Source organism: Pseudomonas sp. MWU12-3088 (genome assembly GCF_023242405.1).
Lineage (GTDB): Bacteria > Pseudomonadota > Gammaproteobacteria > Pseudomonadales > Pseudomonadaceae > Aquipseudomonas > Aquipseudomonas kribbensis.
The window spans coordinates 395418-453088 of record NZ_JALJEA010000004.1 but is presented as its reverse complement, the minus strand read 5'-3'; the positions used below and the strand labels follow the sequence as shown (position 1 = coordinate 453088).

At 60.7% G+C, this 57671-nt stretch carries 51 protein-coding genes and 1 riboswitch (2 of these 52 cut by a window edge); of the genes, 12 read left to right on the top strand and 39 right to left on the bottom strand.

Annotation, left to right across the window (positions count from 1 at the left end; translation table 11 throughout):
• The 8 genes in view from cobT to cobO are tightly spaced (each overlapping or abutting the next) and all read right to left on the bottom strand, a layout consistent with a single transcriptional unit that may run on beyond the window.
• Positions 1-6 carry the 5' end (the start) of a nicotinate-nucleotide--dimethylbenzimidazole phosphoribosyltransferase gene (cobT, locus tag M5B98_RS13670; protein ID WP_248742959.1) on the bottom strand. 1050 nt of this gene lie to the left of the window's left edge, so 6 of the gene's 1056 nt are visible here — the first part of the coding sequence; the start codon lies at positions 4-6; its stop codon lies off the left edge, out of view.
• Positions 3-524, bottom strand: coding sequence for a bifunctional adenosylcobinamide kinase/adenosylcobinamide-phosphate guanylyltransferase (gene cobU / locus M5B98_RS13665; protein ID WP_096822997.1), 522 nt, complete (start codon positions 522-524; stop codon positions 3-5). Before cobU ends, cobT begins: the two co-directional genes overlap by 4 nt.
• Entirely contained in the window at positions 512-1978 is a 1467-nt protein-coding gene (locus M5B98_RS13660) for a cobyric acid synthase (RefSeq protein WP_248742958.1), read from the bottom strand. The genes cobU and M5B98_RS13660 overlap by 13 nt, the downstream gene beginning before the upstream one ends.
• Entirely contained in the window at positions 1975-2985 is a 1011-nt protein-coding gene (gene cobD / locus M5B98_RS13655) for a threonine-phosphate decarboxylase CobD (protein WP_248742957.1), read from the bottom strand. Before cobD ends, M5B98_RS13660 begins: the two co-directional genes overlap by 4 nt.
• Positions 2978-3886: an adenosylcobinamide-phosphate synthase CbiB gene (cbiB, locus tag M5B98_RS13650; RefSeq protein WP_248742956.1), complete on the bottom strand. Its 909-nt coding sequence runs from the start codon at positions 3884-3886 to the stop codon at positions 2978-2980. The genes cobD and cbiB overlap by 8 nt, the downstream gene beginning before the upstream one ends.
• Positions 3883-4533 (bottom strand): 5,6-dimethylbenzimidazole synthase, encoded by a 651-nt coding sequence (gene bluB, locus M5B98_RS13645; RefSeq protein ID WP_248742955.1) that lies wholly within the window; start codon positions 4531-4533, stop codon positions 3883-3885. The genes cbiB and bluB overlap by 4 nt, the downstream gene beginning before the upstream one ends.
• On the bottom strand, positions 4530-5825 hold the full coding sequence (locus M5B98_RS13640) for a cobyrinate a,c-diamide synthase (RefSeq protein ID WP_248742954.1): 1296 nt from the start codon (positions 5823-5825) through the stop codon (positions 4530-4532). The genes bluB and M5B98_RS13640 overlap by 4 nt, the downstream gene beginning before the upstream one ends.
• The gene (gene cobO / locus M5B98_RS13635; protein ID WP_007950401.1) at positions 5822-6433 is read right to left on the bottom strand and encodes a cob(I)yrinic acid a,c-diamide adenosyltransferase; all 612 of its coding nucleotides are present in this window, start codon (positions 6431-6433) and stop codon (positions 5822-5824) included. Before cobO ends, M5B98_RS13640 begins: the two co-directional genes overlap by 4 nt.
• Before the next feature lie 80 nt (positions 6434-6513).
• Positions 6514-6740, bottom strand: a riboswitch (cobalamin riboswitch).
• Positions 6741-6906: 166 nt separating this feature from the next.
• Here cobO and M5B98_RS13630 point away from each other — a divergent pair.
• Both M5B98_RS13630 and M5B98_RS13625 read left to right on the top strand, forming a co-directional pair.
• On the top strand, positions 6907-7491 hold the full coding sequence (locus M5B98_RS13630; RefSeq protein ID WP_085710581.1) for a hypothetical protein: 585 nt from the start codon (positions 6907-6909) through the stop codon (positions 7489-7491).
• Positions 7492-7557: 66 nt separating this feature from the next.
• Positions 7558-8871, top strand: a complete 1314-nt coding sequence (locus M5B98_RS13625) for a PQQ-dependent sugar dehydrogenase (RefSeq protein WP_248742953.1) — start codon at positions 7558-7560, stop codon at positions 8869-8871.
• A 68-nt stretch (positions 8872-8939) separates the two neighbouring features.
• On the opposite strand, the gene M5B98_RS13620 is transcribed toward M5B98_RS13625, so the two are convergent.
• The 5 genes from M5B98_RS13620 to M5B98_RS13600 form a co-directional block, all read right to left on the bottom strand.
• Positions 8940-9476, bottom strand: coding sequence for a C40 family peptidase (locus tag M5B98_RS13620; protein WP_085710577.1), 537 nt, complete (start codon positions 9474-9476; stop codon positions 8940-8942).
• A gap of 218 nt (positions 9477-9694) precedes the next feature.
• Positions 9695-10312 carry a C40 family peptidase gene (locus M5B98_RS13615; RefSeq protein WP_085710576.1) on the bottom strand — a complete coding sequence of 206 codons (618 nt, stop codon included), beginning with the start codon at positions 10310-10312 and terminating at the stop codon, positions 9695-9697.
• Positions 10313-10527: 215 nt separating this feature from the next.
• Positions 10528-11232 carry a DnaA regulatory inactivator Hda gene (hda, locus tag M5B98_RS13610; RefSeq protein WP_025111852.1) on the bottom strand — a complete coding sequence of 235 codons (705 nt, stop codon included), beginning with the start codon at positions 11230-11232 and terminating at the stop codon, positions 10528-10530.
• 219 nt (positions 11233-11451) lie between these two features.
• Positions 11452-12525, bottom strand: coding sequence for an AI-2E family transporter (locus M5B98_RS13605; protein WP_085710575.1), 1074 nt, complete (start codon positions 12523-12525; stop codon positions 11452-11454).
• Between the two features lie 36 nt (positions 12526-12561).
• Positions 12562-13623: a DUF2066 domain-containing protein gene (locus M5B98_RS13600; RefSeq protein ID WP_248742952.1), complete on the bottom strand. Its 1062-nt coding sequence runs from the start codon at positions 13621-13623 to the stop codon at positions 12562-12564.
• A 375-nt stretch (positions 13624-13998) separates the two neighbouring features.
• On the opposite strand from M5B98_RS13600, the gene purM reads away from it, so the two are divergent.
• The 3 genes from purM to M5B98_RS13585 are packed head-to-tail and all read left to right on the top strand — an operon-like array spanning position 13999 to position 16429.
• A complete protein-coding gene (gene purM, locus M5B98_RS13595) occupies positions 13999-15057 on the top strand; it encodes a phosphoribosylformylglycinamidine cyclo-ligase (protein WP_248737914.1) in 1059 nt (352 codons plus the stop codon).
• Positions 15057-15707: a phosphoribosylglycinamide formyltransferase gene (gene purN, locus M5B98_RS13590; protein ID WP_248742951.1), complete on the top strand. Its 651-nt coding sequence runs from the start codon at positions 15057-15059 to the stop codon at positions 15705-15707. Before purM ends, purN begins: the two co-directional genes overlap by 1 nt.
• Before the next feature lie 8 nt (positions 15708-15715).
• The gene (locus M5B98_RS13585) at positions 15716-16429 is read left to right on the top strand and encodes a DUF3108 domain-containing protein (protein WP_248742950.1); all 714 of its coding nucleotides are present in this window, start codon (positions 15716-15718) and stop codon (positions 16427-16429) included.
• Between the two features lie 53 nt (positions 16430-16482).
• Here the strand turns inward: M5B98_RS13585 and M5B98_RS13580 are convergent, their stop codons facing one another.
• Complete coding sequence (locus M5B98_RS13580; protein WP_085710562.1) at positions 16483-18108, bottom strand: methyl-accepting chemotaxis protein; 1626 nt, start codon at positions 18106-18108, stop codon at positions 16483-16485.
• A gap of 377 nt (positions 18109-18485) precedes the next feature.
• Here M5B98_RS13580 and M5B98_RS13575 point away from each other — a divergent pair, with 377 nt between their 5' ends.
• Positions 18486-18902 carry an OsmC family protein gene (locus tag M5B98_RS13575; RefSeq protein WP_065260454.1) on the top strand — a complete coding sequence of 139 codons (417 nt, stop codon included), beginning with the start codon at positions 18486-18488 and terminating at the stop codon, positions 18900-18902.
• A 61-nt stretch (positions 18903-18963) separates the two neighbouring features.
• The gene (locus M5B98_RS13570; RefSeq protein ID WP_248742949.1) at positions 18964-19854 is read left to right on the top strand and encodes a pirin family protein; all 891 of its coding nucleotides are present in this window, start codon (positions 18964-18966) and stop codon (positions 19852-19854) included.
• 42 nt (positions 19855-19896) lie between these two features.
• Here M5B98_RS13570 and M5B98_RS13565 read toward each other — a convergent pair whose 3' ends face one another.
• The 4 genes from M5B98_RS13565 to M5B98_RS13550 form a co-directional block, all read right to left on the bottom strand.
• Positions 19897-20625: a dienelactone hydrolase family protein gene (locus tag M5B98_RS13565; RefSeq protein ID WP_134825920.1), complete on the bottom strand. Its 729-nt coding sequence runs from the start codon at positions 20623-20625 to the stop codon at positions 19897-19899.
• 68 nt (positions 20626-20693) lie between these two features.
• The gene (htpG, locus tag M5B98_RS13560) at positions 20694-22598 is read right to left on the bottom strand and encodes a molecular chaperone HtpG (protein WP_248742948.1); all 1905 of its coding nucleotides are present in this window, start codon (positions 22596-22598) and stop codon (positions 20694-20696) included.
• Between the two features lie 81 nt (positions 22599-22679).
• The gene (locus M5B98_RS13555; protein WP_085710558.1) at positions 22680-23132 is read right to left on the bottom strand and encodes a PaaI family thioesterase; all 453 of its coding nucleotides are present in this window, start codon (positions 23130-23132) and stop codon (positions 22680-22682) included.
• A complete protein-coding gene (locus tag M5B98_RS13550) occupies positions 23129-23605 on the bottom strand; it encodes a PaaI family thioesterase (protein WP_085732282.1) in 477 nt (158 codons plus the stop codon). The genes M5B98_RS13555 and M5B98_RS13550 overlap by 4 nt, the downstream gene beginning before the upstream one ends.
• A gap of 158 nt (positions 23606-23763) precedes the next feature.
• Between M5B98_RS13550 and M5B98_RS13545 the strand changes: the two genes are divergently transcribed.
• Positions 23764-24000 carry a hypothetical protein gene (locus M5B98_RS13545; RefSeq protein ID WP_085682944.1) on the top strand — a complete coding sequence of 79 codons (237 nt, stop codon included), beginning with the start codon at positions 23764-23766 and terminating at the stop codon, positions 23998-24000.
• A 77-nt stretch (positions 24001-24077) separates the two neighbouring features.
• Here the strand turns inward: M5B98_RS13545 and M5B98_RS13540 are convergent, their stop codons facing one another.
• From M5B98_RS13540 to sdhC, 12 genes are all read right to left on the bottom strand, one after another.
• On the bottom strand, positions 24078-24479 hold the full coding sequence (locus tag M5B98_RS13540; RefSeq protein ID WP_114881941.1) for an MAPEG family protein: 402 nt from the start codon (positions 24477-24479) through the stop codon (positions 24078-24080).
• Complete coding sequence (locus M5B98_RS13535) at positions 24479-25216, bottom strand: DUF599 domain-containing protein (RefSeq protein WP_085710553.1); 738 nt, start codon at positions 25214-25216, stop codon at positions 24479-24481. The genes M5B98_RS13540 and M5B98_RS13535 overlap by 1 nt, the downstream gene beginning before the upstream one ends.
• Positions 25217-25366: 150 nt before the next feature.
• Positions 25367-26680, bottom strand: a complete 1314-nt coding sequence (gene brnQ / locus M5B98_RS13530) for a branched-chain amino acid transport system II carrier protein (RefSeq protein ID WP_248742947.1) — start codon at positions 26678-26680, stop codon at positions 25367-25369.
• A 328-nt stretch (positions 26681-27008) separates the two neighbouring features.
• Positions 27009-27893: a succinate--CoA ligase subunit alpha gene (gene sucD / locus M5B98_RS13525; protein ID WP_011333119.1), complete on the bottom strand. Its 885-nt coding sequence runs from the start codon at positions 27891-27893 to the stop codon at positions 27009-27011.
• Positions 27893-29059, bottom strand: a complete 1167-nt coding sequence (sucC, locus tag M5B98_RS13520; protein WP_007959029.1) for an ADP-forming succinate--CoA ligase subunit beta — start codon at positions 29057-29059, stop codon at positions 27893-27895. The genes sucD and sucC overlap by 1 nt, the downstream gene beginning before the upstream one ends.
• A gap of 201 nt (positions 29060-29260) precedes the next feature.
• A complete protein-coding gene (gene lpdA / locus M5B98_RS13515) occupies positions 29261-30697 on the bottom strand; it encodes a dihydrolipoyl dehydrogenase (RefSeq protein ID WP_114881939.1) in 1437 nt (478 codons plus the stop codon).
• Between the two features lie 97 nt (positions 30698-30794).
• Positions 30795-32015 (bottom strand): 2-oxoglutarate dehydrogenase complex dihydrolipoyllysine-residue succinyltransferase, encoded by a 1221-nt coding sequence (odhB, locus tag M5B98_RS13510; protein WP_114881938.1) that lies wholly within the window; start codon positions 32013-32015, stop codon positions 30795-30797.
• Between the two features lie 42 nt (positions 32016-32057).
• Positions 32058-34889, bottom strand: a complete 2832-nt coding sequence (locus M5B98_RS13505) for a 2-oxoglutarate dehydrogenase E1 component (RefSeq protein ID WP_085710549.1) — start codon at positions 34887-34889, stop codon at positions 32058-32060.
• A 272-nt stretch (positions 34890-35161) separates the two neighbouring features.
• Positions 35162-35866, bottom strand: coding sequence for a succinate dehydrogenase iron-sulfur subunit (locus M5B98_RS13500; protein ID WP_065260469.1), 705 nt, complete (start codon positions 35864-35866; stop codon positions 35162-35164).
• Between the two features lie 11 nt (positions 35867-35877).
• A complete protein-coding gene (gene sdhA / locus M5B98_RS13495) occupies positions 35878-37650 on the bottom strand; it encodes a succinate dehydrogenase flavoprotein subunit (RefSeq protein WP_085710547.1) in 1773 nt (590 codons plus the stop codon).
• A gap of 3 nt (positions 37651-37653) precedes the next feature.
• Entirely contained in the window at positions 37654-38022 is a 369-nt protein-coding gene (gene sdhD, locus M5B98_RS13490; protein ID WP_085710546.1) for a succinate dehydrogenase, hydrophobic membrane anchor protein, read from the bottom strand.
• Complete coding sequence (sdhC, locus tag M5B98_RS13485) at positions 38016-38390, bottom strand: succinate dehydrogenase, cytochrome b556 subunit (RefSeq protein ID WP_011333113.1); 375 nt, start codon at positions 38388-38390, stop codon at positions 38016-38018. Before sdhC ends, sdhD begins: the two co-directional genes overlap by 7 nt.
• A gap of 364 nt (positions 38391-38754) precedes the next feature.
• Here sdhC and gltA point away from each other — a divergent pair, with 364 nt between their 5' ends.
• Positions 38755-40044, top strand: a complete 1290-nt coding sequence (gene gltA / locus M5B98_RS13480; RefSeq protein WP_007959044.1) for a citrate synthase — start codon at positions 38755-38757, stop codon at positions 40042-40044.
• Between the two features lie 856 nt (positions 40045-40900).
• Here gltA and M5B98_RS13475 read toward each other — a convergent pair.
• The 3 genes from M5B98_RS13475 to M5B98_RS13465 form a co-directional block, all read right to left on the bottom strand.
• Positions 40901-42559: a cation acetate symporter gene (locus M5B98_RS13475; RefSeq protein ID WP_119428789.1), complete on the bottom strand. Its 1659-nt coding sequence runs from the start codon at positions 42557-42559 to the stop codon at positions 40901-40903.
• Positions 42556-42867: a DUF485 domain-containing protein gene (locus M5B98_RS13470; RefSeq protein ID WP_085710541.1), complete on the bottom strand. Its 312-nt coding sequence runs from the start codon at positions 42865-42867 to the stop codon at positions 42556-42558. Before M5B98_RS13470 ends, M5B98_RS13475 begins: the two co-directional genes overlap by 4 nt.
• 230 nt (positions 42868-43097) lie before the next feature.
• Entirely contained in the window at positions 43098-43949 is an 852-nt protein-coding gene (locus M5B98_RS13465; RefSeq protein ID WP_085710539.1) for a glycine betaine ABC transporter substrate-binding protein, read from the bottom strand.
• Positions 43950-44236: 287 nt separating this feature from the next.
• On the opposite strand from M5B98_RS13465, the gene M5B98_RS13460 reads away from it, so the two are divergent.
• Positions 44237-45832 carry a beta (1-6) glucans synthase gene (locus M5B98_RS13460; protein WP_248742946.1) on the top strand — a complete coding sequence of 532 codons (1596 nt, stop codon included), beginning with the start codon at positions 44237-44239 and terminating at the stop codon, positions 45830-45832.
• 51 nt (positions 45833-45883) lie between these two features.
• Here M5B98_RS13460 and M5B98_RS13455 read toward each other — a convergent pair whose 3' ends face one another.
• Positions 45884-46255, bottom strand: a complete 372-nt coding sequence (locus M5B98_RS13455) for a hypothetical protein (RefSeq protein ID WP_248742945.1) — start codon at positions 46253-46255, stop codon at positions 45884-45886.
• Positions 46256-46478: 223 nt separating this feature from the next.
• On the opposite strand from M5B98_RS13455, the gene M5B98_RS13450 reads away from it, so the two are divergent.
• Together M5B98_RS13450 and M5B98_RS13445 are read left to right on the top strand one after the other, a co-directional pair.
• Positions 46479-47777 (top strand): serine/threonine protein kinase, encoded by a 1299-nt coding sequence (locus M5B98_RS13450; protein WP_085710535.1) that lies wholly within the window; start codon positions 46479-46481, stop codon positions 47775-47777.
• Positions 47770-48558, top strand: a complete 789-nt coding sequence (locus M5B98_RS13445) for a VacJ family lipoprotein (protein ID WP_085710534.1) — start codon at positions 47770-47772, stop codon at positions 48556-48558. Before M5B98_RS13450 ends, M5B98_RS13445 begins: the two co-directional genes overlap by 8 nt.
• Positions 48559-48624: 66 nt before the next feature.
• Here M5B98_RS13445 and M5B98_RS13440 read toward each other — a convergent pair whose 3' ends face one another.
• The 5 genes from M5B98_RS13440 to M5B98_RS13420 form a co-directional block, all read right to left on the bottom strand.
• Positions 48625-49539 carry a DUF808 domain-containing protein gene (locus tag M5B98_RS13440; protein WP_248742944.1) on the bottom strand — a complete coding sequence of 305 codons (915 nt, stop codon included), beginning with the start codon at positions 49537-49539 and terminating at the stop codon, positions 48625-48627.
• A 66-nt stretch (positions 49540-49605) separates the two neighbouring features.
• Positions 49606-51042, bottom strand: coding sequence for an efflux transporter outer membrane subunit (locus M5B98_RS13435; RefSeq protein ID WP_248742943.1), 1437 nt, complete (start codon positions 51040-51042; stop codon positions 49606-49608).
• Positions 51043-54165, bottom strand: a complete 3123-nt coding sequence (locus M5B98_RS13430) for an efflux RND transporter permease subunit (RefSeq protein ID WP_248742942.1) — start codon at positions 54163-54165, stop codon at positions 51043-51045. It abuts the gene before it with no gap.
• The gene (locus M5B98_RS13425; protein WP_248742941.1) at positions 54155-57238 is read right to left on the bottom strand and encodes an efflux RND transporter permease subunit; all 3084 of its coding nucleotides are present in this window, start codon (positions 57236-57238) and stop codon (positions 54155-54157) included. The genes M5B98_RS13430 and M5B98_RS13425 overlap by 11 nt, the downstream gene beginning before the upstream one ends.
• A gap of 12 nt (positions 57239-57250) precedes the next feature.
• A protein-coding gene (locus M5B98_RS13420; RefSeq protein ID WP_248742940.1) for an efflux RND transporter periplasmic adaptor subunit crosses the window boundary here: on the bottom strand, positions 57251-57671 show its end. It continues 707 nt past the right edge of the window; 421 of the gene's 1128 nt are visible here — the last part of the coding sequence; its start codon lies off the right edge, out of view — the gene reads right to left on this strand; the stop codon is at positions 57251-57253.

The following is a 57671-nucleotide window of genomic DNA, read 5'->3' as shown; positions in this document are numbered from 1 at the left end:
GGTCATAACGCAGGTCCTTTCAAAGTCAGGGGCAGGCCGGCGACGGTCAGGACGACTCGCTGACAACGCTCGGCCAGAGCTTGATGCAGCCAACCGGCTTCATCGACGTAGCGGCGAGTCAATTCGCCCAGCGGCACGACACCCATTCCGGTCTCGTTGCTGACAAAAATGATTTCGCCCGGCAGCGACGCCAGGCATTCGAGCAGGGCCTCGCGTTCGGCGGCGAGACGTTCGGCGTCTTCGAGCATCAGCAGATTGGTCAGCCACAGCGTCAGGCAATCCACCAGCAGGCAGCGCTCGGCACTGGCGGTTTCACGCAGCACCCGGGCCAGTTCCAGCGGCTCTTCGATCAATGCCCATTCGGCAGGACGTCGCGCCCGGTGATGAGCGACGCGTTCATTCATCTCGCCATCCAGCGGCTGGCTGGTGGCGATGTACGTCACGGCCAGCGCGCTGTCGGTGGCGAGTTTTTCGGCCAGGCGACTTTTGCCGGAGCGGGCGCCGCCGAGGATCAACTGGAGCATGGGGACATTCCACAGAGTTCACGTAACAGCCCGGTATCCAGGTGCTTCTCCACCAGATCCGCCAGCCGCTCGATATCGCGCTCGCGCAAGCCGTGGTAATCCACCTCCTGCACATCGTTCAAACCGGCCCAGCGCAGCAACGCCACACTGGCCGCCGGCGATTCAAACAGACCGTGCAGGTAGGTGCCGAATATCTGGCCGTCAGGACTTTGCGCGCCATCGCAACGGCCATCGTCCAGATGGACAGCGGCGTTTTCCAGCGCAGCCCCAGTCGTCACACCCGCATGAATTTCATAACCGCTGACCTCGGCATCTTCCAGCGCCAGACGCCCGCGCACATTGCGCAATTGCTTCTCGGCTTCGAGCTGGGTTTCGAATGCCAGCAGGCCCAGACCGGCGCTGGAACCCGGTGCACCTTCCAGGCCGAGCGGATCGTGCACCTGCTCGCCGAGCATTTGCAGACCGCCGCAGATTCCCAGCAGCTTGCCGCCGTAACGCAGGTGACGATTGATGGCGGTTTCCCAGCCATTGGCGCGCAGATAAGCCAGATCGCTGCGCACGCTTTTCGAGCCCGGCAGAATGATCAGATCGGCTGGGGGAATCGCTTGCCCCGGGCCGATGAATTGCAGGTCAACCTGCGGATGCAGTCGCAGGGGATCGAAATCGGTGTGATTGCTGATGCGCGGCAGTACCGGCACCACCACTTTCAAGACTTGCTCGGCCTTGTCGGTCTGGCGCTGATCGATACCGTCCTCGGCCTCCAGATGCAGATCCATCACGTACGGCAGCACGCCCACCACCGGTTTGCCGGTGCGCTGCTCCAGCCAGTCAAGGCCGGGTTGCAGCAAGGCGATATCGCCACGAAAACGGTTGATGATGAAGCCCTTCACCCGTGCCTGCTCGCTCGGTGACAGCAGTTCCAGCGTGCCCACCAGATGGGCAAACACGCCGCCTCGATTGATGTCGGCAATCAGCAGCACCGGGCAGTCCACCGCTTCGGCGAAGCCCATGTTGGCGATGTCGCCGGCTCGCAGGTTGATCTCCGCCGGCGAGCCAGCGCCCTCGACCATTACCAGCGGATACGCGGCGCTCAAGCGCTCGTGAGAGGCGAGCACCGCCTGCATGGCGATGGCTTTGTAGTCGTGATAGGCGACGGCATTCATGCTGGTGACCGCGCGACCGTGGATGATGACCTGGGCGCCGGTGTCGCTGTTGGGCTTGAGCAGCACCGGGTTCATGTCGGTATGCGGTTCAAGATGCGAGGCCTGCGCCTGCACCGCTTGCGCGCGGCCGATTTCGCCGCCGTCGGCAGTCACAGCGCTGTTGAGCGCCATGTTCTGCGGTTTGAATGGCACCACGGCAACACCCTGACGGGTCGCCCAGCGGCACAGCGCCGTCACCAGCGTACTTTTGCCGGCATCGGAGGTGGTGCCTTGCACCATTAACGTAGTCATGCGGGTGTCTTTTCCATAGAACGGTCCACGGCGAACGCTTGCAGGGCCTGCTCAAGCCGCGCCTCATCGGTGGCATTGGCCGGCAGACCGAAACGCATGCTGCTGTTGTGCGTAAAGAGACGCAGCAGGATGCCGCGACGGGCCATGAATTCGTGCAGTGTGTGAGCATGCTCGGTGATCAGCCACTGGAACAGCGCGCAGCCACCCTGAGGCTTGAATCCATAGCGTTCGAGCAACGCAGCCAGACGCTCGCTGGCTTCATCGCTTCGAATTCGCTGACGAGTGTGGCCCTCAGTGTCTTGCAGGCAGGCCTGCCCCAGCACGCGGGTCGGCCCGCTGACAGCCCAAGGGCCCACCTGCTCGGCCAGTAACCGGAGCAACTTGCGCTCGGCCAGCACGAACCCGAGCCGCACACCGGCCAGCCCGAAAAACTTGCCGAAGGAACGCAACACGATCAGTCCGACCTGATGGGTATGCGGCGCCAGGCTCAATTGCGGGGTGTTGTCCATGAACGCTTCATCGACCACCAGCCAGCCGCCGCGCTGGGCCAGCCGTGCGTGCCAGTCAAGCAGCTTCGCCGGCGTCAGGCTCAGGCCGGTGGGATTGTTCGGGTTGACCACCACCAGAACGTCGAGGCTGTCGAGGAAGAAATCGACTTCCTGCTCCAGCACTTCGCGCACGATGTAACCACTGCGCCGCCAGGCCTCGGCATGCTCGGCATAACACGGCGACAGCACACCGACCTTGCCGGCCCGGCGCAATCGCGGCAGCAACTGAATGGCCATCTGCGAACCGGCCACCGGCAGCACCTGCGCGGCACCGTAGTAGTCGCACGCCGCCTGCTCCAGACCATCATCGGTTTCCGGCAAACGCGCCCAGGCCCGCAGCGGGATCTCCGGGACCGGAAACGGCCACGGCGCCAGACCCGTGGACAGGTCGAGCCAGTCTTCTTCGGCGATGCCGTATTCGAGCGCCGCCCTGCGCAGCCGGCCACCGTGCTCAAGCATAGAATTCAGCCCCCACGCAGAGAATCAGCAGCCATAACCATACCCCGCGCTGGACCAATTGCCAGCCGCGATCGATGGAATCGGCATCCGCCGGGGCACCCTCGCCCAGTTGCGGACGTTCGTGCAGCTCGCCGTGATAGATCGCCGGACCACCCAGCTCGACGCCCAAGGCACCTGCACCGGCCGCCATCACCGGACCGGCGTTCGGGCTGTCCCATTTCGGCGCCTGGGTGCGCCAGCATTTCAGCGCGAGTCGGGTCTTGCCCAGCAGCGCGTAGGTCAGCGCCACCAGACGTGCAGGAATGTAGTTGAGGGCGTCGTCGATTTTTGCCGCCGCCCAGCCGAAACGCTCGAAACGTTCGTTGCGATAGCCCCACATTGCGTCGAGGGTATTGCTCAGGCGATAGAGCACTACGCCCGGCGCACCGGCCACGACAAACCAGAAGATCGCGGCGAACACCGCATCGCTGCCGTTCTCCAGCACCGATTCGGTGGCGGCGCGGGCGACGGCGGTACTGTCCAGTTCACTGGTCTGGCGGCTGACCAGATACCCCACGCGTTTGCGCGCTTCCTCCAGATCATCGCTGCGCAGGGCCTTGGCCACCGGCTCGACGTGCTCGCCGAGGCTGCGCATGCCGAGCGCGCAATACAGCGCGACGATCTCGACGATCCAGCCCACATACGGCGCCCAGGACAATGCCGTGGCCAATAACGTCAGCGGCAGCACCGCGATCACCCACGCGGTGACACCATGGCTGCGCCAGCCGCGCCCGCCGGTATTGAATCGTTGCTCGATGCGTCCGGCAAAATTGCCGAACGCCACCAGCGGATGCCAGCGTTTCGGTTCACCCAGCAGCGCGTCCAGCGCAACCGCGGCGACACTCAGCAACGCCACACTCATTGATTCACTCCCCAGAAATTTTCATACAGCAGCTCATTGAGCGGACGCGCCTGCGCCCACCCTTCGAGTACCAGCATCGGCGCCGGATAGAATTCCTTGACCGGCCCCAGACAAAGAACCGCCAGCGGCTTGGCCCCGGCCGGCAGTTGCAGCAGATCGGCCAGCGCTTGCGGCTCGAACAGCGACACCCAACCCATGCCCAGACCTTCGGCGCGCGCCGCCAGCCACAGGTTCTGGATCGCGCAGGACAATGAGGCCATATCCATTTCCGGCAGCGTGCGGCGACCAAAAATGTGCCGCTCGCGATCGTCCATCAAGGCTGCGACCAACACTTCCGCACAGTCGTTGATGCCTTCGACCTTAAGCTTCATGAACTCGTCGCTGCGCTCGCCGAGGGCTTCGGCGGTGCGCACACGTTCTTCTTCTACGAGATTCTGGATCTGTCCGCGCAAGGCGCGATCGCTGATACGAATGAAGCGCCACGGCTGCATCAGGCCGACGCTCGGTGCCTGATGGGCGGCTTCCAGCAAACGGCGCAGCAGTTCCGGCTCGACCGTGCCGCCGCTGAAGTGGCGCATGTCGCGGCGTTCGGCGATGGCGCGGTAGACCGCTGCGCGCTCGGTTTCAGTGAAGGCGTTGTCGGTCATGGCACCAACAGTGCCGCAATCGCCGACGGATTCGACGGAAAGTAAAAGTGCACGTACGAGGCAGTCATCCGCCCTTCCCGATACACCGCTTCGGCACCGCGCCCGCCATTGGGACTGTGGCCTCGGGCAATCGGCGTCAGTTCGGTGGTGGTCAGGGAATGGTGATAGGTGTGGCCACGCAGCAAGCCTTCCGGCAGTTCGACGGACTGCAACGCCAGGGCTGCCAGGCGCTTCTGCATCACCGCATCACCCTTGAGCAAACCGACCAGTTCGGCGCGGGTGCCTTCGACATCGGTCAGCGAATCCAGCAGATAGAGCATGCCGCCACATTCGGCGAGCAGCGGTTTACCGGCGGCGTGATGCGCGCGGATCGCTTTGAGCATGTCGGCGTTCTGCGACAAGGCAACGTGGTGCAATTCCGGATAACCGCCGGGCAGGTACAAGCTGTCGGCTTCGGGCAATTGCGTATCGCGGATCGGCGAGAAGAAGCTCAACTCCGCGCCCATCGCCCGCAACAGATCGAGACTGGCGCCGTAGGTGAAGGCGAAAGCTTCGTCACGGGCGACGGCAATCCGCACGCCTTCCAGCAGTCTTTCGGTCTTCACGACTTCAGGTGCGGCGAACTCCACGGCCGGTGGCAGCGCTACCTCGCAGGTGCCGGCCAGCGCTTCGGCGGCGGCGTCGAGGCGTACATCGAGATCATTGAGTTCACTGGCCTGCACCAGGCCGAGATGGCGACTTGGCAGTTCGATCCCGGTTTCCCGGGACAACGCGCCATACCAGCGCAGGCCTTCGGTGAGACTGCCTTCAAGCAATTGCGCATGACGCACGGTGCCGACACGATTGGCCAGCACCCCGGCGAACGGCAAGTCCGGCTGATAGCGCGCCAGGCCCAGGGCCAGCGCGCCGAAGGTCTGGGCCATGGCCGTGCCGTCGATCACGCCGAGTACCGGCACGCCGAAATGCCGGGCCAGATCGGCGCTCGACGGCGTGCCATCAAACAGGCCCATCACGCCTTCGATCAGGATCAGATCCGCTTCGGCAGCGGCTTCCCACAGCAGACGACGGCTTTCCTGCGCGCCGACCATCCACATGTCCAGTTGATAGACCGGCGCACCGCTGGCGCGCTCGAGGATCATCGGGTCAAGAAAGTCCGGGCCGCACTTGAACACGCGGACCTTGCGGCCCTGATTGCGATGCAAGCGGGCCAGCGCGGCGGTGACGGTGGTCTTGCCCTGACCGGAGGCCGGCGCGGCGATCAGTACCGCCGGGCAGTGACGTGGTTGATTCAAAGTTCGACGCCTTTCTGCGCTTTGATACCAGCCTGAAAGGCGTGCTTGATCATGCCCATTTCGGTCACGGTGTCGCCCATCTCGATCATTTCCGGCTTCGCGGCGCGACCAGTGACGATCACATGCTGCATCGGCGGACGGGCCTGCAGATCGCTGAGCACCTGATCCAGATCGAGGTAACCGTGCTTGAGGGCGATGTTCAGTTCATCGAGCACTACCAGACCGATCGACGGATCACGCAGCAGCTCGCGGGAGACTTCCCATGCGGCCTCGGCGGCGGCGATGTCACGCTGGCGGTCTTGGGTTTCCCAGGTGAAGCCTTCGCCCATCACATGAAAACGCACTTGCTCAGGGAAGCGGCGGAAGAACAGTTCTTCGCCGGTGCTGTTACGGCCCTTGATGAACTGCACCACGCCGCACTGCATGCCATGGCCCATGGCGCGGGCGAGCATGCCGAACGCCGAGCTGCTTTTGCCTTTGCCATTGCCGGTCAGCACCAGCACCAGGCCGCATTCGTCTGGCGAATTGGCGATGCGCTCGTCGATCACGGCTTTTTTGCGCTGCATGCGCGCCAGGTGGCGCTCGTCGCGTTCGGGGGAATCAGTCATGGGGGAGCTCTCCGTTGAGGCTGGATAACGGCGGGCAGGCACAAGAATAGACGGCAACAAGCCTGGCATCGCCCACCGTGATGCCGCTGGATGGATCAGGCCGGTCTCCGGGCTCATGAGCGGCGTTCGCCTGGCTGCGCGCCTTCCCGCTTTGCAGCAGTGGCATCCGACGCAGCTTTCACTCATTTACCGTTGCGGGGGCAGCGCCGGGATCGTGATGGTTCTTCGCTTGAAGACAATCCTCACCGGCTTCCCTGTTTCACTCTGTCGACAGCGGTCACAGAGCACCTGAAACAAGCCGCGAAGGTTAGAGGGTTGGGGGTGGAGCGTCAAATGAAGAGGGGGTCGTGCGGCAAATAACTGCCGTCGATCAATTATCTGACGCCAATCTTGTGCCACACTGTCAGCAGTGATATCAAAGAGCCATGCTTTTTGACTGCAGAGAGCACATCACAATAACAAGGGAGAGCACCATGCAAGGCATGATCATCAGCAATCCGCGGCTGGAATTCCTGCGCCCGGTGCTGGAACGATGGTTTGACTGTATCGACCGCTACAACGCCGTGCGCGGCGACAACGACACCCCCTACTGGCATGACGAAAAAGCCAACCTCGGCCTGTTGTCCGCCGCCGCCTGGATGGCCGAACTGGTGACCCTGCGCGACACCGCCACGCGCAAACAGAACGAGGAAGGCGAACGCAATGCCCGCGCCGACCTGTTCCTGGCCGGCGCCGAAGATCGCGCCTACATCCAGGCCACCCAGCGCTGGCCGCGCGTCAACAGCCTGAATCTGACCCAGGCCCTGGCCGATATCACCAGCGACGCCAAGCGCATCAGCTACGCCAGCGATCTCAAACTCGGCTGCCTGTTCGTCGCCCCACAGAAAGCCCAGCACAGCGCCAGCCCTGAAGAACTGCAGGACATGGTCGACGACCTGCAAAAGGAACACACCTGCGCCGTCGCCTGGTACTTCCCGTACGCCTACCGCAAATTGCGCAGCGAGGCCGGCAACTATCACCCCGGTATTGCCGTGCTGTTCAAGGAGGCACGCGGCTGAGGGGTTGAACCATCGGGCTCGTGTGCTTCTCTATGATTAGGAATGCATTCATAGGGAAGATCAGTAATGCGCAAGCCCCACCTCGTTTTCGTCATCGCACTCGCCGGAGGGCTCACCGCCTGTGGTGAATCCTCCAGCCTGCAAGTCTCGGACGGCACCGGCCCGTCCCCCAAACTGCCCGAACCGAACAAGACCCTGATCCCGACGGTGAACATCGCCCCGGCGATCGGCTGGCCGGCCGGCGCGAAACCGACGCCAGCGGCAGGCACTCAGGTGGCGGCGTTTGCCGAGAATCTCGATCACCCGCGCTGGCTCTACGTACTGCCCAACGGCGATGTGCTGGTGGCGGAAACCAATGCCCCGGCAAAACCGGACGATGGCAAAGGCATACGCGGCTGGGTGATGAAAAAAGTCATGGGGCGCGCCGGCGCCGGCGTTCCGAGCCCGAACCGCATCACTCTGCTGCGTGATGCCGATCACGATGGCGTGGCCGAGACGCGCACGGTGTTTCTGCAGAACCTGAATTCGCCGTTCGGCATGACGCTGGTCGGCAACGATCTGTACGTCGCCGACACCGACCGCCTGCTGCGCTTTCACTACGAACCCGGCACAACCGAAATCAAGAGCCAGCCGATCAAGGTCGTGGATCTTCCGGGCGGCCCACTCAACCATCACTGGACCAAGAACGTCATTGCCAGCAAGGATGGCAGCAAGCTGTACGTCACTGTCGGTTCGAACAGCAACGTCGGCGAAAACGGTCTGGATCAGGAAGAAGGTCGCGCGGCGATCTGGGAAGTGGACCGGGCGACCGGCAATCACCGGATCTTCGCTTCGGGCATCCGCAACCCCAACGGCCTGGCCTGGGAGCCGAAAAGTGGCGCACTGTGGACCGCGGTGAACGAGCGGGACGAGATCGGCAGCGATCTGGTGCCGGACTACATCACCTCGGTCAAGGACGGCGGATTCTATGGCTGGCCGTTCAGCTATTACGGCCAGCACATCGATGTCCGCGTCGAGCCACAAAACCTGGATATGGTGGCCAAGGCCATCGCTCCGGATTACGCCGTCGGCCCGCACACCGCCTCACTGGGTCTGACCTTCGCCGAGGGCAACACGCTGCCGGCGCAATTCAAGGAAGGCGCATTCATCGGCCAGCACGGTTCGTGGAATCGCAAGCCGCACAGCGGCTACAAGGTGATCTTCGTGCCGTTCAGCGCCGGCAAGCCGAGCGGAACGCCGGTGGATGTCCTGACCGGTTTTCTCGACAAGGATGAGAACGCCTTGGGTCGGCCGGTTGGCGTGGTAATCGACCAACAAGGTGGATTGCTGGTGGCAGACGATGTGGGGAACAAGGTGTGGCGCGTGTCGGCGGCCAAATAGCCCAAGCCCTGAAACAAAAAAACCGTGGGAGCTAATGTGCTCCCACGGTTTTTTATTGATTCGAAGCTTTACGGGTTGTGCGCCAGATGCTCCGGCTGCAGAACGCGCTTGGCACTCAGATAGGCTTTCTGCCAATACGCTTTCGAAAGGCTGTCGAGCTTAACCGTGCCACCGGTGGCAGGTGCATGAACGAAGCGCCCTTCCCCGACGTAAATCCCCGCATGGCTGACCTGAGAGCCGCCGTTGGTGGCAAAGAAGATCAGGTCGCCGGTCTGCAGCCCTTCCTTGCCGACATTCGGCGCCTGCATGACGATCATCTCGCGGGTCGAGCGCGGCAGGCTGATGCCGGCCGCATCGCGGTAGACAAAACCGATCAGGCCGCTGCAATCAAAGCCTGAATCCGGCGTGTTGCCGCCCCAGCGATAAGGCGTACCCACCAGCCCGAGCGCGCGGAACAGCACGTCTTCGGCAGCGGGAGAGAAAGCCTGGGAGGATCCGAACACAATCGGCGCGCGAACCACGGGAGCTGGCGGCGGAGTGCGGCTGGCGCAAGCGCTGAGCAGCGCGGCGAAGAACATCAGGGCAAGGCGGGCCGTCATCGTCATAAGCAGAACATCCTGATCTGGCTGCGGCTTTTACTGCCGATTCGACAGAAAACAAAACCGCCTGCGTTGGGACGCAGGCGGTTTGCCATCAATATAGATCAGGATTCTAGCGGCTACGCGGCAAACTTCAAGTAAGACTTTAACTTCACCTTGTAAAGTTTAAGTCTATTGCCTCTGAAGGACCGCCTGTCGCCACGAGCGTGGCGACAAAAACGTGATTACTTGCGAGCGGTAACCACGGTTGGAGCGTTCGCCAAAGCGCGTTTGGCTTCGATGAAGGTCTTGCTCCAGTAGCTGTCACCCAGGCTGTCGATACGGACACCGCCGCTGCGACGACTGCTGGAGTGGATGAACTGGTTGTCGCCCAGGTAGATCCCGGCGTGACTGACACGACCGCGACGACCATTGGTGGCGAAGAACAGCAGATCGCCCGGCTCGAGATTGCCGCGCGAAACCAGCGGAGCATCCACGTTGATCATTTCGCGGGTGGAGCGCGGCAGGTTCATGCCGGCTTCTTCGCGGAACAGGTAGCCGATGAAACCGCTGCAATCGAACCCGGCTTCAGAGGTACCGCCGAAACGGTAACGGGTACCGATCAGGGACATGCCGCGTTCAAGAATGCTGTCGGCCAGAACCGGAAGCTGGTAAGGCTTCTTGCCGTTGAAAGCGGCCAGTTCCTTTTCGGTGTCCAGCTCTTCCTGGTAAATAACGGAAGACTGGGCGGTGGCAGAATTTTTAGCCTGTTGTTGCTGCTCTTGAACAGGTGAATGAGCAGCGCAACCGAACAACAGGGTGACGAGTGCGAGAGGCACGAGGGGTGCGAAGCGCTTTAGCATGGGCACGACCGTGGCTGATAGTTGTAAAGAAGCCGAGACTATGCCCGCTATCAGCCTCATTTGCAAATTCAATCGATCTTTTTGTGACTTCCCGGTTTCTCGTTTACATCTAAGCGCTTAAGCCTATTTGAATCGAGACGCGGCCTGCGCAATGCGCAGGAAAGCGGATTTTCTGGCGCCTGAAATATGCCGAAACCCGCTGAAAGCCCCGGTTTTTACCAGCCCAGGGTTTCTTTCAGGAAGGGAATGGTCAGCTTGCGTTGAGCCTGCAATGAGGCCTGATCGAGCTGCTCGAGCAGGTCAAAAAGCGCGCTCATGCTGCGGGTGCCGCGAGTCAAAATAAAATGCCCGACTTCATCGGTCAGGTGCAGACCGCGACGGGATGCACGCAATTGCAGGGCGCGCAATTTGTCTTCATCGGAGAGAGGACGCATCTGGAAAATCAGCGCCAGGGTCAGGCGCGATTTCAAGTCAGCCAGCTTTACCGGCAATTCACGTGGCGAGGTTGAAGCGGCGATCAGCAATCGACGACCGCTGTCGCGCAGACGGTTGAACAGGTGAAACATCGCCTCTTCCCAGTCGGGCTTGCCGGCAATCACCTGCAAGTCATCCAGGCAGACCAGTTCGTACTGTTCGAGGTTGTCGAGGATTTCGATGCCGCGATCCATCAACTCGGCCAGCGGCAGGTACACCGCCGGTTCGCCCATCTGTTCGAAACGCAGGCACGCGGCCTGCAACAGATGCGTACGCCCTACCCCGTGCTTGCCCCACAGATAGATCAGGCTTTCGGTCCAGCCGGCGTCGGCTTCGCATAGACGCTCAACATAGCCGAGTGCAGCGGCATTGGCGCCTGGGTAGTAGTTGATGAAGGTGGCGTCGTCACGCAGACGCACACCTAGGGGCAGCTGAATCGGTTTCATGCTGACTGAACAGTTCCCAAGGAACCGTTAGTGGCCTCTGTGTAAAGTGTGCGAAGTTTATACCCGTGAAGCGGAGCGCACAATGCGACAGACCCCAAGCAAAATCAAAGGTTTGCGTTAACACACTGGTTTTATGACAGTTTCTTTGGCGCACAGGCGCCAGCATTGCCTGCACGAGACGGGCCAACCCGGCAATCCACCGGGCGACCCTACCTCGCCTTACAGCTTCGGATCATCGACTCCGCTATACATTTCGGAGTCCTTGTACAAATCATGGACGTGGCGCACCAGCACCATGATCACCGCCGCCACTGGCAACGCCAGCAGCACACCGGTGAAGCCGAACAGTTCGCCGCCAGCCAGAATCGCAAAGATCACCGCCACTGGATGCAGACCGATTCGATCACCCACCAGAAGAGGCGTCAGCACCATGCCTTCCAGGGCCTGACCGACCATGAATACCGCGACGATCCCGATCATCGGGTACAGGTCACCGCCAAACTGGAACAGCCCGGCAATCAGCGCCGCGCCGATCCCGATCACAAACCCCATGTACGGCACGATGGCCGCCAGACCGGCGATCAGGCCGATCAACAGGCCCAGCTCCAGGCCGACAATCATCAGCCCCGCCGCATAGATCACGCCCAGCGCCAGCATCACCAGCAACTGTCCGCGCACGAACGCCCCGAGAACCTCGTGACATTCGCCCGCCAGCGCCACTACACGCTCCTCGCGATCACGCGGCAACAGGCTGCGGATCTTGGCCATCATCACGTCCCAGTCGCGCAGCAGGTAGAAACTCACCACCGGGATCAACACCAGATTCGCCAGCCAGCCAATCAGCGCCAGGCTGGAAGCGGTGGCCTGACTCAGCACCACGCCAACGATGTCGGTGGTCTGGCCCATGTGCTCGGTGATCGCTGCCTTGACCTTGTCGAACTTCCAGAAGCCATCCGACAGCCCCAGCTTCGACTGCGCCCATGGCAACGCCGTGTGCTGCAACCAGTCGAGCATCTGCGGTGCCAGTTCGTACAGACGCAGCAACTGCTTGGCGAGCATCGGCACCAGCACCAGCAGCAACGTGGTGAAGATCAGGGTGAACAAGGCGAACACCGCAATCACGCCCCAGGTGCGGGACAGGCCGAGCCGCTCAAGACGATCCACCAAAGGGTCGAACAGATAAGCGAGCAACAGCGCCACCAGAAACGGTGTGAGGATCGGATGCAGCAACCAGACAAACGCGCAAAGCAGGAGCACCCCACCGAGCCAGAACCAACGCCGCGTATCGGCCATGTAACACTCCATTGCTTCTATATATGAAAGAAAAACCTACCAGCGGAATCGCAACGACGGCGCCGCAGGTGCCGGTGCCGGTGCCGGCGCAACGACAGGCGCACCGCCTGGCACTGCAGGCTGCGGAGCCACCGGAGCCGGCGCCTCGGCCGGCATTTCCTGCAACTTCGCCAGCGACAACTGCGCCCGCAACTGATCAGCACTGCCGTTGACCCGATACACAATGCGATCGGCATCGACACTCTCAAGGCGTACACCAAACGGCTCGAGCATCCGCAGCAACGTCGCGTAATGCTCCAGATTCATGCCCTGCACTTCCAGCGTCTGCTGCCCCGAAGCACCCGGCTTGGCAACAAAGCGCGGCGCCAGACGCTCGGCCACCGCCAGCATCACGGCATCGGCGATGGCGGCCTGATCAGCCCCCTGCACACTTCCCGCTTCCTTTTGATCACCCAGCCACAAATGCCATTTGGCTTGCCACTGACCACCCTCTTCGCGGGCATGCACAGCAAGCAAGGCGTCAGCGCTGTAGCGCTCAGACGCTGCATGGAGCGGCGCCGGATCGGTGCCTTCGAGCGTCGGCGCGGTTGCGACCAGTTGTTCACTGAGATCCGCCAGCGGCAGGCGCAATGGCAACCCTCGGTGCTGGGCGGCACGCCTCAACGGCGCCGCACTGGCCTGACCGTCACCCACCAGGCTCGAGCCTTCGGTGGAGTCGTTCAGCCACCAGCTCAGAATCGAAGGCCGGCTCGCGCCCCACAGCGACAACCCGGCACGGCGCAGCGCCTGCTCGGTGGTCGCCGGATCGAAGTCGACCTTCAACACTTCCGGCGGCCCGGCATCGAAACCGAACTGGCTGATGATCTGTTGCGGATCCTTGCGAATCGGCGCCAGCCCGGGATTCTGCGGCGCCTTCGGATCCCCCGTAAGACGCAACACCAGCGTATCCAGCGCCGCTTGCGTGGCACGATCACGCTCTTCCGGCGACTGGCCGTTGACCGGCTCGCGCACCTGATAAAGCCCTTTGACGTTTTCGGCCTGGCTCGCCAGGCTGACCAGAGACAAGCAGCCCACTAACAGCAATTTACACAAACGCATGGAGAATTCCCGTCGACAAGAGCGGCTGGAACAGGCCGCGTGAACCGGATTGAGCAAGCCTGTGACCACTGGCCGTTGCAAAACATTCACACGCTGGCGATAAGTTTTTGCACAGCCCTAACGATAGACGGTTCCTTATACAGGCACCCGTGATGTCACCCACAGCTTCATTTGCAAAAAATTTCGGCCGATATGCCCCTGCCCGTCGGCGTGAGGATGGCCGCTGCCCCTCAAGCCTGATAAAATCGCGCGCCTTCGCAGACCGGCAACAGCCGGGCACCTCGAAACTCGCGTGAGGCCATCGCCCCCTCGATTTCGAAGTTCCCGCTGAACTCGGTCGTTACCCCTGAATCCCCTCCCCTAAAGGCCTGGATCATGAGCAAGCAACCCTCCCTGAGCTACAAGGACGCCGGTGTAGACATCGACGCCGGTGAAGCATTGGTCGAACGCATCAAGAGCGTCGCCAAGCGCACTGCGCGCCCGGAAGTCATGGGCGGCCTGGGCGGTTTCGGCGCCCTCTGCGAAATCCCGGCCGGCTACAAGCAGCCAGTACTGGTTTCCGGCACCGACGGCGTCGGCACCAAGCTGCGTCTGGCGCTGAACCTGAACAAGCACGACAGCATCGGCCAGGACCTGGTCGCCATGTGCGTCAACGATCTGGTGGTGTGCGGCGCCGAGCCGCTGTTCTTCCTCGACTACTACGCCACCGGCAAGCTGAACGTCGACGTAGCCGCCACTGTCGTCACCGGTATCGGTGCAGGCTGCGAACTGGCTGGCTGCTCGCTGGTCGGCGGCGAAACCGCTGAAATGCCTGGCATGTACGAAGGCGAAGACTACGACCTGGCCGGCTTCTGCGTCGGTGTCGTGGAAAAAGCCGAAATCATCGACGGCTCGAAAGTCGCCACCGGTGACGCCCTGATCGCCCTGCCATCGTCCGGCCCGCACTCCAACGGCTACTCGCTGATCCGCAAGATCATCGAAGTATCCGGCGCCGACATCGAAACCGTTCAGCTCGACGGCAAGCCGCTGACCGATCTGCTGATGGCCCCGACCCGCATCTACGTCAAGCCGCTGCTCAAGCTGATCAAGGACACCGGCGCCGTCAAGGCCATGGCCCACATCACCGGTGGCGGCCTGCTGGACAACATCCCGCGCGTTCTGCCAAAAGGCGCTCAAGCCGTGGTTGACGTGGCCAGCTGGACTCGCCCGGCCGTCTTCGACTGGCTGCAAGAGAAAGGCAACGTCGACGAGACCGAAATGCACCGCGTACTGAACTGCGGCGTGGGCATGGTGATCTGCGTGGCTCAGGAGCACGTTGAAACTGCCCTGAACACCCTGCGTGAAGCCGGCGAACAGCCTTGGGTCATCGGCCAGATCGGTGTCGCCGCCGAAGGCGCTGCCCAGGTCGAGCTGAAAAACCTCAAGGCTCACTAATGCCTAATACCTGTGATGTCGTGGTGCTGTTGTCCGGCACCGGCAGTAACTTGCAGGCCCTGATCGACAGCACGCGGACCGGCGACAGCCCGGTCCGCATCGCTGCGGTGATTTCCAACCGCGCCGACGCCTACGGCCTGCAACGCGCCAGTGACGCGGGTATCGCCACCCGCTCGCTGGATCACAAGGGTTTCGAAGGTCGCGAGGCCTTCGATGCCGCCCTGATCGAACTGATCGACGAATTCAATCCGAAACTCGTGGTACTGGCCGGCTTCATGCGCATTCTCAGCGCTGACTTCGTCCGGCACTATCAGGGCCGCCTGCTCAATATCCATCCGTCGCTGCTACCCAAATACAAAGGGTTACACACTCATCAGCGTGCGCTGGAAGCCGGCGACGCCGAACACGGCTGCTCCGTGCACTTCGTCACCGAGGAACTCGATGGCGGACCACTGGTCGTACAGGCAGTAATACCGGTAGAGTTGCACGATTCGCCGCAGAGTCTGGCGCAACGGGTTCACGCTCAGGAACACCTGATCTACCCGATGGCCGTACGCTGGTTTGCCGAAGGACGGCTGACCCTCGGCGAGCAAGGTGCTTTACTGGATGGCCAGTTACTCGGGGCCAGCGGTCACTTGATTCGAAACTAGGAGATTTTATGCGTCGCGCCCTGCTCTTCGCTTGCGCTCTGCTCGCCCTGCCTTTCGCCCAGGCGGCAGACCTTCAACCGTTCTCCGCCAGCTACACCGCCGACTGGAAACAGCTGCCCATGAGCGGTACCGCCGAACGCAGCCTGACCAAGGAAGCCAACGGCGTCTGGAAGCTCAGCTTCAAGGCTTCGATGATGATCGCCAGCCTGTCCGAGGAAAGCACTCTGACCCTGGACAAGGACACCCTGCTTCCGCAGTCCTACCACTTCGAACGTGGTGGCCTGGGCAAGGCGAAAAAGGCTGACCTGGACTTCGACTGGAACAACAAACTGGTCACCGGCACCGACCGTGGCGACGCGGTCAAAGTCCCGCTGAACCGTGGCATGGTCGACAAGTCCACCTACCAGCTCGCGCTGCAACATGATGTCGCCTCCGGCAAAAAGACCATGAGCTATCAGGTGGTCGACGGTGGCGATGTCGATACCTATGACTTCCGCGTCCTGGGTTCCGAAAAAGTCGAGACCAAGGCCGGCAAGATCGACGCGATCAAGGTCGAGCGCGTGCGTGATCCGACACAAAGCAAGCGCACCACTGTCATGTGGTTCGCCAAGGACTGGGATTACCTGCTGGTTCGTCTGCAACAGGTCGAGACCGACGGCAAGGAGTACAACATCATGCTCCAGGACGGCACGGTCAACGGCAAGACAGTAAAAGGCAGCTGATTCAACGAAAAGCCCCGCAACCGCGGGGCTTTTTTTCGCCTGTCATTCGGTGATCAAACTGAAAACTTGGCCACCATGTTGTTCAGATCCACCGCCAGCCGCGACAACTCCTGGCTCGCGGCACTGGTCTGATTGGCCCCCGCCGAGGTCTGCATCGCCAGATCGCGGATGTTCATCAGGTTGCGGTCAACCTCCCGCGCTACGGCAGCCTGCTCTTCCGAAGCGCTGGCGATCACCAGATTGCGTTCGTTGATCAAGGTGAATGCGGACGCGATTTCCTCCAGCGCCACGCCCGCCGCTTTCGCCAGCTCCAGCGTCGAGCGCGCACGAACATTGCTTTGCTGCATCGAACTGACCGCCGAATCGGTGCCCTGCTGAATGCCGCCGATCATCTGTTCGATTTCCTGGGTGGATTGCTGGGTGCGATGGGCCAGCGCCCGTACCTCGTCGGCCACCACCGCGAAGCCGCGCCCGGCATCACCGGCGCGGGCCGCTTCGATCGCCGCGTTCAACGCAAGGAGATTGGTCTGCTCGGCAATCGAACGGATCACCTCCAGCACTTTGCTGATGCTGTAGACCTTCTGCGCCAGATCCTCCACCTGCGTGGCGTTGGCGGTAACGTCATCCGCCAGCAACTCGATGGAAGACACAGTCTGCTGCACTTGCTCACGGCCATGCTGGGCAATGCGGTCCGACTCCCGTGATGCCTCGGAAGTCGCCACGGCGTTGCTGGCGACCTCTTCAACGGCGGCGGTCATCTGATTGACCGCCGTGGCGGCCTGCTCGATTTCCAGGCTCTGCTGATGCAACCCGCGCGTCGCATCTTCGGTAACGCAGCTCAGCTCTTCCGAGGCCGAGGCCAATTGGCTGGACGATTCCGAAATCTGTCGGATGGTGTCGCGCAGGCTGTGTTGCATGCTCTTGAGCGCATGCAGCAGCCGCGCCGGCTCGTCCTTGCCGATGATGCTGATATCGCCGGTCAGATCACCGCCGGCCACTACCTCGGCAACTCCCAGTGATTGCGAGAGCGGCACTACGATGCTGCGGGTCAGCAGCAGCGCCAGGCCAATGGTGATCAGCGCCGTGATACCGATCATCACCCCGACCCAGACCCGCGAATTGATGAACACCAGTCGCGCTGCTTCGGTGGCGAGGTTGGCATTGTGTTTGTTCAGTTCCACCAGCTCTTTGAGGGTTGCGGCGATGTCGTCGGCCAACGGGTTCATCTGGGTATTGAGAATGCTGGCCGCGTCTTCCACCTTTCCCTGAGCGGATAGAGCCATCACCTGAGCCTGCAACTCCAGATACTTGTGCTCCGCGACTTTGAAGCGATCAAACAACGCTCGCTCTTCTGGCAGCACGATCAATATGTCGTAACGTTGCTGGGCTTCGCTCAGCACACTCCGCAGCTCATTGAGCTTGGCGACATTCTGGTCCAGGGCCTGCGGATCGCGATTGAGCAACAGACGCATGGTCAGGGCGCGCAGACGCAGCATGTCCTGACTCATTTCACCCACCGCCATCACGCTGGGCAGCCAGTTCTTGTCGACCTCGTCGGACTGGGCCCGCATGTTCGACATCTGCAGCAGGGCGAACGCCCCGAGGGCAAACACCATCAGCGCCAACAGACCGAAGCCCAGCCCGGCACGGGGGGCAATATTGAGACTGCGGATACTCATTGCTCTGGTTCCTTCCAAAAGCGCTGCATCAACCCTGCAGCTGGCTGCTTTAGAAGGTATCGGCCCGGCGAAAATTTGCGTAAGACCAAAAGGTGATATCAAAGGGCCTTAATACTTCGAACCCTCGGCATTAACGATTCAGCGACGGTTTTGCCGGACTTGAGCGCTGTTCGCCGCATGATCAACGGCAAGTTAACTGAAAAACCTGAAGCAGGTCGGCAGACGAAACACCGGCACAAGTATTCCTCGACTCACCGGCATAACCTGACGCCCTGCCGCACGCCGGCAAGAAAGTGGAACGCGCCCCTGCGGGAATGCTCTATACCTGCAAGGTCTTATTTGATCGAATGACTTTTCCTACTGCTTGCGAGGTTCACATGACCGTTACCGTCAATACCGTGTCCGCCGAAGGTTTCCGTCACACCGTACAGATCGATGAGCACGAACTGTTTACCGATGTCCCGACCACCGCTGGCGGCGAAGGCTCCGCGCCTGAGCCCCACGACTATTTCGACGCCGCCCTTGGCGCCTGCAAGGCCCTGACCCTGAAGCTGTATGCAAAGAAAAAAGACATCCCGCTCACGGGCGTCGGCGTAGAGGTAAAGCGCGACAACAGTCAGGAACAGAAAGGCAAATACGCCCTGCACGTGACCCTGACACTCAAAGGCGTGCTCACCGATGCCCAGCGCGAAGAACTGCTGCGCGTCGCCGATCGCTGCCCGATTCACAAACTGATGACCACCAGCGAAGTCACCATCGAAACCCACGCCCCACAAGGCTTCGACAGCCAGTAATCACCACGATGACACCGGCGGGTTATGCTCCACGCATCACCCGCCCAGCCTGGAACGCACCATGGACACCCAACCCCTGATCATCCGCCCGCGCGCCGAAGACGTCGAAGGCCAGCCGATCCTGCGTCCGCTGCCGTCAGCCAAATGCCGCAACGTCGGGCCTTTCGTGTTTTTCGATCACATGCTTGAAACGCTTTATCCCGCAGGCAAAGGGATGAACATCCGACAGCATCCGCACATCGGTCTGTCGACTTTGACCTATCTGTTTGAAGGACAGATCCAGCATAAGGACAGCCTCGGCTCGGATCAGGTGGTCAATGCTGGCGATGTCAGCTGGATGACCGCGGGCACGGCAATCGCTCACGTCGAGCGCACCCCCGAACCGCTGTGGGAACAAAGCTTCAAGATGCACGGGTTGCAGATCTGGCTCGCCTCGCCCAAGGATCACGAACAGGGTCCCGGGCATTACAGCCATCACCCCGCCTCAACGCTGCCGGTCAGCGAGAACCTCGGCGTGCAGATCCGCATGATTGCCGGGTCAGGCTTTTGCCTGGAATCGCCGGTGCCGGTGCTTTCTCCGACGCTGTATGCCGAACTGAAGATGCAGACTGCTACCACCCTGCTGATCCCGACCGAATATGAGGAGCGAGCGCTCTACGTGTTGAGCGGTGATGTGCAATTGAACGGGGAAACCGTGGAACCCCACGATCTGGTGGTGTTGCCGGCCGGGGAAGAGATGAGCCTGTTCGCCGAGAGCGACAGCCATGCCGTGCTGTTTGGTGGCGCGCCACTGGATGGGCCACGGCGGATCAACTGGAATTTTGTCGCGAGCGATCCGGCGGCTATCGATGAGGCCCGGCGCAAATGGGCGGCCGGCGAATGGCCGACGGTGCCGGGGGAAGTCGAGCGGATCGAACTGCCGAAATCCCGTAGCGAGCCGACACCGCTGTAAACGAACACTCCCACGCCAGGCGTGGGAGTGCTTTCAACCGAATCAGCCCTTGAACACTTCCTCCAGCAAGTCATGCATCGACTTGAACGCCCGCGCAGCGGTCTTCGCGTCGTACATCATCTTGCCCGGCACATTGGCGTGCGGATCGGTGAACGAGTGCACCGCGCCGCCGTAGCTCAGCAATTGCCAGTCCACGCCAGCCGCGTTCATTTCGTCTTCGAATGCCGGCAGTTGCTCTTTCGGCACCAACGGGTCGGAAGCACCGTGCAGCACCAGCACCGAGCCCTTGATGTTCTTCGCGTCCGCCGGGTTCGGCGAATCCAGCGTGCCGTGGAACGACACGGCAGCCTTGACCGCTGCACCGGTACGGGCCAGATCCAGTGCACAGCAACCGCCGAAGCAGAAACCGAACACCGCCAGTTTCGAGGTATCGACGGCGGCTTCGCCCTGCTTCTGCAGTTGTTCGAACGCAGCCTGCATACGCTTGCGCAGCAGTGCACGGTCATTCTTCAGCGGCATCATCGCCGCACCCGCCTGGTCGCCGTTCTGCGGACGCACGGCTTGCCCGTACACGTCGGCGATCAGCACCACATAACCCTTGGCCGCCACGGATTTGGCGATTTCTTCCGCGCCAGCGCTGACGCCCATCCAGTTCGGTGCCATCAACAGGCCCGGACGCGCGCCTTTGTGCTCGGCGTCGAACGCCAGACGACCTTCATAAGGCTGGCCGTCAATCTGATAGACCACGGAACGTACAGTGACTTGGCTCATTTCTGACTCCTGATGGGTTGAATACCAGAATGAAAAAACCCGCCGAAGCGGGTTTTTCTACAGCTTGATCAAGCGGACAGCTCAACCAGCAGCTTGTTCAGACGGCTCACGTATGCGGCCGGGTCTTTCAAGCTGTCGCCAGCCGCCAGGGCGGCCTGGTCGAAGAGGATGTGCGACAGGTCGCTGAAGCGATCTTCGCTGGCCTCGTTGTCGAGCTTCTCGATCAGCGGGTGGCTCGGGTTGAATTCGAAGATCGGCTTCGAATCCGGCACCTTCTGCCCGCTGGCCTCGAGGATCTGACGCATCTGCAGACCCAGGTCCTGCTCGCCGATGGCCAGGATGGCCGGCGAATCGGTCAGGCGATGGGAAACGCGGACTTCGGCAACGGACTCGCCCAGCGCGGTTTTCAGGCGCTCGACCAGACCTTCCTTCGACTTGGCGACTTCTTCTGCGGCCTTCTTGTCCTCTTCCGAGTCCAGGTTGCCCAGGTCCAGGTCACCGCGCGCGACATCGACAAAGCTCTTGCCGTCGAACTCGCTCAGGTAGCTCATCAGCCACTCGTCGATGCGGTCGGTCAGCAGCAGCACTTCGATGCCTTTCTTGCGGAAGACTTCCAGGTGCGGGCTGTTTTTGACCTGCGCGTAGGTTTCGCCGGTGAGGTAGTAGATCTTGTCCTGACCTTCCTTGGCGCGGGCCAGGTAGTCGGCCAGACCAACGATCTGCTCGCCGTCGCCTTCGGTGGTCGATGCGAAACGCAGCAGACCGGCAATTTTTTCCTTGTTGGCGAAATCTTCTGCCGGGCCTTCTTTCATGACCTGACCGAAGTTTTTCCAGAAGCCCTTGTATTGCTCAGGCTCGTTCTTCGCCAGTTTTTCCAGCATGTCCAGCACGCGCTTGGTCAGCGCCGACTTCATCGAGTCGATGATCGGGTCTTTCTGCAGGATTTCCCGGGATACGTTCAGCGACAGGTCGTTGGAGTCGACCACGCCCTTGATGAAGCGCAGGTACAGCGGCAGGAACGACTCGGCCTGATCCATCACGAACACGCGCTGTACGTACAGCTTCAGGCCTTTCGGCGCTTCACGCTGGTACAGATCGAACGGGGCACGGGCCGGCACGTACAGCAGCGAGCTGTATTCGAGCTTGCCTTCGACTTTGTTGTGGCTCCACGACAGCGGATTTTCGAAGTCGTGGGCGATGTGTTTGTAGAACTCCTGGTATTCCTCATCCTTCACTTCGGTGCGAGGACGGGTCCACAGGGCGCTGGCGCGGTTGACGGTTTCCCATTCAACCTCTGGCTTTTCTTCGCCTTCGGCAGCGGCCACTTCTTTCGGCAGCTCGATCGGCAGCGCGATGTGGTCGGAGTACTTCTTGATGATGTTGCGCAGACGCCAGCCATCGGCGAACTCGTCTTCACCCGATTTCAGGTGCAAGACGATACGGGTGCCGCGCTCTGGTTTGTCGATGGTGGCGACTTCGAACTCGCCTTCGCCTTTCGACGACCAGTGCACACCCTCGCTGGCAGCGGAGCCGGCGCGACGGCTGTATACGTCAACCTGGTCGGCAACGATGAAAGCGGAATAGAAACCCACGCCGAACTGACCGATCAGGTGCGAATCCTTCTTCTGGTCGCCCGACAGGTTTTTCATGAAATCGGCGGTGCCGGATTTGGCGATGGTACCCAGGTGGGTGATCACATCGTCGCGGTTCATGCCGATGCCGTTGTCTTCGAGGGTGACGGTCTTGGCGTCCTTGTCGAAGCTCACACGGATTTTCAGTTCAGCGCCACCTTCGAGCAACTCAGGCTTGGCCAGGGCTTCGAAGCGCAATTTGTCGACGGCGTCGGAGGCGTTCGAGATCAATTCGCGAAGGAAGATTTCCTTGTTGGAATACAGCGAATGGATCATGAGGTGCAGCAGTTGCTTCACCTCGGTCTGGAAGCCCAGGGTTTCCTTTTGAGTTTCCACACTCATGGTCATCAAACTCCAATCAGATGGCATTGGCCGCGACCCAGGTGGTCTGCGGCGGGTTGTTCACTGAATTGGGGGCGGTGTTCAGGATTTCAAGGGCTCGTCGATTTTGAAGTGGGCGCGGGCAGTGGCTATCGGTTCACTTTCGGTGCTTTGCCAGGCCGTGACCGCGACGTTGGCCACCCGCCGTCCCTGACGGCAGACCTGGCACCGGGCCCAGGTATCGCGGAACTGCCCGGCCCGCAGGTAATCGAGGGAAAAGTCGATGATCTTCGGCACACCGGGCGCACCGGTGAAAATCAGCAGATGCAGGGCGGCAGACAGCTCCATGAATCCGGCGATCACTCCGCCGTGGATCGCCGGCAATAAAGGGTTACCAATGTTGTCCTTGTTTGCCGGCAGCTTGAACAGCAGGTCATCACCGACTCGAGCGCACTCGACACCGATCAGTCCGGCATAGGGAATCAACGCCAGCAGCGGCGCGTAGTCACCCTTTTCGTGGGCTTCTTGCAGTTGCTGCTTGAAATCATCGCTCATGGGTTTTCTCCCTTGATCGCGCCACCAAAGCCCTTGGTACCTTTGAGCCCCTTGCCCATGCGCATGAACGTTCCGACGACATGGGCAATGGGGTGCTCGGGATCGTCCTGATAGGCGAAGCCCCGGGCGAAGATCACGTCGGTGGTGACCCGGTAGCACTGGGCGAAACCGTAGACGTCTTTGTGCGGTTCGGCGGCGTGCATATAGTCGATGCGTAAATCCAGGGTCGGGCAGACTTCGAATTCCGGCAGCACGCACAAGGTAGCCATGCCGCAGGCAGTGTCCATCAGCGAGGTGATCGCCCCGCCGTGGACCACGCCGGTCAGCGGGTTGCCAACGATTTGTGCGCTGTACGGCAAGACCACCGTCAGGCCTTCGCTGCTGGCGCTGTGCACTTTCAAACCCAGTACCTGGCAGTGGCGCAGGGCCGAGAGAAAGCGGGTCGCACGCTCAAAAACAGGGTTTTCGGCCATTTGATCATTACTCTTGTTAGTCACTGTTCCCGGTAGTGGAAAGAACAGCAAAAGTTCCATTGCAAAACAAACTTATATATCTGTGAGAAATGAGGAACTTAACCCTTGGGGCTGCGCTCTTAAGGCCAGTAGTTATTTTCCATAAGGAGAAACACCCCATGCGTAAGACTTTAGCTATTGCCTTGATGTTGACCGCTTCCCTCGGTCTCGCTGCCTGCGATAAAAAATCCGAGGACAAAGCTCAAGATGCCAACCAACATGCTGAACAAGCTCAGCAGAAAATGAATGAAGCTCAGGATAAAGTGAACGACGCGGCGAAAGAAAACGCCGAAGCCGCCAAAGATCAGGCCGAATCGAACGCTGCCGCTGCAGATGAAGCTGCCAAGAAGCAATAAGCCGCTTCTCGATGGCAAAAAAGAAAACCCGCCAAGTGCGGGTTTTCTTTTGCCTGTGATTTTTTTGTTATGCCTTGTTAGAGCAATGCGGTTTTAAAAGTCGGACTAATCATCAGCAACAATGAACACACTAAGCCGATCAGCCACACCAGACTGCGCAGTTTGGGAATATCGGCCAGGTAGAACCACAGATAGAGAATCCGTGCGATCACAAAGATAATCGCCAACGTATCGATCAACCATCCCGCCGTTTGCGTGGTATGCGCCATCAGCACACCCACGGCAAACAGGATGAACGCTTCGATGCTGTTCTGATGTGCCGCCAGTGCCCGGGCGCCGTATCCGGTGAGTTGCGCCTGTTGCTGACGCGGCAAGTGGTTGTTGTAACCGCCCTGCTCTTTCATGGCCTTGCCCACGGGCATGCGCGCCACGTAAATCAACAACGCACTGATAAACACACACCAGAACGGAATACTCATCAAGCAGCCTCTTTGATCGTTTCGGGCAACGGCGCCTCTGTAGGGGTATAGACCATTACATCGAGCACGTCGGAATGAAACTCGCGGCGATACAACACCAGTACCACACCGGCACTCATCAGCATGAACAGCCACGGGCTGACGAACCACGCCAGCATGCTCATGCCGAAGTAATAGGAGCGCAGGCCGAAGTTGAACTGGTTGGCCGCCATTGAAATCACACGCGCCGCCCGGGAAGCGAATGCCTTGCGCTCCTGCTCGGACACCTGACGCTCACCGATCATCGGCGCCGAGCCCACCAGAACGGCCGCGAAGTTGTACTGGCGCATGCACCAGCTGAACGTGAAGAAGGCATAGACAAACACCAGCGCCAGGCACAGCAACTTGATCTCCGACATGCCCTGAGAAGCCTGCTGCACCATCGGGATGTCCGCCAGCAACGATACCGCACGCTCCGAAGCACCGAGCACAGTCAGGATGCCGGCCAGGATGATCAGTGTGCTGGAAGCGAAGAACGAGGCGTTGCGCTCGAGGTTGCCGATCACGCTGGCATCGGCGATACGGTTGTCACGCAGCAGCATGCGGCGCATCCAGTCTTCGCGGTAAAGGTGCAACACGCTGGCCAGGCACGCGGTGTCACGGGCCTTCCAGGTGGCATAACGGGTGTAACCGCCCCAGCAGATGACGAACCAGAGCGCGGCAAGCAAGTGGATCAGGTTGGCTTGGATGAACGACATGCAAATTCCTGTGTGGAAGATTTCGGCTCCCCTTCGACGTTAGCCGAAAGGAAAAGACACTGCCTGACGCCCATAAAAAATGCCCCGTATCGATTGATACGGGGCATTTCTGTTTAATCGCTCAAGCCCGCTTGTGACGGGCCGGCAATCTTAGGCCAGGGCCTCGGCGCGCTTGCCCAGCAGGCGGTCACAAACCACTGCGACCACCAGGGTCATCACGCATGGCACCAGCCACGCCAGGCCCTGCTCGCTCAGCGGCAGGTGGGACAGTTGCGATGGCATCCAGTCCGCCAGACCAGCGCCTTTCAGGGCGTCAATCGTGCCGAACACGAACGACACCAGCATCACCGGGCCCATGATGCGGCTCTGCTCATGCCAGAACGCGGCACAGAAACTCAGGGCCACCAGCACGATGCACGGCGGGTAGATCGCGGTCAGCACCGGGATCGAGAACGCGATCAGCTTGGTCAGGCCCAGGTTGGACACCAGCAGCGAAAACGCCGCGAGGATGATGACCAGAGTCTTGTAGGACAGCGGCACGATGCGGCTGAAGTATTCGGCGCAGGCACAGGTCAGGCCGACCGCCGTCACCAGGCACGCCAGGGAGATCAGCACCGCAAGGAAACCGCTGCCCAGCGAACCAAAGGTATGTTGCACGTAAGCGTGCAGCACCGCCGCGCCGTTGGTTGCCCCTGCGGCCACTTCATGGCTGCCGGAACCCAGGCGGAACAGGCTGACGTACACCAGCGCCAGACCGACGCCGGCGATCAGACCAGCGATGATCGCGTAACGGGTGATCAGCGCTGGCGACTCGACGCCACGGGAACGGATCGCGTTGACGATGACGATGCCGAACACCAGTGCGCCCAGGGTATCCATGGTCAGGTAACCATTGATGAAGCCTTGGGAGAACGGCGCAGCGTCGTATTCCGGAGTGGCCACGCCGATGTCACCGGCCGGCAGCGCGAACGCAGCGATGCCGAGTACCGCCAGCGCGATGATCTTCAGCGGCGCGAGGAAACGCCCTACGGTATCCAGCAGACGGCCGGGATAGAGCGAAATGAAGAACACCAGCAGGAAATACACCGAGCTGTAGAGGAACAGCGCCAGCGGGCTTTCGCCGGTCAGCGGCGCCAGACCCACTTCAAAGGACACGGTCGCGGTACGCGGCGTGGCGAACAACGGGCCGACCGCCAGGTAGCACGCGGCTGCCAGTACGCCACCGGCAATCTTGCCGATCGGCGTGCTCAGCGCATCCATCGCCCCGCCGACCTTGGCCAGCGCGACAACGGTGATCACCGGCAGACCGACCGCCGTGATCAGGAAGCCCAGCGCCGCCATCCAGACGTTTGGCCCGGACTGCAAACCGACGATAGGCGGGAAGATGATGTTGCCGGCCCCGACGAACAGGGCGAATGTCATAAAGCCAAGTGCCAGGATGTCCTGACCTTTCAAAACTTTCATTAAGGAAATACCACACTACTGAATCGGAATTTAGAGGGGGATTTCCCTGTGGGGTTAGGGAAATGCTGTCAATCCGTATAAGACTGACCCGTTTAGCGCGTTGCATGCCTTGTGGGCGGCAGACGCAAAAATGGCTGCTAGCCTAACGAATTTGTCTGACAAACGCACTGTTTGAGGGCGAACTATCCGATACGCGACGTGTCCGTGTCGCGTTTTTGCATGTAATTGGACAGGTGCCTATAAATCGCCATCGTCAAACCGAACATCAGAAACGACAAAGGCCACCCGAAGGTGGCCTTTGTTGCTGGAACTAAAAGTCAGCCGAAGCTTACTTCTTCACTTCCCAGCCAGTCAGCTCGGCCAGGGCCTTGCCGATGTCTGCCAGCGAACGCACGGTTTTCACGCCTGCGTCTTGCAGAGCAGCGAATTTCTCGTCTGCAGTGCCTTTGCCGCCGGAGATGATTGCGCCAGCATGGCCCATGCGCTTGCCCGGAGGAGCAGTCACACCAGCAATGTAGGAAACAACCGGCTTGGTCACGTTGGCCTTGATGTAGGCAGCCGCTTCTTCTTCAGCCGAACCGCCGATCTCGCCGATCATCACGATCGCTTCGGTCTTCGGGTCTTCCTGGAACAGCTTCAGGATGTCGATGAAGTTCGAACCCGGGATCGGGTCACCGCCGATGCCGACGCAAGTCGACTGACCGAAACCGGCGTCAGTGGTCTGCTTAACAGCTTCGTAGGTCAGGGTGCCGGAACGGGAAACGATACCGACCTTGCCTGGCAAGTGGATGTGACCTGGCATGATGCCGATCTTGCACTCACCCGGAGTGATCACGCCTGGGCAGTTAGGGCCGATCAGGGTGACACCCAGCTCGTCGCACTTAACTTTCGCGTCCAGCATGTCCAGGGTAGGAATGCCTTCGGTGATGCAGACGATCAGCTTGATGCCGCCGAATGCCGCTTCCAGGATCGAGTCCTTGCAGAAAGGAGCCGGAACGTAGATCACGCTGGCGGTGGCGCCAGTGGCTTCTACAGCTTCTTTCACGGTGTTGAACACAGGCAGGTTCAGGTGAGTGGTGCCACCTTTGCCAGGAGTCACGCCGCCAACCATTTTGGTGCCGTAGGCAATGGCTTGTTCGGAGTGGAAAGTACCCTGCGCGCCGGTGAAGCCCTGGCAGATTACTTTGGTGTCTTTATTGATCAGGACGCTCATTACTTGCCCTCCGCAGCTTTAACGACTTGTTGAGCAGCGTCGGTCAGGCTGGTAGCAGCGATGATGTTCAAACCGCTTTCTGCCAGTACTTTAGCGCCCAGTTCAGCGTTGTTGCCTTCAAGACGAACAACAACCGGGATTTTCACGCCGACTTCTTTCACTGCGCCGATGATGCCTTCGGCAATCATGTCGCAACGAACGATGCCGCCGAAGATGTTAACCAGTACTGCAGCGACATTGCTGTCGGACAGAATGATCTTGAAAGCTTCGGTAACGCGTTCTTTGGTAGCACCACCACCTACGTCGAGGAAGTTGGCTGGCTTGCCGCCGTGCAGGTTGACGATGTCCATGGTACCCATGGCCAGGCCGGCACCGTTCACCATGCAGCCGATGTTGCCTTCCAGCGCTACGTAGTTCAGTTCGAACTTGGCAGCGTGCGCTTCGCGCGGATCGTCCTGGGACGGATCGTGGAAAGTCTTCAGCTTAGGCTGACGGTACATTGCGTTGGCGTCGATGTTGATCTTGGCGTCCAGGCAGTGCAGATCGCCGTCAGCCTTGATCACCAGCGGGTTCACTTCCAGCAGAGCCAGGTCGTGATCCTTGAACAGCTTGGCCAGACCTACGAAGATCTTGGCGAACTGAGCAACCTGCTTGCCTTCCAGACCCAGCTGGAATGCCAGCTCGCGACCCTGGAACGGCTGAGCGCCAACCAGTGGATCGATAGTGGCTTTCAGAATTTTTTCTGGAGTGTCGTGAGCGATTTTCTCGATGTCCACGCCACCTTCGGTGGAAGCCATGAACACGATGCGACGGCTCGAACGGTCAACGACAGCGCCCAGGTACAGCTCTTTAGCGATATCAGTGCACGATTCAACCAGGATCTTGGTGACTGGCTGGCCATTGGCATCAGTCTGGTAAGTCACCAGACGCTTGCCCAGCCACTGCTGTGCGAAGGCTTTGGCGTCTTCTTTGCTGCGAACCAGCTTGACGCCGCCCGCTTTACCGCGACCACCGGCGTGAACCTGGGCTTTGACAACCCACTCGTTGCCGCCGATTTTGTCGCAAGCTTCTGCTGCTGCTTCCGGGGTGTCTACTGCGAAACCAGTGGAAACTGGCAGGCCGTATTCAGCGAACAGCTGCTTACCCTGATACTCGTGAAGATTCATGCTTTTTACCGTCTTCGTTAGGTACTGCGCATTCGGCGCTGCGCTCTTGATGAGTGCCGCGCCACCTGTGACTGCTGCTTGCGTAGCCTTTCCGGATACCCGGTGCAGCTACGCAAGGCTGCGTCCAGCGGACATTCCGCGGTGAGTCTTGCACGCAAGGCTCACGACGGGCCGTACCGCCGTGGTTTCTTATTGTGTGTCTTAACGCTTCTTGCGGTTGGCAATGTGGATGGCGCCGCCATTCACTGCCAGAGCTGCTTCGTGCAAGGCTTCGGACAGGGTCGGATGGGAGAAAACCATCATGCCCAGGTCTTCAGCGCTGGTGCCGAATTCCATACCGATCGCGCCCTGCTGAACCAGTTCTGCAGCGCTCGGGCCAATCACGTGCACGCCCAATACGCGGTCAGTCTTGGCATCGGCGATGACCTTGACGAAACCACCGGTATCGTTGGCGGCCATGGCACGGCCGGATGCTGCGAACGGGAAGGTGCCGACGTTAACTTCAACGCCTTCAGCTTTCAAGGCCTGCTCGGTTTTACCAACCCATGCGATTTCCGGGTGAGTATAAATAACCGAAGGGATCAGGTCATAGTTCATCTGGGCCTTGTGACCCTTGATGCGCTCGACAACCATGATGCCCTCTTCCGAGGCTTTGTGAGCCAGCATCATGCCGCGAACCACGTCACCGATGGCGTAGACGCCCGGTACGGTGGTGGCGCAGTGATCGTCAACGTGCACGAAACCGCGCTCGTCCAAGGTCACGCCGCTGTCGGCAGCCAGCAGATCAGTGGTCACCGGACGGCGACCAACGGCTACGATCAGCTTGTCGAAAGTGATGGTCTGTTCGCCGTTGGCATCGGTGTAGTTCACAACGACTTCGTCGCCGTTCACTTTCGAACCGGTTACGCGAGCGCCCAGCTTGATGTCCAGACCTTGCTTGGTCAGGGTTTTCAGCGCTTCCTTGGAAACAGCGGTGTCCGCTGCCATCAGGAAGGTGTCCAGGGCTTCCAGAACAGTCACTTCTGCACCCAGACGCGACCATACCGAACCCAGTTCCAGACCGATCACGCCAGCGCCGATCACGCCCAGACGCTTAGGTACGGCCTGGAATTCCAGGGCGCCAGTCGAATCGACGATGACTTTCTGGTCGACCGGAGCCGGTGGAATGTCGATCGGACGCGAACCTGGAGCCAGGATGACGTTTTCAGCTTCGATGACTTCAACCGAGCCGTCCGGCTTGGTGACTTCGACTTTCTTGCCAGCCAGCAGTTTGCCGTGGCCCTGGATCGAAGTTACGCCGTTGGCCTTGAACAGGGTGGCAACGCCGCCGGTCAGGTTCTTGACGATGCCGGCCTTGCGGCCAACCATCGCAGCGACGTCCATTTTGACTTCGCCGGTCGAGATACCGTGAACGTTGAAGCTTTCTTTGGCTTCCTTGTATTTCCAGGAGCTGTCCAGCAGCGCCTTGGACGGAATGCAGCCTACGTTCAGGCAGGTGCCGCCCAGGGCTTGCTTGCCTTCAGCATCGGTGTACTTCTCGATGCAGGCAGTGCTCAGACCGAGTTGCGCGGCCTTGATGGCAGCTACGTAGCCGCCAGGGCCGGCACCGATCACTACTACGTCAAATTTCTGCGACATTCAAAAAATCCTCTTTAGCGAAAAGCTTCAAGCCGCAAGCTGCAAGCCAGACTGCCGTTTCCGGCAGCCTGAAACCTGCAGCTCATGGCTGCTTCTATCAGATATCCAGCAACAGACGAGCCGGATCTTCCAGCAGGTTCTTGATGGTCACCAGGAAAGTCACAGCTTCTTTGCCATCGATCAGACGGTGATCGTAGGACAGTGCCAGGTACATCATCGGACGGATAACGACCTGACCGTTGATGGCCATCGGACGCTGGATGATGTTGTGCATGCCCAGAATCGCTGCCTGCGGCGGGTTGACGATCGGAGTCGACATCATCGATCCGAAGGTACCACCGTTGGTGATGGTGAAGGTACCGCCGGTCATCTCGTCCATCGACAGTTTGCCGTCACGGGCCTTCTTGCCGAAGGTGGCGATGCCGCCTTCGATTTCAGCCAGGCTCATGTGTTCGGCGTTACGCAGAACCGGAACTACCAGGCCACGGTCGCTGGAAACAGCAACGCCGATGTCGGCATAACCGTGGTAAACGATGTCGTTGCCGTCGATCGAAGCGTTGACCGCCGGGAAGCGTTTCAGCGCTTCGGTGGCAGCCTTCACGAAGAACGACATGAAGCCCAGGCGTACGCCGTTGTGGGACTTCTCGAACAGGTCCTTGTACTTCGAACGCAGGGCCATGACTTCGGTCATGTCGACTTCGTTGAAAGTGGTCAGCATCGCCATGTTCGACTGAGCTTCTACCAGACGCTTGGCAACGGTGGCACGAACGCGGGTCATCGGAACGCGCTTCTCGATGCGGTCGCCAGCGGCGAACACAGGAGCGGCAGCGGCCGGAGCAGCAGCTTTCGGCGCAGCAGCCGGAGCGGATTTCTTCGCTTCAACAGCGGCAACCACGTCTTCCTTGGTCACACGGCCGTCTTTGCCGGTGCCTTTTACGGAAGCCAGGTTGATGCCGTTTTCTTCGGCCAGCTTGCGGGCGGCCGGAGCAGCGATTGCATCTTCGTCAGCGCCGGCAGCAGCCGGGGCAGCGGCAGCAGCGGCCGGAGCAGCAGCGGCAGCCGGAGCAGCGGCAGCAGCGCCGCCTTCAACGATGGAGCCCAGGACTTCGTCGGACAGGACGGTGTCGCCCTCGCCCTTGACGATTGCGCCCAGCACGCCGTCGGCGGTGGCCAGCACTTCCAGAACGACCTTGTCGGTTTCGATGTCGACGATCAGTTCGTCACGCTTGACGGCGTCGCCCGGTTGTTTGTGCCAGGTGGCAACGGTGCCATCGGCAACCGATTCCGGGAAAGTGGGGGCTTTGATCTCGATAGCCATTGTCTGTGGTTCCTTAAATTCGGTTTCAGGTGCGCGAAGGCGTTAAACGGTAAACGCGTCTTGCAGCAGTTTTTCCTGCTGCTCGGCGTGCATCGATGCGTAACCACATGCAGGTGCAGCAGAAGCCTCACGGCCCGCGTACTCGAGTACGAGAGATTTGTTGAGGTTGCTGATGCTGCGACGCAGGTGGTGCTGGCTGCAGTACCAGGCGCCCTGGTTCATCGGCTCTTCCTGGCACCAGACAGCCGCTTTGGCGTTGGTGTAAGGAGCCAGGACTTCTTTCAAGTCGTCCTCAGGGAATGGGTACAGCTGCTCGATACGCACGATGGCGATATCTTCGCGGCCTTCGGCACGGCGTTTTTCCAGCAGGTCGTAGTAGACCTTGCCGCTGCACAGAACCACGCGCTCGACCTTTTTCGGGTCCAGTGCATCGATTTCCGGGATAACGGTCTGGAACGAACCTTCGGCCAGATCTTCCAGCGTCGAGATTGCCAGTTTGTGACGCAGCAGCGACTTCGGAGTCAGCACTACCAGCGGCTTGCGCAGCGGGCGGATCACCTGACGACGCAGCAAGTGGTAGATCTGCGCCGGAGTCGTCGGCATGCACACCTGAATGTTGTGCTCGGCGCACAGCTGCAGGTAACGCTCGAGACGTGCCGAGCTGTGCTCAGGACCCTGGCCTTCGTAGCCGTGCGGCAGCAGCATGGTCAGACCGCAGAGACGGCCCCACTTGTGCTCGCCGCTGGTGATGAACTGGTCGATAACAACCTGTGCACCGTTGGCGAAGTCGCCGAACTGGGCTTCCCAGATCACCAGCGCGTTCGGCGTGGTGGTCGAGTAACCGTATTCGAACGCCAGTACCGCTTCTTCCGACAGGAACGAGTCGTACAGGTCGAAGCGTGGCTGACCTTCGTACAGGTGTTTCAGCGGAATGTAGGTGCCAGCATCTTTCTGGTTGTGCAGAACAGCGTGACGGTGCGAGAACGTACCGCGGCCGATGTCCTGACCGGTCATGCGGATCGGGTGACCTTCGAACGCCAGGGTCGCGTACGCCATGGTTTCGGCGTAACCCCAGTTGATCGGCAGGCCGCCGGCTTGCATCTTCTGACGGTCTTCGTAGATCTTCGCAACCTGGCGCTGAACCACGAAGCCTTCCGGAATTTCCAGCAGCTTGGCGGACAGTTCCTGCAGGGTCTTCAGATCGAAGCGAGTGTCGTGACGCGCAGTCCAGGCGTGGCCCAGATACGGGCGCCAGTCCACGAACAGCTCTTTGTTCGGCTCTTTGACCAACGATTTCACTACGTGCAGACCGTTGTCCAGCGCGTTGCGGTATTCGTCGACTTTCGCCTGAACACGCTCTGCGTCCAGCACACCGCCCTGGGTCAGACGATCAGCGTACAGCTCACGGGTGGTGCGCTGCTTGGTGATCTGCTGATACATCAGCGGCTGGGTGCCGCTTGGCTCGTCGGCCTCGTTGTGGCCGCGACGGCGGTAGCAGACCAGGTCGATCACCACGTCACGCTTGAACTGCATGCGGTAGTCGATGGCCAGCTGGGTCACGAACAGTACGGCTTCCGGATCATCGCCATTCACATGGAGGATCGGCGCCTGGATCATCTTCGCAACGTCGGTGGCGTACTCGGTGGAGCGCGAGTCCAGCGGGTTGCTGATGGTGAAACCGACCTGGTTGTTGATCACGATGTGCACGGTACCGCCGGTCTTGAAACCGCGGGTCTGCGACATCTGGAAGGTTTCCATCACCACGCCCTGACCTGCGAATGCAGCGTCACCGTGGATGGAGATCGGCAATACCTTCTCGCCGGTCGCGTCGTTACGACGGTCCTGACGGGCACGTACCGAACCTTCGACCACCGGGGAAACGATTTCCAGGTGGGACGGGTTGAACGCCATGGCCAGGTGAACTTCACCGCCGGCGGTCATCACGTTGGACGAGAAGCCCTGGTGGTATTTAACGTCACCGGAACCCAGCTCGACCTTCTTCTTGCCTTCGAACTCGTCGAACAGCTCGCGCGGGTTCTTGCCGAAGGTGTTGACCAGCACGTTCAGACGGCCACGGTGGGCCATGCCGATGACGACTTCCTTGGTGCCGTACGAGCCGGAACGCTGGATCAGTTCGTCGAGCATCGGAATCAGGCTTTCGCCGCCTTCCAGACCGAAACGCTTGGTGCCCGGGTATTTGGTGCCCAGGTATTTTTCCAGGCCCTCACCGGCCGTCACGCGCTCGAGCAGGTGGCTCTTGATGTCGGCGGAGTATTCCGGACGGCCACGTACGCTTTCCAGACGCTGCTGGAACCACTGGCGCTGCTCGGAATCGGTGATGTGCGTAAATTCAGCGCCGATGGTGCGGCAATATGTCTGCTGCAACGCTTCGTGAATTTCGCGTAGGCTCGCTTCCTCTTTGCCGATGAACAGGTCGCCGGCACGGAAGGTCGTATCAAGATCGGCATTGGTCAAGCCGTAATGATTGATCGACAGGTCTGCAGGTGCAGGACGCTGCCACAGCCCCAGCGGGTCAAGCTGGGCTGCCTGGTGGCCACGCATACGGTAGGCCTGGATCAATCGCAGCACTTCAACTTGCTTCTTCTCGTGCTCACTGCTCACGCTGCCGGCGGAAACCGGTTGGGCGCGGCGCTGGTTCTTCGCCAGCAGCACGAAATGATCGCGAATTGTGGAGTGCGAAACATCGGTGGCAGAGCCGCCGTCGGCGGGCAGCTTCTGAAAGTAGGTGCGCCACTCTTCTGGCACAGCGTTAGGGTCGTGCAGGTAGAGCTCATAAAGCTCTTCCACATAGGCAGCGTTTCCACCTGAAAGGTAGGCGCTGTTCCACATGCGCTGCATCACGCTTTCTTGCATGCTTGGTCACCCTCGGTTAGGGGAACACCATCGGTGTCGACACCGAGCAAACTTGCAGAAGTCCGAATGCAGCGACCAAAACAAGCCACTTAGGATCACACTGATAGTCCGGGTACCAGCCCGGATGCCCCTGCTTGTCTCATTTCTTCAAAATAAGAGCCGCAGCTTATGGCTGTTGCTCTGGTTATAGCCAGGGCGCGGGTTGAAGCCCGCGCCTTGACCTGTACGGTGCAGCGATGCCGCTTTTTACAGCGGCAGTTACAGCTTCTGAATCACACGCCGCTCGAAAGCAGCATGTTACGGATGTGACCGATGGCCTTAGTCGGGTTCAGGCCTTTCGGACATACGTTGACGCAGTTCATGATGCCCCGGCAGCGGAAAACGCTGAACGGGTCATCGAGGGACGCCAGACGCTCGGACGTCTTGGTATCGCGGCTGTCTGCCAGGAAGCGGTACGCTTGCAGCAGTGCAGCCGGACCCAGGAATTTGTCCGGGTTCCACCAGAAGGACGGGCAAGAGGTCGAGCAGCAGGCGCACAGGATGCACTCGTACAGACCGTCGAGCTTTTCACGCTCTTCAGGGGACTGCAGACGCTCGATGGCCGGAGCCGGCGTGTCGTTCTGCAGGAATGGCTTAACCTTCTCGTATTGCTTGTAGAAGATGCTCATATCGACGACCAGGTCACGGATAACCGGCAAACCTGGCAGAGGACGGATGACCAGCTTGTTACCTTTGACGACAGCGGACAGCGGCGTGATGCACGCCAGGCCGTTCTTGCCGTTGATGTTCATGCCGTCGGAGCCGCAAACACCTTCACGGCAGGAGCGACGGTAGGAGAAACCTTCGTCCTGCTCTTTGATCAGGGCCAGCACGTCCAGCACCATCAGGTCTTTACCACCGGTATCGACCTGGAATTCCTGCATGAACGGCGCAGCGTCCTGATCAGGGTTGTAACGATAAACACTGACTTTCAACATGGCGGTCACCCTTAATAAGTCCGGACTTTTGGTTCGAAAGTCGGAACAGTCTTCGGCGAGAAGTTCACGGCACGCTTGGCGACACGTTTCTCACCCGGGAAGTACAGGGTGTGGCACAGCCAGTTTTCGTCGTCACGGTCTTCGAAGTCTTCACGGGCGTGAGCGCCGCGGGACTCTTTACGTACTTCGGCAGCAATGGCGGTAGCTTCGGCCACTTCCAGCAGGTTTTGCAGTTCCAGCGCTTCGATACGTGCAGTGTTGAACGCCTGCGACTTATCGTTGATCTTCACGTTGGCGATGCGCTTGCGCAGATCGGCCAGCTGGGCAATACCCTTCTGCATGTATTCGCCGGTACGGAATACACCGAAGTAGTTCTGCATGCAGCTTTGCAGCTCGCGACGCAGGGTAGCGACGTCTTCGCCGTCGGTACGGTTGTTCAGCGCGCTCAGGCGTGCCAGGGCAGCTTCGATGTTGGCTTCGGTGGCGTCATCGTATTCGATGCCGTCAGTCAGAGCTTTCTCGAGGTGCAGGCCGGCAGCGCGACCGAAGACCACCAGGTCGAGCAGCGAGTTGCCGCCCAGACGGTTGGCGCCGTGAACCGATACGCAAGCCACTTCACCTACGGCGAACAGACCAGGAATGATCTGATCCACGCCTTCGGCGTTCTGGGTGATTGCCTGGCCGTGAATGTTGGTGGCAACGCCGCCCATCATGTAGTGGCAGGTCGGAACAACCGGAACCGGAGCAACTACCGGGTCAACGTGTGCGAAAGTCTTCGACAGTTCGCAGATGCCTGGCAGACGGCTGTGCAGCACTTCCTCGCCCAGGTGGTCGAGTTTGAGCATTACGTGGTCGCCATTCGGACCGCAACCGTTGCCGGCGATGATTTCCTTAACCATCGAGCGGGCAACCACGTCACGACCGGCAAGGTCTTTGGCGTTCGGAGCATAACGCTCCATGAAACGCTCGCCGTGCTTGTTGATCAGGTAACCACCTTCACCACGGCAACCTTCGGTAACCAGTACACCGGCGCCGGCGATGCCGGTCGGGTGGAACTGCCACATTTCAATGTCTTGTACCGGCACGCCAGCACGCAGAGCCATGCCGACGCCGTCACCGGTGTTGATCAGGGCGTTGGTGGTGGAAGCGTAGATACGGCCTGCACCGCCGGTCGCCAGCACGGTGGCCTTGGCGCGGATGTAGGTGGTTTCACCGGTTTCGATGCAGATGGCGATCACACCGACGAAGTCGCCTGCGTCGTTCTTGACCAGATCGACAGCGTAGTACTCGTTCAGGAACGTGGTACCGGCTTTCAGGTTGCCCTGATAAAGGGTGTGCAGCAGCGCGTGACCGGTACGGTCGGAAGCGGCGCAGGTACGGGCAGCCTGCCCGCCCTTACCGTAATCCTTCGACTGACCGCCGAACGGACGCTGGTAGATACGGCCGGTTTCGGTACGCGAGAACGGCAGACCCATGTGGTCCAGCTCGAAAACCGCAGCCGGGCCTTCCTGACACATGTATTCGATAGCGTCCTGGTCACCGATGTAGTCGGAACCCTTGACGGTATCGTACATGTGCCAGCGCCAGTCATCGTTCGGGTCAGCGGACGCGATGGCGCAGGTGATGCCGCCCTGGGCGGATACAGTGTGCGAACGGGTCGGGAAGACCTTGGTGATCACGGCAGTCTTGTGACCGCCCTGTGCCAGCTGCAGCGCAGCGCGCATGCCGGCACCGCCGCCACCAATGATGATGGCGTCGAAAGAAATCGTTGGAATGTTAGCCATGAATCAGATACCCCAGAGAATCTGCACACCCCAGACGAAGTAAGCGAACATCGCGACGCCGCATACTGCCTGGAAAAGGAAACGTACTGCAGTCGCGGACTTGCCCAGCGCCATCGGCGTCAGGTAGTCGGTCGCGATGGTCCACATGCCGACCCAGGCGTGAGCGCCCAGGGCAACCAGTGCCAGCAGACTGAAGATACGCATTCCGTTGTGGGCGAACAGGCCATGCCATTGTTCATAGCCGATGCCAGGGTGAGCGGCGAGGTAGCCGATCAGGAAAATGAAATAAGCCGCGAGAACGACCGCAGACACGCGCTGTGCCATCCAGTCATAGAGGCCCGAACGCGAAAGGTTTGTAACGCTGGTTACCATATCCAAACTCCTGCCAGAACGATCAGCACCACGGAAACGGCGATGATCAGTTTCGAGCCCAGGCGGCCGCCTTCCAGCGTCTCACCGATGCCCATGTCCATGATCAAGTGGCGCACACCGGCAACCAGGTGATACAGCAGAGCGGACAGGAGGCCCCATGCTACGAACTTGGCCAGCGGGCTGGTCAAGCATGCCTTCACCTCGACATAACCTTCCTCGGAACCCAGGGATTTGCCCAATGCATAAAGCATGATGCCGAGGCCCAGGAAGAGGATGATGCCGGAAACACGGTGAAGAAACGACGTAACGCCGGTGATGGGGAGTTTGATGGTCCTTAGGTCTAGGTTTACAGGTCGTTGGCTTTTCACGGCTTTTTTTTCACACTGAAGAGCCCCTAACAATCAGGGCAAAGTTGTTGGGGAGTGCACTGGTCAGGTAACCACCACCCAGGGATGCGACCCCCAATGAAAGCAAGCCCAAAAGCCCTTGGCGGTCGGTCGCCGAGTATAGACAGTTAGGCTACTAATGACAACGCAATCGCCTACCCCCAATAGCTGATTGCACAAGTTGTATAAAAGGCGTAAATGGCAGGCAATTTCGAGGAAAAAGTGCGGTTAAAGCCTTCTGGAGCAAGACTTTAGGCAAATTGACATTCGAATTTATCTCACTATAGTGGTGCGGGCCCTGCGTGGGGGGTCTGTCTGATGATTTCAAGCATAAATAGGAGGCCACATGGCTGACAAAAAAGCGCAGTTGATCATCGAGGGCGCAGCCCCCGTCGAGCTGCCCATTTTAACCGGCACCGTTGGTCCCGATGTAATCGATGTTCGGGGCCTGACGGCCACGGGCCGCTTCACTTTCGACCCCGGTTTCATGTCGACCGCTTCCTGCGAATCGAAGATCACCTATATCGACGGCGACAACGGCATCCTGCTGCACCGCGGCTACCCGATCGAACAGCTGGCTGAAAAGTCGGACTACCTGGAAACCTGCTACCTGCTGCTGAACGGCGAACTGCCGACTGCAGAGCAAAAGGCCCAGTTCGTCGGCACCGTGAAGAACCACACCATGGTTCACGAGCAGCTGAAAACCTTCTTCAACGGCTTCCGCCGTGACGCCCACCCGATGGCCGTCATGTGTGGTGTAGTCGGCGCCCTCTCGGCCTTCTACCACGACTCCCTCGACATCAATAACCCGCAGCATCGCGAAATCTCCGCGATCCGCCTGGTTGCCAAGATGCCGACCCTGGCCGCGATGGTTTACAAGTACTCCATGGGCCAACCCATGATGTACCCGCGCAACGACCTGTCGTACGCGGAAAACTTCCTGCACATGATGTTCAACACCCCGTGCGAGATCAAACCGATCAGCCCGGTACTCGCCAAGGCCATGGACCGGATCTTCATCCTCCACGCCGACCACGAGCAGAACGCTTCGACCTCCACCGTGCGTCTGGCGGGCTCCTCGGGTGCCAACCCGTTCGCCTGTATCGCCGCCGGTATCGCCGCACTGTGGGGCCCTGCCCACGGCGGTGCGAACGAAGCCGTGCTGACCATGCTCGATGAAATCGGCGATGTCTCGAACATCGACAAGTTCATCGCCAAGGCCAAGGACAAGAACGATCCGTTCAAGCTGATGGGCTTCGGTCACCGCGTTTACAAGAACCGCGACCCACGTGCGACCGTGATGAAGCAGACCTGCGACGAAGTGTTGAAGGAACTGGGCATCCAGAACGATCCGCAACTCGAACTGGCCATGCGCCTGGAAGAGATCGCCCTGACCGACCCGTACTTCATCGAACGCTCGCTGTACCCGAACGTCGACTTCTACTCGGGGATCATCCTCAAGGCGATCGGCATTCCGACCAGCATGTTCACTGTGATCTTCGCCCTGGCACGTACTGTCGGCTGGATCTCGCACTGGAAGGAAATGCTCTCCAGCCCGTACAAGATTGGCCGTCCGCGTCAGCTGTACACTGGTTATGAGTCGCGGGATATCACCAAGCTGGAAGACCGCAAATAAGACTTGTCTTGCGATAACGTCTTAAGTTGTAACGGGAACGGCCTCCATGTGAATGGGGGCCGTTTTTGTTTGTTTCATCTCAGCGGCCTTTGGGCCGACTGTTTTTTGTTGATTGGGTACATATCCGTTTCTTCGGGTGCTGCCGCTGGCGGTTTCGCTCTTACAGCGAGTCCCTTTTTCAAACGCCAAAAAGGAACCAAAAGGCTTTGCCCCGGCGTACGGCACTTCGCTTAGGCTCAGTGTTCCCTCGCTACGGTGTCCATCAGGGGGCATCGCCTACGGTTTGCTTCGCTGCACCTCCTCTCGATGTATGCGGCTTCGCCGCACGGCGCTGCGCGCCTACCCCCTGATGAACACCTCCGCTCGGCCTGCCGAAGGGGCAAAAAATCAAAAGCCAGAGCCAGAGCAAAAGCCAGATCAAGAGCATCCCCTGCTCACCGCTCTTCACGATGAGCGTTAGCTCGAGTACCGCTTTTGATCTTCGGGCGACGTCGGAAGGCTGAGTGGAGGGATTCATCCGGGGGTGGGAGCGCAGCGACCGTTTGGCGAAGCCAAACACATCGAGAGGAGGTGCAGCGAAGCAAACCGTAGGCGATGCCCCCCGGATGAATCCCGGAGCGAAGGAACCCCGAGCCTCAGCGAGCGGGCCGGACGTAGGAGCAAGCGTTTTTGGTTACTTTTTAGGCGTTTGTAAAAAGTGACCCGCCGTAAGGGCGGAACCCTAAGAAGCCGTTACCGCAGCAACGGATATACACACAAACTAAAACCACCCCCAAGAAAGTCCGATAACCGCCCACAAAAAAATGCCCCAATCTCTCGACCAGGGCATTTTCCATTCAACTCAACCTACAAAGCCTCAGTGCGAAACCGCCCCACTAGCCCCCAACCCAGTCTGCGAACGCACAAACTGCGGGAAGAACAGCGCACGCTCGTTCTCTGCCGCCGCCGACTTGTCGGTAATCGAGAAGAACCAGATCCCGATAAACGCAATGATCATCGAGAACAGCGCCGGATACTCATAAGGGAAGATCGCCTTCTCGTGATGCAGAATCTGCACCCAGATGGTCGGGCCAAGAATCATCAGGCCCACCGCACTTACCAGACCCAGCCAGCCGCCAATCATGGCGCCACGGGTGGTCAGCTTCTTCCAGTACATCGAAAGCAGCAGCACCGGGAAGTTGCAGCTCGCCGCGATGGAGAACGCCAGGCCGACCATGAACGCAATGTTCTGGCTTTCGAACAGGATACCCAGGCCGATGGCCAGCACGCCCAGTGCGACGGTGGTGATCTTCGAAACGCGAATTTCATCCTTCTCGTTGGCCTTGCCCTTCTTGATCACGCTGGCGTACAGGTCATGGGACACCGCCGAAGCACCGGCCAGGGTCAGACCGGCCACTACCGCCAGGATGGTCGCGAACGCCACCGCCGAGATGAAGCCGAGGAACACGCTGCCGCCCACGGCGTTGGCCAGGTGCACCGCCGCCATGTTGTTGCCGCCGAGCAGTGCGCCCGCCGCATCTTTAAAGGCCGGGTTGGTGCTGACCAGCAGGATCGCGCCGAAGCCGATGATGAAGGTCAGGATGTAGAAGTAGCCGATGAAACCGGTCGCATACAGCACGCTCTTGCGGGCCTCTTTCGCGTCGCTCACGGTGAAGAAGCGCATCAGGATGTGCGGCAGGCCGGCGGTACCGAACATCAGTGCCAGGCCGAGGGAGAACGCCGAGATCGGGTCTTTCACCAGACCGCCGGGGCTCATGATCGCTTCGCCCTTGGCGTGAACCTTGATGGATTCGGAGAACAGGGTGTTGAAGTCGAAGTTGACGTGCTTCATCACCATCAGCGCCATGAACGAGGCACCAGACAGCAACAGCACCGCCTTGATGATCTGCACCCAGGTGGTCGCCAGCATGCCGCCGAACAGCACGTACAGGCACATCAGGATACCGACCAGAATCACCGCGACGTGGTAGTCGAGACCGAACAGCAGCTGGATCAGCTTGCCGGCACCGACCATTTGCGCGATCAGATAGAACGCCACCACCACCAGCGAACCGCAGGCCGACAGCGTGCGGATCTGGGTTTGCCCAAGGCGGTAGGACGCCACGTCGGCAAAGGTGTATTTACCCAGGTTGCGCAGGCGCTCGGCGATCAGGAACAGAATGATCGGCCAGCCCACCAGGAAGCCGATCGAGTAGATCAGGCCGTCGTAGCCGGAGGTGAACACCAGCGCGGAAATCCCCAGGAAGGACGCCGCCGACATGTAGTCACCGGCAATCGCCAGACCGTTCTGGAAACCGGTGATCTTGCCGCCCGCCGCATAGTAGTCGGCAGCCGACTTGTTGCGTTTGGAGGCCCAGTAGGTGATGCACAGGGTCGCGCCGACGAACACCACGAACATGACGATCGCGGAAACGTTGAGCGGTTGTTTGTGGACTTCGCCGGTCAGGGCGTCAGCGGCCCAGGCGGCCGGAGCGAACGCTGCAATGCTCAAAAGAGCCAGTAGACGCCGGATCATTGCTGAGCCTCCTTGAGAATCGCATTGTTCAGGTCGTCGAACTCGCCATTGGCGCGGCGCACGTAGATACCGGTCAGGATGAAGGCCGAGACAATCAGCCCGACACCGATGGGGATGCCCCAGGTGATCGAAGAACCGGCACTGATCTTGGTCCCGAGCACTTGCGGCCCGTACGCAATCAGCAGGATGAATCCGGAGTAAAGCCCTAGCATGATCGCCGAGAGTATCCAGGCGAACCTTTCCCTTTTTTTCACCAGCTCCTTGAAGCGCGGGCTGTTCTGAATAGAGAGGTAAATGCTGTCGTTCATTGTTTTTATCCTCGCAGCACAGATTTTTATTTTTGGAACGTATCCACTGTATGCGGCTGCGAGCCGGCTTCCAGACGACCTTAGTAGTAGAACGCCATGGCGTTTTTGCCAATTTCCAGACGGCCCGAAAAAGGTGCGCATCCGCCATTAAAGGAGCGGCAATAAAAAAGGCCACCCGACGTGAATGCCGGGCGGCCCTGGGAAGCGCAGACTAGACGCTTCGACTTATATTACTTGGTCCATTCAGCCACGCGGTCCGGGTGTTTGGCGACCCAGTCCTTGGCGGCGGCTTCAGGTTTGGCACCGTCCTGAATCGCCAGCATGACCTGACCGATTTCGTCTTTGGAGGCCCACTGGAAGTTCTTCAGGAACTTCGCCACTTCCGGCGCCTTGGCATCCAGCTCTTTGCTGCCGATGCTGTTCACGGTTTCAGCCGCGCCATACACGCCTTTCGGGTCGTCGAGGAAGCGCAGTTTCCACTTGGCGAACATCCAGTGCGGCACCCAGCCGGTCACGGCGATGGATTCGTTCTTTTTCTCGGCACGGGTCAGCTCGGCGATCATGCCGGCGCCGGAACTGGCCTTGAGGGTGTAACCGGTCAGGCCGTAATCCTTGATCGCCTGGTCGGTCTTGAGCATCACACCCGAGCCGGCGTCGATGCCGACGATGCGATTCTTGAAGCTGTCGTCGGTTTTCAGGTCTTCGATGGATTTGGCTTTGACGTACTCGGGCACGATCAGGCCGATTTTCGCGTCCTTGAAGTTCGGGCCGTAATCGACGACCAGATCCTTGTTCTTCGCCCAGTATTCGCCGTGGGTCACCGGCAGCCAGGCCGACAGCATGGCGTCGAGTTTGCCGGTGGCAACGCCCTGCCACATGATCCCGGTGGCGACGGCCTGGAGTTTCACGTCGTAGCCGAGTTTCTGTTTGATCACCTCGGCCGCCACATGGGTGGTCGCGACGCTGTCGGACCAGCCGTCAACGTAACCGATGTTCAGGGTCTGTTTTTCAGCGCTGGCGAAAGTGGAGCTCATCGCAAGCACCAGAGCGGCACCTGCGCCTAAAAGTCGTCGCATCTTCATCGTTACTTCCCCGAAATGCTGCGCCCGACGGATGCCGGGCATCGTCAACGTATTGTTATGGTGCACAGCGCCCCCATCACGCCTGACCGCAAACTCGTTCGAACATCAGCGGAGTACTGATGGCTTTGATCATCAACCTGACGCACACAGCGACCTGCTCTGCCAGCGACCTCGAAGCAACGAGAAACGACATCAGAAAGCCATTAACTGCGTCTGAATATTTGACGCCAGACAATCCGCCCGAACTTTGCATGTCAAAAACATGCAGGCCACCAACCCCTCTATAAATGCAGGTAACATGCGTCGCTTTGCAGCCACTCGGCCTGACCATGTCCGCATCCTCCCGCTTCCCTTTTCTTCCTTATCTGTTCGCCTGCCTGCTCGGCCTGTTTGCGCTTTGCGGCTTCTGGTACGGCCTCGGCAAACCGGTGATCCTGCCGGATGTCGCCACCCCGACCCACAAGTTGCAATGCGCCTCCTATACGCCGTTCGACAAGGATCAGTCGCCGTTCGACGTCCCGTTCAAACTGCGCCCGGAGCGCATGGACGCCGACCTCGCCCTGCTCGCCACCCGCTTCGAATGCATCCGCACCTATTCCATGACCGGCCTCGAAGCCCTGCCGGAACTGGCGCGCAAGCATGGTTTGAAGCTGATGATCGGCGCCTGGGTCAACAGCAATCCGGTGGACACCGAGAAGGAAGTCGATCTGCTGATCGCTTCGGCCAACGCCAACCCGGACGTGGTCAGCGCGGTGATCGTCGGCAACGAAGCCCTGCTGCGCAAGGAAGTCACCGGTGCACAACTGGCGAAGCTGATCAACAAGGTCAAAAGCCATATCAAGCAGCCGGTGACCTACGCCGATGTCTGGGAGTTCTGGCTCAAGCACCCGGAAGTCGCGCCGGCGGTGGACTTCCTGACCATTCACTTGCTGCCGTACTGGGAAGATGATCCTTCGAACATCGATGCTGCCCTGCAACACGTGGCCGATGTGCGCCAGGTGTTCGGCAACAAATTCGCGCCCAAGGACGTGATGATCGGCGAAACCGGCTGGCCGAGCGAAGGCCGCCAGCGTGAGACGGCGCTGCCGAGCCGGGTCAACGAAGCGAAGTTCATTCGCGGTTTTGTCACCCTGGCCGAACAGCAAGGCTGGCGTTACAACCTGATCGAAGCGTTCGACCAGCCGTGGAAGCGCGGCAGTGAAGGTGCGGTCGGCGGTTACTGGGGGCTGTTCGATGCGGATCGCCAGGACAAAGGCGTGCTGGCCGGGCCGGTATCCAACGTACCTGACTGGTCGCGCTGGCTGGCGCTCGGCGGTTTGATCTTTTTCGGCACGCTGGTGCTTGGCGGTCGGGTTCGCACCACGGGTTCAGCGCTGGCGCTGCCATTGCTCGGCGCCCTCGCCGCTTGCTCGATCGGCGCCTGGGCCAACCTGGCATGGCTGACCACGCGCTTCGCCAGCGAATGGGTATGGGTCGGCTTGCTGACCGTGCTGAATCTGCTGGTGCTGGCGCATGCCGCACTGACCTTGAGCGCCCGCAACGGCTGGCGTGAGCGCGCCTTCAATGCGTTCGAACGACATGCAGGCTGGCTGGTTGCCGCGGCCGGTTTTGCGGCAGCGGTAATGGTGCTGGAGATGGTGTTCGATCCGCGCTATCGCAGCTTCGCGAGTGCGGCGTTCATTCTGCCGGCACTGGTTAACCTGTGCCGCCCGGTGCCGGTGGCCCGCCGGGAAATTGCCCTGCTGACCTTCATCATCGGTGCCTGCATTGCGCCGCAGCTGTTCCGTGAAGGCCTGCAGAATCAGCAGGCCTGGGGCTGGGCGCTGGTCAGCGGGTTGATGGTGGCCGCGTTGTGGCGCTGCCTGCGGGTTCGCAACCGCTGACCTTCAGTAACTGAAAGCATCGCGGGCGAGCCCGCGATGCAGCACTACCAGTCAGTTGGCGACGCGGGGTTCCCGAACCAATCGCAACCCGGCAATCACCACCGCAAACACCGCCAGCGTGGTGTTGTACAACGCCAGCGCCGGAAACCCGAACACCAGCGCCAGCACCGCCAGCCACCACCCTGCCCGTCCCGGCACCACAAAACCGATCACTGCAGCCGCGACCGCCGCCCAGCCGAGCATCTGGAAATGAATCATCAGCCCTAGGTTGGAACGCACCGAGCATTCCCAGCGGCTCGCCTCATCTACGCAGATGCCCACCCATTGCGCGTCCTCCATGAAGCCATAACGCGCGCCATAACTGGCGGCCAGCCATAACGGCAACAGAACGAGCAGCAGAATCACGGGCAAGCGGCGGGACATGGAACACTCCAATCGATGAAATCGGCGGCCAGCTTAATCGCCTGCCAGCCGTGTGCAAGAACTAACAACTCTTAACTGGTCTTTCGATCCGCGCAAAGTGTATCGTCCGGCTACTATTACCCCGAATTCCGTCTGATTGGTGCCGATGCATGGCACTTTGGCGCTAACCCAGTGGTCATAGCCTGCGAACCTCATTCGGCACCTTCCTTTAAGGGATTCACTCATGCTCCGATCCTTGCGCTTCGCCGCCCTGTTTGGCGGCCTTATCCTGAGTGCGTCCGCGCTGGCGGTGGATATAGATGCCGCCAGTTACGGCTATCCGCTGACCAACCCGTTCGAAGCGACCATCGCCACCACGCCGCCGGACCTGCGTCCGGAGTTGCCGTCGGACGACGACATCAATCAGACCGACCGCAGCGTCACCCTGCGTCCGGAACGCGAGTTCATCCTGCCGGACAACTTCTGGGCAGTGAAAAAACTCACCTATCGCATCGCCACCCAGGACAAGGCAGCCCCGCTGATCTTCCTGATCGCCGGCACCGGTGCGCGGTATGACAGCAGCCTCAACGAATACCTGAAAAAGCTCTACTACAAGGCCGGCTACCATGTGGTGCAGCTGTCCTCCCCGACCAGTTTCGACTTCATGAGCGCCGCCTCGCGTTTCGCCACTCCCGGCGTGACCAAGGAAGACGCCGAAGACATGTACCGGGTGATGCAAGCCGTGCGCGCGCAAAACCCGAAAGTGCCGGTCACCGACTATTACCTCAGCGGCTACAGCCTCGGTGCGCTGGACGCAGCGTTCGTCGCTCACCTGGACGAAACCCGCCGCAGCTTCAACTTCAAGAAAGTCCTGCTGCTGAATCCGCCGGTCAACCTGTACACCTCGATCACCAACCTCGACAAGCTGGTGCAGACCGAGGTCAAGGGCATCAACAACAGCACCACGTTCTATGAACTGGTGCTGGCCAAGCTGACCCGCTACTTCCAGCAGAAAGGCTACATCGACCTCAACGATGCACTGCTCTATGACTTCCAGCAGTCCAAGCAGCACCTGAGCAACGAGCAGATGGCGATGCTGATCGGCACCTCGTTCCGCTTCTCGGCGGCAGACATCGCCTTTACTTCGGACCTGATCAACCGTCGCGGCCTGATCACCCCGCCGAAATTCCCGATCACCGAAGGCACCAGCCTCACGCCGTTCCTCAAGCGTGCGCTGCAATGCGACTTCGACTGCTACCTGACCGAACAGGTGATCCCGATGTGGCGCGCCCGCACCGACGGCGGCAGCCTGCTGCAACTGATCGATCAGGTCAGCCTGTACGCCCTCAAGGATTACCTGCACGACAGCCCGAAAATCGCCGTCATGCACAACGCCGACGACGTGATCCTCGGCCCCGGCGACCTCGGTTTCCTGCGCAAGACCTTCGGCGATCGCCTGACGGTTTACCCACTGGGCGGCCATTGCGGCAACCTTAACTACCGCGTCAACAGCGACGCCATGCTGGAGTTCTTCCGTGGCTAAATATCTCCTGCTGTTTGCAGCGTTACTCTGTGCAGGCGTGGCCCAGGCCGACAACAGCAAAGCCAATGCACCGGTGGTGGTCGACAGTGACGGCTTCAAGGAGCCGCTGTCCAAACTCAAGTTCAACCCGGGCCTGGACCAGCGCGAATTCGAGCGCTCGACCCTCAACGCGCTGAACGTGTATGACCCGCTGGAGTCGTGGAACCGCCGGGTCTACCACTTCAACTACCGCTTCGACCAATGGGTGTTCCTGCCGGTGGTCGATGGCTATCGCTATGTCACGCCCGGTTTCGTGCGCTCCGGTGTGAGCAACTTCTTCAACAACCTCGGCGACGTGCCGAACCTGGTCAACAGCCTGCTGCAGTTCAAGGGCAAGCGTTCGATGGAAACCACCGCGCGCCTGCTGCTCAACACCACCATCGGCATCGCCGGCCTGTGGGACCCGGCCACCGCCATGGGCCTGCCGCGCCAGAACGAAGACTTCGGCCAGACCCTGGGCTTCTACGGCGTACCGGGCGGCGCCTACTTCGTGCTGCCGATCCTCGGCCCGTCGAACATCCGCGACACCGCCGGCCTGGCCGTGGACTACACCGCCGAATCGGCGATCAACTACCTGAACGTGTCGAAAGTCAGCGAAAACCACCCGGAAATCTGGGCGCTGCGGGCAGTCGACAAGCGTTATCAGACCCGCTTCCGCTACGGTCAGATGAACTCGCCGTTCGAATACGAGAAGGTGCGCTACGTGTACACCGAATCGCGCAAACTGCAGATTGCCGAGTAAAACCGGCAGCCACAAAAAAAAGGCCATTCGATGGGTATCGAATGGCCTTTTTCATTGAGCCATAAATCAGCCCTTCAGGGCTTTCCAGAGCTTGCCGACGACCGACACAACAGCCAGCACCACCGCCCCCGCCACAACCCCTGCCACACCATTGAGCAACACCGGCACTGCAAAACCTGCGCTGCCTGCTGCTGCGGCAACGCTTGCGATCCAGTCATGTGCCACCGGCACGCCGTGAGTCAGGATGCCACCGCCGACCAGGAACATCGCCGCCGTGCCGATCACCGACAGGCCTTTCATCATGTATGGCGCGGCGCGCAGGATCGCGTTGCCGATGCGTTTCGCCGCAGCGCCGGACTTCTGGGTCAGCCACAGGCCGAGGTCATCGAGTTTGACGATGCCGGCCACCAGGCCGTAGACGCCCACGGTCATGACGACCGCGATGCCCGACATCACGATCACTTGCTGGGTCAGAGAAGCCTCGGCCACGGTGCCGAGGGTGATGGCGATGATTTCCGCCGAGAGGATGAAGTCGGTGCGGATCGCGCCTTTGATCTTGTCCTTCTCGTAGGCCACCAGATCGGTCGCCGGATCGGCCACGGCCTCGGTCAACTGCGTATGCTCGGCCTGATCTTCGTCCTTGCCGTGCAGCAGCGGGTGCGCGAGTTTCTCGAAACCCTCGAAGCACAGATAGGCGCCGCCGACCATCAACAGCGGCGTCACCAGCCACGGCACGAACGCACTGATCGCCAGCGCCGACGGCACCAGGATCAGCTTGTTGACGAACGAGCCCTTGGCCACCGCCCACACCACGGGAATTTCCCGTTCGGCGCGCACGCCGGAGACTTGCTGGGCATTGAGCGCCAGGTCATCGCCGAGCACCCCGGCGGTCTTCTTGGCGGCCATTTTGCTCATCAACGCCACATCATCCAGAACGGTGGCGATGTCGTCGATCAGCACCAGCAAACTGCTTCCTGCCATGGGTCAGGCTTCCCTGTGTAAAAAAGTGCGCGCAGCATACCGTGCGCCACTCAAGGGAGCGAGAGGCTACGGCACCTGCCAGCCACCGCCCAGGCTCTGGAACAGCGCGACACTGCCCTGACTGAGCAAACCCTGGGTATCGCGCAGATTCTGCTCGGCCTGCAACAGCACCAATTGCTGGGTCAGCACCGCTTGCTGGCTGACCGTCCCCGCCCGCTGCTGCGCCTGCTGACTGCCGAACAACTGCTGATTGCGCTGGAACATCTGATCAAAGGCTTGCGCCTGAATATGCAGATGATTGATCGCCGACAGATTGTCCTCGACGTTCTGCAACGCCCCGAGCACCGTGCCGCGATACGTGGCCACGTCCTGATCGTAAGTGGCCTCGGCCTCTTGCTTGGCCGCCTCGCGGGCACCACCGTCGAAAATGGTTTCCGCCAGCGCCGGCCCAAGGGTCCAGATCCGGTTGGGCACGGAGAACAGACCGCCCAGCGCCGTACCCCGGAAACCACCTTCGGCGGTCAGGCTCAGAGTCGGAAAGAACGCCGCTTCGGCAACGCCAATCCGTGCGTTCGCTGCCGCAGCCAAGCGTTCGGCGGATACCACATCGGGCCGGCGCAACAGCAGATTCGACGGCAACACCGGCGGCGGCATCGGCGTCGTGAAGCGATAGTCAGCGGCCTTGGGCAGATCGAACTGCGCCGGCGCCATTCCCACCAGCACCGCCAGCGCATGTTCGGCCTGCTCCCGCGAGCGCTGGGCGGTTTGCAGCGCCGTGATCACCGTGCTGAGCTGATCCTGCGCCACCAGCAATTGATCGTTGGTCGCCGTGCCCTGAACGGTTTGCGCCTGAATCATTGTCAGCAGTTGCTGATTGATGGCCTGCTGTTGCTGCAACAGGTCGATGTCGATATCCAGTTGCCGCAGCCCCAGATAATTGGTCGCCACACTGGCACCGATGGACAGCCGCACGCCGGCCAGCAATGCGTCAGAGGATTGCAGCGAAGCCTGACTCGACTCGATACCGCGCCGCACCTGCCCCCACAGATCCGGCTCCCAACTGGCCGTGAGGGTGGCGCTGACCGTTTGTTCGACGGTGCTGCCGCTGCTGCCGGTCAAACCGCTGGTGGTACTGCCGCTGGCCCCGCCGCCGACACCGCGAGCGCCGGACAGACCTACGCCGACCGTCGGCCACAACCCGGCACGGCTCGACGCTACTTGCGCCTGCGCCAGCCGATACGCCGCCTCGGCGCCGATGATCGACTGGTTGGCCTTGGCCGAGCGCTCGATCAGATTGTTGAGTACCGGATCCTGATAGGCCCGCCACCATTGGCTGTCCAATGCACCTTGCGGATTGGCCCGGGCGCGCTGCCATTGCGTGCCTTCCTTGAACGAAGTCGGCAGTTCAATCGCAGGCTTGTGATAGTCCGGGCCGACCATGCAACCGCTCAACAACAGGCTCAGCAACAGGCTGGCACCCACGGGGAACAGGCGACGTTTCATTTATCGCTCCTTACGCTTCAGGCGCTGCGACGCCCGGTCCAGCCAAAGGTAGATCACCGGCGTGGTGTACAGCGTTAGCAACTGGCTGAACAGCAAGCCGCCAATGATCGAAATCCCCAACGGCCGGCGCAGCTCCGAGCCATAGCCACTGCCCAGCACCAGCGGCAGTGCGCCGAGGATCGCCGCCAGCGTGGTCATCATGATCGGCCGGAAGCGGATCAGGCAGGCGCGGCGGATCGCGTCCTTGGCGCTGAGGCCGAATTCGCGGCGCTCGGTGATGGCGAAGTCGATCATCATGATCGCGTTCTTCTTGACGATCCCGATCAGCAGAATCACCCCCACCAGCGCGATGATCGACAGTTCAGTGCCGGTCAGCAGCAAGGCAATCAGCGCGCCGACACCGGCTGATGGCAAGGTCGAAAGGATCGTCAGCGGATGCACCAGACTTTCATAGAGCATGCCCAGCACCACGTACACCGACAGCAGCGCCGCAACGATCAGCAACGGCTCGCTGGCCACCGAAGACTGGAACACCTGCGCCGTCCCGGCAAACTGGCCGACCACACTGGCGGGCATGCGCAGCTGTTTCACGGCGTTGTCCACCAGCGCCGTTGCCTGGCCGATGGCGACGCCCGGCGCGAGGTTGAACGAGGCGGTCACCGCCGGGAACGTCCCCTGATGACTGATCGAAATCGCCGTGCGCCCCACGGAGTAATCCGCCAGCGCCGACAGCGGCACCAGCGCTTGCGAGGCCGTGGCACTCAGGTTCGGCGCCGCCGCAGCGCCCTTGGTGGCGACCGCAGCGGTGCCCACCGGCACGTAAATGTTTTTCAGGGTTTCCGGGGACGCCCAGTACGCCGGCGCCACTTCCATCACCACGTGGTACTGGTTGGCGGAGCGGTAGATGGTCGACACCTGACGCTGGCCAAAAGCGTCGTACAGCGTCTGGTCGATGGCCGACATGCTGACCCCGAGCCGGGCGGCGGTATCGCGATTGACCGTCACGCTGGACATCAGACTGTTGTCCTGCTGATCGGTGTTCACATCGGTCAATTGCGGCAAGCCGTGCAGCATCGCGACGACTTTCGGCACCCATTCGTCGAGGGTGCTCTGGTCGTCGGCCGTCATCGTGTATTGGTACTGCGCCCCGCTTTGCCGCCCGCCGACCGTGATGTCCTGCGCCGATTGCAGATACAGGCGAGTGCCGGGCATGTCGCCGAGGGTGTGGCGAATCTGGCCGATGACCTGATCGGCGCCGTCCTTGCGATCCGCCAGCGGCTTGAGGGTGATGAACAATTGCGCACTGTTGACCGCCCCGCCGATCCCGCCACCGCCGCCGACAAATCCGCCGACGGTCGCCACGTTCGGATTGCTCAAGACCTTTTTATTGATCTCGCTGAAGTTCGACTGGATCGCCCCGAAGGAAATGCTCTGCGCCGCGATGATGCTGCCGGACATGCGCCCGGTGTCTTCCTGCGGAAAGAAGCCCTTGGGCACCAGCACATACAGCACACACGCCAGCACAATCACCAGCAACGTCAGCAGCCCCATCAAAAACGAATGCTCGACAACCCAACCCAGCGTGCGGTCGTAAAACCGGTGAAAATACGAGTCCGGATGATCGTCACCCTTGCCGCTCTGCTGCTGTGTGCGCAGCAGCACGCTGGCCAGCATCGGCGTCACCGTCAGCGACACCAGCATCGAAATCACGATGGCCACCGACAGCGAAATCGAAAACTCGCGAAACAGCCGCCCGACTACCCCGCCCATCAGCAGCAACGGAATGAACACCGCCACCAGTGACACGCTGATGGTCATCACCGTGAAGCCCACCTCCCGCGCTCCGGCCAGCGCGGCTTGCACACGGCTTTCGCCTTTCTCCAGGTGCCGCATGATGTTCTCGACCACCACGATCGCGTCGTCCACCACAAACCCGGTGGAAATGGTCAGCGCCATCAGCGACAGGTTGTTGAGGCTGTAACCGAGAAAATACATCGCCCCGAAAGTGCCGAGCAGCGACAGCGGCACGACGATGGCCGGGATCAGCGTGCTGCGCCAGTCGCGGAAAAAGCCGAAGGTCACCAGCGTCACCAGTGCGATCGAAATCAGCAGGGTCACTTCCACGTCGTGCAATGACGCGCGGATGGTGGTGGTGCGGTCCATCAGGATGTTGATCTTGATCGCCGAGGGAATCGAACTCTGCAGGAACGGCAGGTCGGCCTTCACCGCATCCACCGTGTCGATGACGTTGGCGCCGGGCTGCTTGAACACCACCAGCAGCACCGCCGGTTTGCCGTTGGACAGACCGAAGTTACGCAGGTCTTCGACGTCTTCGCTGACGTCGCCGAGGTCGGAAATGCGCACCAGATCACCGTTGCGTTGCTTGACCACCAGCGACCCGTAATCGCTGCCCTGATAGAGCATGTCGTTGGCCTTCAGGCCATAGGACTGATCGCCGACCGACACCGTGCCTTTGGGCAGGTTGACGTTGGACGCCTGAATCACTTGCCGAACCTGTTCCAGGCTGACGCCGTAGCGATTGAGCCGGTCCGGATTGAGCTCGATGCGCACCGCCGGCAGCGCCGCGCCGCCCACCGTGACATCGCCTACACCCGTGGTCTGCAACAGCCGCTGTTCGAGCAGGGTCGAGGCCACGTCGTACATCTGGCCACGGGTCGCCGAATCGGAGGTCAGGCTGAGAATCAGGATCGGCGAATCGGCCGGGTTGACCTTGCGGTAGGTCGGGTTGCCGGACAGGTCGCTCGGCAGGCTGCTGCGCGCTGCGTTGATCGCCGCCTGCACGTCCCGCGCCGCGCCGTCGATGTCGCGATTGAGGTCGAACTGCAAAGTGATGCGGGTCGCCCCCAGCGAACTGGACGAGGTCATTTCAGTGACCCCGGCGATCTGCCCGAACTGACGTTCCAGCGGCGTCGCCACCGACGACGCCACCGTACTCGGGTCGGCACCGGGCAACGAGGCACGCACGCTGATAGTCGGGAAATCCACCTCCGGCAACGGCGCCACCGGCAGCAGGTTGAACGCCAGCACACCGAACAGTGCCAGCCCGACCGCCAGCAACGTGGTGGCGATGGGGCGCTGGATAAATGGCGCGCTAAGGTTCATCGCGCAAGGCCTCGGCCGCCGCTGGACGGCGCCGGGTGAAGCGCTGCTCCAGGCCATGCATGGCGAGGAAAATCACCGGGGTCGAAAACAGCGTCAGCAACTGGCTGAGCAACAAGCCGCCGATGATCGCGATCCCCAGCGGATGGCGCAGCTCCGAGCCGATCCCGGTGCCCAGCGCCAGCGGCACCGCGCCGAACAGCGAGGCCATGCTGGTCATCAGAATCGGCCGGAATCGCAACTCGGCGGCCTGCCGGATCGCCGCCACCGGATCGAGCCCGCCCTTGCGTTCCAGCTCCAGGGCGAAGTCGACCATCATGATGCCGTTTTTCATCACGATCCCGATCAGCAGCACGATGCCGATCAAGCCGATGATGTCGAACTGCGTGCCGGTGATCAGCAATGCCAGCAAGGCGCCGAGCGCGGCGGACAACAGGGTCGAGAGAATCGTCACCGGGTGCACGAAGCTCTCGTAGAGAATCCCCAACATCAGGTACACCACGATGATGGCCGCCAGCACCAGAAACACCTGATTGGACAACGACGCCTCGAACGTCGCCGCCGCCCCTTCCAGATTGGCCTGTACCGACAGCGGCAGGCCGGCCTTGGCCTCGATGTCCTTGAGCCGCGTCACCGCCGCGCCGAGGGTCTGGCCCGGGGCGAGGTTGAACGAGACATCGGCGTAGGGAAACTGCCCCAGACGGTTGATGGTCACCGGCGCGCGAATCACCTGCATCGTCGCCATGCTCGACAGCGGCGCCACCCCGCCGCCGGGAATATCGACGTAGAGCCCGGTCAACAGATCCGCCAGATTGTGCGGCGGATGGTCGGTGGCGATCACCACGTGATACTGGTTGAGCTGGGTGTAGATGGTCGACACCTGACGCTGGCCAAAGGCGTCGTACAGCACGTCGTCGATGGCTTGCGGCGTGATGCCCAGACGCGATGCGGTGGCGCGGTCGAAGTTGAGCTGGATCTGATTGCCGAACTGCATCGCCTGGCTTTGCACGTCGGTGAACATCGGGTCCTGTTTGATCGCCGCCAGCAGTTTGTTGGTCCAGGTTTCCAGTTCGCCCGGGTCAGTGGCTTGCAGGCCGAGGCGGTAACTGGTGGTCGAGACGGTGGCGTCCAGCGTCAGGTCCTGCACGCTGTGCAGGTACAGGCGAATTCCGGCGTCGTCGGCATTGGCGTCGGAGAGCCGGCGAATCACCGCTGCGCTGCTGTCACGGTCGCCGTGGGGCTTGAGGTTGATCAGCAAGTTGCCCTGATTGATCGTCGGGTTGGTCTGGTCGATGCCAACGAATGACGACAGGCTCGCCACCGCCGGGTCCTTGAGAATCCGCGCGGCCAGCCGCTGTTGCTCGCTCTGCATCTGCTGGAAGGAAATACCCGGCGAGGCCTGGGAAATGCCCTGGATCAGCCCGGTGTCCTGCTCGGGGAAAAAGCCTTTGGGCATGACCACGATGATCAACAGCGTCAGCAGCCCGGTGAGCACCACCGAGATCAGCGTCAGCCCGCGATGCAGCAGCACCCAGTCCAGTCCTTTGACGTAATAGCCGTTGACCCGGTCGAAGAAGTCGACCCGACGTTCCTCGTGTTTGTGCTTGAGCATCCGCGAACACATCATCGGCGTCAGGGTCAGGGTGATCAGCGCCGAGATGACGATGGTTACCGCCACGGTCATGGCGAATTCACGGAACAGCCGGCCCACCACATCGCCCATGAACAGCAGCGGAATCATCACCGCGATCAGCGCCACCGACAGCGAAATGATGGTGAAGCCGATCTGCTCCGCGCCCTTGAGCGCAGCCTGCATCGGCGAGTCGCCGGCCTCGATGTAGCGGGTGATGTTTTCGATCATGACGATGGCGTCATCGACCACGAAACCGATGGCGATGGTCAGCGCCATCAGCGTCAGGTTGTTGAGCGAAAACCCCACCGCGTAGGCCACCGCCAGGGTGCCGACCAGCGTCAACGGCACGGTCACCGCCGGGATGATCGTCGCGGCCACATTGCGCAGGAACAGGAAGATCACGATCACCACCAGCAACACCGCCACCGCCAGTTCGTACTGCACGTCGGTGACCGAGGCGCGGATGGTTTGCGTGCGGTCGGTGAGCACGTTGACCTTCAACGTCGCCGGCAGGCTGGCACGCAGTTTGGGCAGCAGTTGTTGCACGCGGTCGACCACATCAATCACGTTGGCCCCGGGCTGACGCTGGATGTTCAGGACAATCGACGGCGTGCTGTCGGTCCATGCCGCTTGCCGAGGATTTTCCGGGCCCTGGGTTGATGAAGCGATCTGCGAAAGGCGAATCGGCGCGCCGTTCTTGTAGGCGATCACCAGATCGCGGTACTCCTCGGCGGACTGCAACTGGTCGTTGGTGCCGATCGAGTACGCCTGATATTTGCCGTCGATATTGCCCTTGGCCTGATTGACGTTGGCCGTGCCCAGCGAGGTGCGCAGGTCATCGAGGGACAGCCCCAGACTGTTCAGCGCCGAGGTGTTGGCCTCGACTCGCACCGCCGGGCGTTGACCGCCGCTGAGGGTGACCAGGCCGACGCCGGTAATCTGCGAAATCTTTTGCGCCAGCCGCGTGTCGGCGAGGTCTTCAACCTTGGTCAGCGGCAACACATCGGAGGTCAGCGACAGCGTCAGCACCGGCGCGTCGGCCGGGTTGACCTTGCTGTAGACCGGCGGGTACGGCAGGTTCGCCGGCAGGAAGGTGCCGGCGGCGTTGATCGCAGCCTGCACTTCCTGCTCGGCGACATCCAAAGACAACGACAGATCGAATTGCAGGGTCACCACCGAAGCGCCGTCGGAGCTGGTGGAGTTCATCGACTTGAGCCCCGGCATCTCGCCGAGCTGGCGTTCCAGCGGCGCAGTGATCGACGAACTGATGACCTCGGGACTGGCGCCGGGGTATTGGGTGAACACCTGAATGGTCGGGTAATCCACCTCCGGCAATGCCGACACCGACAACAAGTGATAACCCAGCAGACCCAGCAACAGTACGGCGACCATCAACAGCGTGGTGGCCACCGGGCGTTCGGTGAAGGGGCGCGAGACGTTCATGGGCTACGCCTCCTATTGCGCGACGACTTTCACCGCCGAGCCATCGTCGAGTTTGTCGGCGCCCTCGGTGACGACCTGCTCGCCCGCCTTCACCCCGTTGTCGAGCACCGCCGAGACATCGCCTGTCGCCGGCCCGGTCTTGATGTTGCGCAGGCTGACCTTGTTGCCGGGGTCGACCACGACGAAGACGAAATCGCCCTTGCTGCCGTGCTGGATCGCCCGGGTCGGCACCACGGGGTTCTGACTCAGGGTGTCGGCCTTGAGCCGGGCGTTGACGAACTGATTGGGAAACAGCGCCTTGGCCGAATCGTCGAACTGCGCCTTGACCTTGATCGTGCCGGTGCTGGTATCGACCTGGTTATCCAGCGCCAGCAGATTGCCGGTGGCCAGCAGGTTGTGTTTGTTGCGGTCGTAGGCCAGCACCGTGACTACG

Coding starts and splice junctions, on each gene's coding strand:
- cobU (WP_096822997.1), bottom strand. CDS start 524: ATGCTCCAGTTGATCCTCGGCGGCGCCCGCTCCGGCAAAAGTCGCCTG.
- M5B98_RS13660 (WP_248742958.1), bottom strand. CDS start 1,978: ATGACTACGTTAATGGTGCAAGGCACCACCTCCGATGCCGGCAAAAGT.
- cobD (WP_248742957.1), bottom strand. CDS start 2,985: ATGCTTGAGCACGGTGGCCGGCTGCGCAGGGCGGCGCTCGAATACGGC.
- cbiB (WP_248742956.1), bottom strand. CDS start 3,886: ATGAGTGTGGCGTTGCTGAGTGTCGCCGCGGTTGCGCTGGACGCGCTG.
- bluB (WP_248742955.1), bottom strand. CDS start 4,533: ATGACCGACAACGCCTTCACTGAAACCGAGCGCGCAGCGGTCTACCGC.
- cobO (WP_007950401.1), bottom strand. CDS start 6,433: ATGACTGATTCCCCCGAACGCGACGAGCGCCACCTGGCGCGCATGCAG.
- M5B98_RS13630 (WP_085710581.1), top strand. CDS start 6,907: ATGCAAGGCATGATCATCAGCAATCCGCGGCTGGAATTCCTGCGCCCG.
- M5B98_RS13625 (WP_248742953.1), top strand. CDS start 7,558: ATGCGCAAGCCCCACCTCGTTTTCGTCATCGCACTCGCCGGAGGGCTC.
- M5B98_RS13620 (WP_085710577.1), bottom strand. CDS start 9,476: ATGACGATGACGGCCCGCCTTGCCCTGATGTTCTTCGCCGCGCTGCTC.
- M5B98_RS13615 (WP_085710576.1), bottom strand. CDS start 10,312: ATGCTAAAGCGCTTCGCACCCCTCGTGCCTCTCGCACTCGTCACCCTG.
- hda (WP_025111852.1), bottom strand. CDS start 11,232: ATGAAACCGATTCAGCTGCCCCTAGGTGTGCGTCTGCGTGACGACGCC.
- M5B98_RS13605 (WP_085710575.1), bottom strand. CDS start 12,525: ATGGCCGATACGCGGCGTTGGTTCTGGCTCGGTGGGGTGCTCCTGCTT.
- M5B98_RS13600 (WP_248742952.1), bottom strand. CDS start 13,623: ATGCGTTTGTGTAAATTGCTGTTAGTGGGCTGCTTGTCTCTGGTCAGC.
- purM (WP_248737914.1), top strand. CDS start 13,999: ATGAGCAAGCAACCCTCCCTGAGCTACAAGGACGCCGGTGTAGACATC.
- purN (WP_248742951.1), top strand. CDS start 15,057: ATGCCTAATACCTGTGATGTCGTGGTGCTGTTGTCCGGCACCGGCAGT.
- M5B98_RS13585 (WP_248742950.1), top strand. CDS start 15,716: ATGCGTCGCGCCCTGCTCTTCGCTTGCGCTCTGCTCGCCCTGCCTTTC.
- M5B98_RS13580 (WP_085710562.1), bottom strand. CDS start 18,108: ATGAGTATCCGCAGTCTCAATATTGCCCCCCGTGCCGGGCTGGGCTTC.
- M5B98_RS13575 (WP_065260454.1), top strand. CDS start 18,486: ATGACCGTTACCGTCAATACCGTGTCCGCCGAAGGTTTCCGTCACACC.
- M5B98_RS13570 (WP_248742949.1), top strand. CDS start 18,964: ATGGACACCCAACCCCTGATCATCCGCCCGCGCGCCGAAGACGTCGAA.
- M5B98_RS13565 (WP_134825920.1), bottom strand. CDS start 20,625: ATGAGCCAAGTCACTGTACGTTCCGTGGTCTATCAGATTGACGGCCAG.
- htpG (WP_248742948.1), bottom strand. CDS start 22,598: ATGAGTGTGGAAACTCAAAAGGAAACCCTGGGCTTCCAGACCGAGGTG.
- M5B98_RS13555 (WP_085710558.1), bottom strand. CDS start 23,132: ATGAGCGATGATTTCAAGCAGCAACTGCAAGAAGCCCACGAAAAGGGT.
- M5B98_RS13550 (WP_085732282.1), bottom strand. CDS start 23,605: ATGGCCGAAAACCCTGTTTTTGAGCGTGCGACCCGCTTTCTCTCGGCC.
- M5B98_RS13545 (WP_085682944.1), top strand. CDS start 23,764: ATGCGTAAGACTTTAGCTATTGCCTTGATGTTGACCGCTTCCCTCGGT.
- M5B98_RS13540 (WP_114881941.1), bottom strand. CDS start 24,479: ATGAGTATTCCGTTCTGGTGTGTGTTTATCAGTGCGTTGTTGATTTAC.
- M5B98_RS13535 (WP_085710553.1), bottom strand. CDS start 25,216: ATGTCGTTCATCCAAGCCAACCTGATCCACTTGCTTGCCGCGCTCTGG.
- brnQ (WP_248742947.1), bottom strand. CDS start 26,680: ATGAAAGTTTTGAAAGGTCAGGACATCCTGGCACTTGGCTTTATGACA.
- sucD (WP_011333119.1), bottom strand. CDS start 27,893: ATGAGCGTCCTGATCAATAAAGACACCAAAGTAATCTGCCAGGGCTTC.
- sucC (WP_007959029.1), bottom strand. CDS start 29,059: ATGAATCTTCACGAGTATCAGGGTAAGCAGCTGTTCGCTGAATACGGC.
- lpdA (WP_114881939.1), bottom strand. CDS start 30,697: ATGTCGCAGAAATTTGACGTAGTAGTGATCGGTGCCGGCCCTGGCGGC.
- odhB (WP_114881938.1), bottom strand. CDS start 32,015: ATGGCTATCGAGATCAAAGCCCCCACTTTCCCGGAATCGGTTGCCGAT.
- M5B98_RS13505 (WP_085710549.1), bottom strand. CDS start 34,889: ATGCAAGAAAGCGTGATGCAGCGCATGTGGAACAGCGCCTACCTTTCA.
- M5B98_RS13500 (WP_065260469.1), bottom strand. CDS start 35,866: ATGTTGAAAGTCAGTGTTTATCGTTACAACCCTGATCAGGACGCTGCG.
- sdhA (WP_085710547.1), bottom strand. CDS start 37,650: ATGGCTAACATTCCAACGATTTCTTTCGACGCCATCATCATTGGTGGC.
- sdhD (WP_085710546.1), bottom strand. CDS start 38,022: ATGGTAACCAGCGTTACAAACCTTTCGCGTTCGGGCCTCTATGACTGG.
- gltA (WP_007959044.1), top strand. CDS start 38,755: ATGGCTGACAAAAAAGCGCAGTTGATCATCGAGGGCGCAGCCCCCGTC.
- M5B98_RS13475 (WP_119428789.1), bottom strand. CDS start 42,559: ATGATCCGGCGTCTACTGGCTCTTTTGAGCATTGCAGCGTTCGCTCCG.
- M5B98_RS13470 (WP_085710541.1), bottom strand. CDS start 42,867: ATGAACGACAGCATTTACCTCTCTATTCAGAACAGCCCGCGCTTCAAG.
- M5B98_RS13465 (WP_085710539.1), bottom strand. CDS start 43,949: ATGAAGATGCGACGACTTTTAGGCGCAGGTGCCGCTCTGGTGCTTGCG.
- M5B98_RS13460 (WP_248742946.1), top strand. CDS start 44,237: ATGCAGGTAACATGCGTCGCTTTGCAGCCACTCGGCCTGACCATGTCC.
- M5B98_RS13455 (WP_248742945.1), bottom strand. CDS start 46,255: ATGTCCCGCCGCTTGCCCGTGATTCTGCTGCTCGTTCTGTTGCCGTTA.
- M5B98_RS13450 (WP_085710535.1), top strand. CDS start 46,479: ATGCTCCGATCCTTGCGCTTCGCCGCCCTGTTTGGCGGCCTTATCCTG.
- M5B98_RS13440 (WP_248742944.1), bottom strand. CDS start 49,539: ATGGCAGGAAGCAGTTTGCTGGTGCTGATCGACGACATCGCCACCGTT.
- M5B98_RS13435 (WP_248742943.1), bottom strand. CDS start 51,042: ATGAAACGTCGCCTGTTCCCCGTGGGTGCCAGCCTGTTGCTGAGCCTG.
- M5B98_RS13430 (WP_248742942.1), bottom strand. CDS start 54,165: ATGAACCTTAGCGCGCCATTTATCCAGCGCCCCATCGCCACCACGTTG.
- M5B98_RS13425 (WP_248742941.1), bottom strand. CDS start 57,238: ATGAACGTCTCGCGCCCCTTCACCGAACGCCCGGTGGCCACCACGCTG.